This is a genomic window from Photobacterium lutimaris, from assembly GCF_003025555.1.
Lineage (GTDB): Bacteria > Pseudomonadota > Gammaproteobacteria > Enterobacterales > Vibrionaceae > Photobacterium > Photobacterium lutimaris.
The window spans coordinates 631,620-689,290 of the sequence record NZ_PYMH01000002.1; the positions used below are offsets into that span (position 1 = coordinate 631,620).

The 57,671-nt window shown below is 50.1% G+C and carries 48 protein-coding genes and 1 pseudogene (2 of these 49 cut by a window edge); 17 read left to right on the forward strand and 32 right to left on the reverse strand.

What is annotated here, in order from left to right; all coding sequences use genetic code 11:
- Positions 1-257: the beginning of an MFS transporter gene (locus tag C9I99_RS08400; RefSeq protein WP_107348393.1), read on the reverse strand. The gene continues 1,090 nt to the left of window position 1, outside the view; only the first 257 of its 1,347 coding nucleotides appear in the window; its start codon is at positions 255-257; the stop codon falls past the left edge of the window.
- Between the two features lie 588 nt (positions 258-845).
- Between C9I99_RS08400 and C9I99_RS08405 the strand changes: the two genes are divergently transcribed.
- Positions 846-2,036: an amino acid aminotransferase gene (locus C9I99_RS08405; RefSeq protein ID WP_107348394.1), complete on the forward strand. Its 1,191-nt coding sequence runs from the start codon at positions 846-848 to the stop codon at positions 2,034-2,036.
- Between the two features lie 90 nt (positions 2,037-2,126).
- On the opposite strand, the gene C9I99_RS08410 is transcribed toward C9I99_RS08405, so the two are convergent.
- Both C9I99_RS08410 and C9I99_RS08415 read right to left on the reverse strand, forming a co-directional pair.
- Positions 2,127-2,432, reverse strand: a complete 306-nt coding sequence (locus C9I99_RS08410) for a hypothetical protein (RefSeq protein ID WP_107348395.1) — start codon at positions 2,430-2,432, stop codon at positions 2,127-2,129.
- A 296-nt stretch (positions 2,433-2,728) separates the two neighbouring features.
- On the reverse strand, positions 2,729-3,139 hold the full coding sequence (locus C9I99_RS08415) for a MarR family transcriptional regulator (RefSeq protein WP_107348396.1): 411 nt from the start codon (positions 3,137-3,139) through the stop codon (positions 2,729-2,731).
- A 438-nt stretch (positions 3,140-3,577) separates the two neighbouring features.
- Between C9I99_RS08415 and C9I99_RS08420 the strand changes: the two genes are divergently transcribed.
- Complete coding sequence (locus tag C9I99_RS08420) at positions 3,578-4,252, forward strand: DUF2982 domain-containing protein (RefSeq protein WP_107348397.1); 675 nt, start codon at positions 3,578-3,580, stop codon at positions 4,250-4,252.
- Between the two features lie 19 nt (positions 4,253-4,271).
- Here C9I99_RS08420 and uhpC read toward each other — a convergent pair whose 3' ends face one another.
- From uhpC to C9I99_RS27670, 8 genes and pseudogenes are all read right to left on the reverse strand, one after another.
- Entirely contained in the window at positions 4,272-5,615 is a 1,344-nt protein-coding gene (gene uhpC / locus C9I99_RS08425; protein WP_275937914.1) for an MFS transporter, read from the reverse strand.
- Positions 5,616-5,676: 61 nt separating this feature from the next.
- On the reverse strand, positions 5,677-7,203 hold the full coding sequence (uhpB, locus tag C9I99_RS08430; protein ID WP_107348399.1) for a signal transduction histidine-protein kinase/phosphatase UhpB: 1,527 nt from the start codon (positions 7,201-7,203) through the stop codon (positions 5,677-5,679).
- A complete protein-coding gene (uhpA, locus tag C9I99_RS08435) occupies positions 7,203-7,811 on the reverse strand; it encodes a response regulator transcription factor UhpA (RefSeq protein WP_107348400.1) in 609 nt (202 codons plus the stop codon). Before uhpA ends, uhpB begins: the two co-directional genes overlap by 1 nt.
- A gap of 170 nt (positions 7,812-7,981) precedes the next feature.
- On the reverse strand, positions 7,982-9,382 hold the full coding sequence (gene uhpT / locus C9I99_RS08440; RefSeq protein WP_107348401.1) for a hexose-6-phosphate:phosphate antiporter: 1,401 nt from the start codon (positions 9,380-9,382) through the stop codon (positions 7,982-7,984).
- A gap of 330 nt (positions 9,383-9,712) precedes the next feature.
- A complete protein-coding gene (locus C9I99_RS08445) occupies positions 9,713-10,366 on the reverse strand; it encodes an MBL fold metallo-hydrolase (protein ID WP_107348402.1) in 654 nt (217 codons plus the stop codon).
- Positions 10,367-10,550: 184 nt separating this feature from the next.
- The gene (gene mepK / locus C9I99_RS08450; RefSeq protein ID WP_107348403.1) at positions 10,551-11,105 is read right to left on the reverse strand and encodes a peptidoglycan L,D-endopeptidase MepK; all 555 of its coding nucleotides are present in this window, start codon (positions 11,103-11,105) and stop codon (positions 10,551-10,553) included.
- 174 nt (positions 11,106-11,279) lie between these two features.
- Entirely contained in the window at positions 11,280-12,962 is a 1,683-nt protein-coding gene (locus C9I99_RS08455; RefSeq protein WP_107348404.1) for a L,D-transpeptidase family protein, read from the reverse strand.
- A gap of 444 nt (positions 12,963-13,406) precedes the next feature.
- Positions 13,407-13,475, reverse strand: a pseudogene (locus C9I99_RS27670) (hypothetical protein); the annotation flags it as partial.
- A 233-nt stretch (positions 13,476-13,708) separates the two neighbouring features.
- Between C9I99_RS27670 and C9I99_RS08465 the strand changes: the two are divergent.
- Together C9I99_RS08465 and C9I99_RS08470 are read left to right on the forward strand one after the other, a co-directional pair.
- Positions 13,709-14,194, forward strand: coding sequence for a MarR family winged helix-turn-helix transcriptional regulator (locus C9I99_RS08465; RefSeq protein WP_107348405.1), 486 nt, complete (start codon positions 13,709-13,711; stop codon positions 14,192-14,194).
- 28 nt (positions 14,195-14,222) lie between these two features.
- On the forward strand, positions 14,223-15,068 hold the full coding sequence (locus C9I99_RS08470) for a LysR family transcriptional regulator (RefSeq protein ID WP_107348406.1): 846 nt from the start codon (positions 14,223-14,225) through the stop codon (positions 15,066-15,068).
- Here the strand turns inward: C9I99_RS08470 and C9I99_RS08475 are convergent.
- A complete protein-coding gene (locus tag C9I99_RS08475; RefSeq protein ID WP_107348407.1) occupies positions 15,028-15,798 on the reverse strand; it encodes a TSUP family transporter in 771 nt (256 codons plus the stop codon). The two genes, C9I99_RS08470 and C9I99_RS08475, sit on opposite strands and share 41 nt — an antisense overlap.
- 367 nt (positions 15,799-16,165) lie before the next feature.
- On the opposite strand from C9I99_RS08475, the gene C9I99_RS08480 reads away from it, so the two are divergent.
- Positions 16,166-17,467: an anaerobic C4-dicarboxylate transporter gene (locus tag C9I99_RS08480; protein WP_107348408.1), complete on the forward strand. Its 1,302-nt coding sequence runs from the start codon at positions 16,166-16,168 to the stop codon at positions 17,465-17,467.
- Positions 17,468-17,591: 124 nt separating this feature from the next.
- Here the strand turns inward: C9I99_RS08480 and C9I99_RS08485 are convergent, their stop codons facing one another.
- Positions 17,592-18,476, reverse strand: a complete 885-nt coding sequence (locus C9I99_RS08485) for a LysR substrate-binding domain-containing protein (RefSeq protein ID WP_107348409.1) — start codon at positions 18,474-18,476, stop codon at positions 17,592-17,594.
- A 206-nt stretch (positions 18,477-18,682) separates the two neighbouring features.
- Here C9I99_RS08485 and cuyB point away from each other — a divergent pair, with 206 nt between their 5' ends.
- Positions 18,683-19,393 (forward strand): cysteate racemase, encoded by a 711-nt coding sequence (cuyB, locus tag C9I99_RS08490; protein WP_107348410.1) that lies wholly within the window; start codon positions 18,683-18,685, stop codon positions 19,391-19,393.
- Positions 19,394-19,411: 18 nt separating this feature from the next.
- On the opposite strand, the gene C9I99_RS08495 is transcribed toward cuyB, so the two are convergent.
- A complete protein-coding gene (locus C9I99_RS08495) occupies positions 19,412-20,200 on the reverse strand; it encodes a TSUP family transporter (protein WP_107348411.1) in 789 nt (262 codons plus the stop codon).
- Between the two features lie 536 nt (positions 20,201-20,736).
- Between C9I99_RS08495 and C9I99_RS08500 the strand changes: the two genes are divergently transcribed.
- From C9I99_RS08500 to C9I99_RS08510, 3 genes are read left to right on the forward strand one after another with little or no spacing between them, the layout of a single operon-like run.
- Positions 20,737-21,456: a (Fe-S)-binding protein gene (locus tag C9I99_RS08500; protein ID WP_107348412.1), complete on the forward strand. Its 720-nt coding sequence runs from the start codon at positions 20,737-20,739 to the stop codon at positions 21,454-21,456.
- 13 nt (positions 21,457-21,469) lie between these two features.
- Positions 21,470-22,894 carry a LutB/LldF family L-lactate oxidation iron-sulfur protein gene (locus C9I99_RS08505; protein ID WP_107348413.1) on the forward strand — a complete coding sequence of 475 codons (1,425 nt, stop codon included), beginning with the start codon at positions 21,470-21,472 and terminating at the stop codon, positions 22,892-22,894.
- A gap of 2 nt (positions 22,895-22,896) precedes the next feature.
- On the forward strand, positions 22,897-23,640 hold the full coding sequence (locus tag C9I99_RS08510; protein ID WP_107348414.1) for a LutC/YkgG family protein: 744 nt from the start codon (positions 22,897-22,899) through the stop codon (positions 23,638-23,640).
- A 10-nt stretch (positions 23,641-23,650) separates the two neighbouring features.
- On the opposite strand, the gene C9I99_RS08515 is transcribed toward C9I99_RS08510, so the two are convergent.
- The 10 genes from C9I99_RS08515 to cmoM form a co-directional block, all read right to left on the reverse strand.
- Entirely contained in the window at positions 23,651-24,091 is a 441-nt protein-coding gene (locus C9I99_RS08515) for a group II truncated hemoglobin (protein ID WP_107348415.1), read from the reverse strand.
- A gap of 129 nt (positions 24,092-24,220) precedes the next feature.
- Entirely contained in the window at positions 24,221-26,710 is a 2,490-nt protein-coding gene (gene torA / locus C9I99_RS08520) for a trimethylamine-N-oxide reductase TorA (RefSeq protein WP_107348416.1), read from the reverse strand.
- A gap of 23 nt (positions 26,711-26,733) precedes the next feature.
- Positions 26,734-27,918, reverse strand: coding sequence for a pentaheme c-type cytochrome TorC (gene torC / locus C9I99_RS08525; RefSeq protein ID WP_107348417.1), 1,185 nt, complete (start codon positions 27,916-27,918; stop codon positions 26,734-26,736).
- 60 nt (positions 27,919-27,978) lie between these two features.
- Entirely contained in the window at positions 27,979-28,152 is a 174-nt protein-coding gene (torE, locus tag C9I99_RS08530) for a trimethylamine N-oxide reductase system protein TorE (RefSeq protein ID WP_107348418.1), read from the reverse strand.
- A gap of 253 nt (positions 28,153-28,405) precedes the next feature.
- On the reverse strand, positions 28,406-29,191 hold the full coding sequence (locus tag C9I99_RS08535; protein WP_107348419.1) for a tetratricopeptide repeat protein: 786 nt from the start codon (positions 29,189-29,191) through the stop codon (positions 28,406-28,408).
- 357 nt (positions 29,192-29,548) lie between these two features.
- A complete protein-coding gene (locus tag C9I99_RS08540) occupies positions 29,549-30,547 on the reverse strand; it encodes a membrane lipoprotein lipid attachment site-containing protein (RefSeq protein WP_107348420.1) in 999 nt (332 codons plus the stop codon).
- Between the two features lie 297 nt (positions 30,548-30,844).
- The gene (gene mukB / locus C9I99_RS08545; RefSeq protein WP_107348421.1) at positions 30,845-35,308 is read right to left on the reverse strand and encodes a chromosome partition protein MukB; all 4,464 of its coding nucleotides are present in this window, start codon (positions 35,306-35,308) and stop codon (positions 30,845-30,847) included.
- On the reverse strand, positions 35,308-36,036 hold the full coding sequence (gene mukE / locus C9I99_RS08550) for a chromosome partition protein MukE (protein ID WP_107348422.1): 729 nt from the start codon (positions 36,034-36,036) through the stop codon (positions 35,308-35,310). The genes mukB and mukE overlap by 1 nt, the downstream gene beginning before the upstream one ends.
- The gene (mukF, locus tag C9I99_RS08555; RefSeq protein WP_107348423.1) at positions 36,017-37,339 is read right to left on the reverse strand and encodes a chromosome partition protein MukF; all 1,323 of its coding nucleotides are present in this window, start codon (positions 37,337-37,339) and stop codon (positions 36,017-36,019) included. The genes mukE and mukF overlap by 20 nt, the downstream gene beginning before the upstream one ends.
- Complete coding sequence (gene cmoM, locus C9I99_RS08560; RefSeq protein ID WP_107348424.1) at positions 37,336-38,157, reverse strand: tRNA uridine 5-oxyacetic acid(34) methyltransferase CmoM; 822 nt, start codon at positions 38,155-38,157, stop codon at positions 37,336-37,338. Before cmoM ends, mukF begins: the two co-directional genes overlap by 4 nt.
- Before the next feature lie 120 nt (positions 38,158-38,277).
- Here cmoM and elyC point away from each other — a divergent pair, with 120 nt between their 5' ends.
- From elyC to C9I99_RS08575, 3 genes are all read left to right on the forward strand, one after another.
- Positions 38,278-39,069, forward strand: a complete 792-nt coding sequence (elyC, locus tag C9I99_RS08565; protein ID WP_107348425.1) for an envelope biogenesis factor ElyC — start codon at positions 38,278-38,280, stop codon at positions 39,067-39,069.
- A gap of 293 nt (positions 39,070-39,362) precedes the next feature.
- A complete protein-coding gene (locus C9I99_RS08570; protein ID WP_107348426.1) occupies positions 39,363-40,751 on the forward strand; it encodes an L-cystine transporter in 1,389 nt (462 codons plus the stop codon).
- Positions 40,752-40,957: 206 nt separating this feature from the next.
- Positions 40,958-41,833 (forward strand): DMT family transporter, encoded by an 876-nt coding sequence (locus C9I99_RS08575; protein ID WP_107348427.1) that lies wholly within the window; start codon positions 40,958-40,960, stop codon positions 41,831-41,833.
- A 51-nt stretch (positions 41,834-41,884) separates the two neighbouring features.
- Here the strand turns inward: C9I99_RS08575 and kdsB are convergent, their stop codons facing one another.
- The 5 genes from kdsB to C9I99_RS08600 all read right to left on the reverse strand — a co-directional run bounded on the left by kdsB (position 41,885) and on the right by C9I99_RS08600 (position 48,099).
- The gene (gene kdsB / locus C9I99_RS08580) at positions 41,885-42,634 is read right to left on the reverse strand and encodes a 3-deoxy-manno-octulosonate cytidylyltransferase (protein WP_107348428.1); all 750 of its coding nucleotides are present in this window, start codon (positions 42,632-42,634) and stop codon (positions 41,885-41,887) included.
- On the reverse strand, positions 42,634-42,813 hold the full coding sequence (locus C9I99_RS08585) for a Trm112 family protein (protein WP_107348429.1): 180 nt from the start codon (positions 42,811-42,813) through the stop codon (positions 42,634-42,636). The genes kdsB and C9I99_RS08585 overlap by 1 nt, the downstream gene beginning before the upstream one ends.
- Positions 42,794-43,810 carry a tetraacyldisaccharide 4'-kinase gene (lpxK, locus tag C9I99_RS08590; RefSeq protein ID WP_107348430.1) on the reverse strand — a complete coding sequence of 339 codons (1,017 nt, stop codon included), beginning with the start codon at positions 43,808-43,810 and terminating at the stop codon, positions 42,794-42,796. The genes C9I99_RS08585 and lpxK overlap by 20 nt, the downstream gene beginning before the upstream one ends.
- A 30-nt stretch (positions 43,811-43,840) precedes the next feature.
- Positions 43,841-45,598 (reverse strand): lipid A ABC transporter ATP-binding protein/permease MsbA, encoded by a 1,758-nt coding sequence (gene msbA, locus C9I99_RS08595; RefSeq protein WP_107348431.1) that lies wholly within the window; start codon positions 45,596-45,598, stop codon positions 43,841-43,843.
- 134 nt (positions 45,599-45,732) lie between these two features.
- The gene (locus C9I99_RS08600) at positions 45,733-48,099 is read right to left on the reverse strand and encodes a DNA internalization-related competence protein ComEC/Rec2 (protein ID WP_107348432.1); all 2,367 of its coding nucleotides are present in this window, start codon (positions 48,097-48,099) and stop codon (positions 45,733-45,735) included.
- A 31-nt stretch (positions 48,100-48,130) separates the two neighbouring features.
- Between C9I99_RS08600 and C9I99_RS08605 the strand changes: the two genes are divergently transcribed.
- A complete protein-coding gene (locus tag C9I99_RS08605; RefSeq protein WP_107348433.1) occupies positions 48,131-48,649 on the forward strand; it encodes a DUF2062 domain-containing protein in 519 nt (172 codons plus the stop codon).
- 239 nt (positions 48,650-48,888) lie between these two features.
- On the opposite strand, the gene lolE is transcribed toward C9I99_RS08605, so the two are convergent.
- From lolE to lolC, 3 genes are read right to left on the reverse strand one after another with little or no spacing between them, the layout of a single operon-like run.
- Positions 48,889-50,133, reverse strand: a complete 1,245-nt coding sequence (gene lolE / locus C9I99_RS08610) for a lipoprotein-releasing ABC transporter permease subunit LolE (protein ID WP_107348434.1) — start codon at positions 50,131-50,133, stop codon at positions 48,889-48,891.
- Positions 50,133-50,822, reverse strand: coding sequence for a lipoprotein-releasing ABC transporter ATP-binding protein LolD (gene lolD / locus C9I99_RS08615; RefSeq protein WP_107348435.1), 690 nt, complete (start codon positions 50,820-50,822; stop codon positions 50,133-50,135). The genes lolE and lolD overlap by 1 nt, the downstream gene beginning before the upstream one ends.
- Positions 50,815-52,023 (reverse strand): lipoprotein-releasing ABC transporter permease subunit LolC, encoded by a 1,209-nt coding sequence (gene lolC, locus C9I99_RS08620; RefSeq protein WP_107348436.1) that lies wholly within the window; start codon positions 52,021-52,023, stop codon positions 50,815-50,817. Before lolC ends, lolD begins: the two co-directional genes overlap by 8 nt.
- A 189-nt stretch (positions 52,024-52,212) precedes the next feature.
- On the opposite strand from lolC, the gene C9I99_RS08625 reads away from it, so the two are divergent.
- The 4 genes from C9I99_RS08625 to C9I99_RS08640 all read left to right on the forward strand — a co-directional run.
- The gene (locus C9I99_RS08625; RefSeq protein WP_107348437.1) at positions 52,213-52,791 is read left to right on the forward strand and encodes a PilZ domain-containing protein; all 579 of its coding nucleotides are present in this window, start codon (positions 52,213-52,215) and stop codon (positions 52,789-52,791) included.
- Positions 52,792-52,793: 2 nt separating this feature from the next.
- Positions 52,794-56,249, forward strand: coding sequence for a transcription-repair coupling factor (mfd, locus tag C9I99_RS08630; protein ID WP_107348438.1), 3,456 nt, complete (start codon positions 52,794-52,796; stop codon positions 56,247-56,249).
- A gap of 29 nt (positions 56,250-56,278) precedes the next feature.
- Positions 56,279-57,091 (forward strand): peptidoglycan binding protein CsiV, encoded by an 813-nt coding sequence (locus C9I99_RS08635; RefSeq protein WP_107348545.1) that lies wholly within the window; start codon positions 56,279-56,281, stop codon positions 57,089-57,091.
- A gap of 125 nt (positions 57,092-57,216) precedes the next feature.
- A protein-coding gene (locus C9I99_RS08640; RefSeq protein WP_107348439.1) for a GNAT family N-acetyltransferase crosses the window boundary here: on the forward strand, positions 57,217-57,671 show its 5' portion. 127 nt of this gene lie beyond the right edge of the window; 455 of the gene's 582 nt are visible here — the first part of the coding sequence; the start codon lies at positions 57,217-57,219; its stop codon lies beyond the right edge, outside the window.

Here is a 57,671-nt window from a genome sequence, read left to right on the forward strand (position 1 = left end):
GCTCCGCAGAGAAAATACGGGCGGCGACGGCCGAGTACCGTCCAGGTGCGGTCACTGAAGTAACCGATGATCGGCTGGACGAGCAGACCGGTTAACGGCGCCGCAATCCAAAGGATCGGGATTTGATCAATGCTTGCTCCCAGAGTTTCAAAAATTCGGCTGACATTGGCATTTTGCAGACCGAAGCCAAATTGAATCCCCATAAAGCCGAAGCTCATATTCCATATCTGCCAAAACGTAAGGCGTGGCTTTTCCATTGAGTGTTCCCCGATAATTCCTGCGGCAAAACGTATTGATAATGCAGCAGATTTATAACATTCGGACAAACAGATGATCGTTATTATATTCAAACCCAGATAACGTCAAATTAAGACACTTTGAGATAACTTGGGTATATTAGTATGTTTATGAATTAACCGCGGTGAAAACAGGATTTTTCTATGTTTACATCGTTAATTCAGGCCATGATCATCACATTTGACCGATTTCCATCGGGAAACAATGCTATGACAACCCCACCCCTACCAACTGTGATCAGTTTCACATAGGGTCACTCTTGCATATTTGATTTATAATAAAATTACGTATTTAGATGAAATTTATACAAAATCAGTGCGATTTGGCGCACAAAACACCAGTATATTCTTATGTTTTGTTGTAATTTTCTTGCAAACAACATTGATGAGAGTTTGACCGTTTTGTTTGAATGTTAGTGAAAACTAGTAACAATTCACTGCTGTCATATTTTATTTGGCCAAGATGTTACAATTTCTTGTCAACCGCCCGTGATAAAAGGTATAAAGAACATATTAACCTTTTACCATTACCAGCATGGATGATTGACAATGTTTGAGAAAATTTCTGCTGCACCCGCCGATCCAATTCTTGGTTTAACTGAAGAATTTAAAAAAGACACCCGCCCTGAAAAAATCAATCTTGGTGTTGGTATCTACAAAAATGAATCAGGTAATACACCGGTTCTAGCCACTGTCAAAAAAGCGGAAGCGATTTTGCTGGAAAAAGAAACCACCAAGTCTTACCTAAGTATTCCTGGCACGGCAGAATACGGTCTGGCTGTACAACAGTTATTGTTCGGTGCCGACTCGCCAATCATTTCATCCAAGCGAGCACAAACAGCACAAGCCCCAGGTGGTACAGGTGCGCTTCGCCTGGCCGCTGAGTTTATCAAGCGCCAGCTTGGCGATGTAAAAGTCTGGATCAGCAACCCAACGTGGGCCAACCACAACGGTGTATTCACCGCAGCTGGTCTTAAGACAGTTCAATACAGCTACTACGATGCGCAAAGCAAAGACATGGACTTTGACGCAGCACTCGCTGATCTAGCCAATGCCGCACCTGGCGATATCGTGTTACTTCATGGTTGCTGTCACAACCCAACGGGTATCGATCCAAAAGCACCACAATGGCAACAATTGGCTGAGTTATGTAAAGAGAAACAGCTACTGCCTATGTTTGACTTTGCCTACCAGGGCTTTGCCAAAGGCGTGGAAGAAGATGCTCAAGGGCTTCGTATTTTTGCAGACCAATGTGAAGAGCTTCTCATCGCCAGCTCGTTCTCGAAGAACTTCGGTCTGTACAATGAACGTGTAGGAGCCTTCACTCTTGTCGCTAAAGACAATGCAGAAGCAGCAACCGCATTTAGCCAAGTGAAGAGTATTGCTCGCGTGATCTATTCCAATCCGCCAGCACACGGTGCCGCAATTGTGACCGAAATCTTGAACGACGCAGACCTGCGTGCAGAGTGGGAAGTTGAAGTGGCTGACATGCGCGACCGTATTCAGGAAATGCGCACGCTGTTTGTTCAGACCCTGAAAGACTTTGGTGTCGACGCTGACTTCAGCTTTATTGAACGCCAAAACGGTATGTTCTCTTTTTCTGGTTTGAACAAAGACCAAGTGAACCGTCTGAAGGATGAATTCGGTATCTATATCGTTGGTTCTGGCCGTATCAGTGTAGCCGGTATGACCAAGGCAAACATGCAGCCGTTGTGTAAAGGTATCGCCGCGGTTCTTTAACCAAAGCCTTCACCTCATCACAATATCGGCTAAGGCAATAACGGGCGCTTCTGCGCCCGTTTTTTTATGCTGATGCTTTAGCGATGTCGGTTAGCCAGATTTATCTAATGGTAGCACGTTGCAAAATAGCTCTCGTTCATACTGATGCTCTAACTGCTCGCGCCAAGGTTTGTTCGTCACAGGAACCAAAAAGAACGTTTCTCGTGATGTATCAGTGACAAATGCCATACCATGTTGCATGAGTTCATAATGGATGTCGTTGACAAATCCTAGCGAAAAACTTTGGCGTCCCGTCAGTTGATTGATGTCGTCCCTTGTTAAACTAACGCCTTGCTCATCGTTAGCAAATCGAACGCGTAACCAGTCGGCGAACTCTCTAGCACTTATCATTGTCATAAACTCGCCTCCGCATAACACATCTTGAAAACCAAGATGTTAGTGATAGGTGTCTATTTATAATAAGTTATAGCAGAGATGAGACATAACGACAGGAGAATGCAACATGTTTATCATTACGATACACATTAACGCAGTTTTGAGACAGTATTACAAATGTTGCAGAGTGCAGTTGTTGCGAGGAATATAAAGAAAGTAATACCCGCCCCTGATAGCATCAGGAACGGGCCTGGCTGCAATTTCAAAGCTACTCTGAATCGCCCTATATCAAACAGTGCGCTTCGGTTGCCCAGAAATTAAAGTGCTTTGTAAAGCACCTTGTTGCCTGCCAGTTGGATGCGCTCAACCAAACCTTCTTCAGTCAGTTTTTTCAGCGCACCAGTGGCCCAAGAAGCCGCTTTAGTGTCTTCTTGGCCTGCTTCAAGACCAATACCTTTCGGATTGATGCCTTCAGCGTTCTTAACAACAATATCTAGCACTTGCTGCTGTTTTGGAGTCAAAGACACTTTTACAGCAACTGGTGCTGCCGCTTCAACTGACTTCTGCTCTTCAACAACAGGTTTCGCCGCTGGAGCAGCTTTTACTGTTTCTGCAGTTGGTGCTTTTTTCACAACAGCCTTAACTGCTGCTGGTTTTGCTTCAACAACAAGACCTTTAAGGCGTTTTTGTAGTTTCAGCTGAACGTTACGTTTGTGAGAGATTCTCATTAAATTTCCTACTCCGTTGCACTACTTTCAGTCACCACCATTCATCAACCTGAAAACATAACAGGCCGATACTTCCAGCGGGAAAAAGTAAGCGCGTGTTATACCAAGGATGTCAGAGAAATACCAGCAAACGGTTATTTCATCCGCAACAAAAGCTGATTTAACTCAAAAATAGGCGACCACCTCTCATTTTTTGATGTTTTATGGTTAGCGGAAAAATCTCGAAATAAAAAGACGTTATGAGAATATGCAGGGATATTTCTACATCTTCGCCAAACATCTGGATAAATTCCCATATGCAATTAAGAATCCCTCGACCTAAGTCCCCCCAACATTGTGCCGCTGTCCGGCTGTAGCGCATCAAAAAATCATAACTTCAGTGATCGTTTTCGCCATTTGGACAATACTTAAGTTGGTTAAAACAGTTAGGTATTGGCAATGCGTGACAGTTTGAAAACACGGTACATCACCACCGGCATCGCTCCTTATCAAACAAACCTGTTTATTGCAGGCATTGCCGGGGTTGTCGTTGCCACGCTCATTGGTCTTGTTTTCCCTGCTGTGGCTCCACCGGTCGTCGCCATCTTGTTGATCGCTGCCTGCATTACAATGCTTGTTGGTTACAAGTACTCGCAAGGTCCTGAGCTATCCTTCACCCTTACTTTTATGCATATCCAATTTCACAGCCATTGTGGAGGCTGGCTCGCTCGCTGGAAAAACATCGACACTATCGCCCAAGCCAGCATTGACAAAGACGGGTGGCAACAGCCTGTTCCATGGGTGGGGGTTAGGCTCAAAGACTACGAAGAGTTCATCGCGGCTATTTGTCCACGGGTCGCCACCAAGCTACTCATCGATCAGCGAATCCTGTTAATCATGGCCTACAAAGGTATCGACAACCCATCCTACGAGATTGAAGACATTATGTTCGATGATAACCACTACACCACCCAGTCGGGTTGTGTACTGAAGGGCTTACAAGCGATGCTCGCCAACCGGATGCACTACAACCGCGAGCTCATTGGCTATGATTTCTTTATATCCGAGGACTTTTTGGACCGCCCCGCTGCCGACTTTGCCGGCCTGGCAAGGCGATACCTAGCAGCAAGCTGACAATCAGCCGACTCATTTTTTACGATGTCGTGCTTTCCGGTGTCGCCTGTGCCTTGAGAAAAGGTAACAACAGCAACCCAATAACACCAGCAGCAACGGAAATAACGACAAAGAATCCGGTCCAGTGGAAATGTTCCATCACGAGAGCTAGTGGATACCCCGCCAACGCTGCCCCCATATAGGCAAACAAGCCAACAAACCCAGTCGCGGCTCCTGCCGAATCCTTGTGCGAACATTCCGCCGCCGCCATGCCGATCAGCATCTGTGGACCGAAGACAAAAAAACCGACCGAAAAGAAGCACCCGGACAATAAGGCAAAGTTTGTCACGGGCATCAGCCACAGTGCCGCGACCGACAAGAAAATGCCGATAGCAAAAATGACATTCATCGGACCTCGGTTACCGCCGAATAATCGATCCGAGCCCCACCCTGCTACCAGCGAACCGACAAAGCCGCCAACCTCAAACAAGGACAGCGCCATATTAGCCTGGATCAGTCCATAGCCCTGCTGCTCGCTCAAGTACAAATTGCCCCAGTCATTGATTGCTGTTCTCACCACATATACCAGCACATAACTGAAAGCCAGCAACCAAATATATTTATTGGTCAGCACATACTTGCGCAGGATCTCCCTGGTACTCAAGCCAAATCCTTCCCGCTCATGAGTCAGTTCGAGCCGGTCCTGACGCCACTCACCGACAGTGGGCAAGCCAAGGGTCGTGGGTTTATCCCTCAGCCGCCAGCACAGTACCAGCCCAATCACCACCGCAACAGCACCGGGGACAATAAAACCCAGCCGCCAGCTATAGTGCAAGGTGAGGTAACCTACGAGCAAGGGGATCAAAGCACCACCAATATTATGAGCCGTGTTCCAAATAGACCACCAGAAGCCACGTTCCGATCGGGAGTACCATGTCGTCATCAGCTTCGAGCAGGGTGGCCACCCCCATCCTTGAAACCACGCGTTACAGACCCACAACGTCATCAGCCACCACAGTGAATCGGCAAAACCGAACATGATATTCACCACACCCGTCGCCATCAGGCCAATCCCCATGAAGTAACGGGGGTTGGAACGATCGGAAATCACGCCGGAGAGAAACTTCGAGGCACCGTAGGTGATGTAGAACAGCGTGCCCATCATGCCGATATCGGACTTGTCCAGGCCGAGATCCACCAACATGGATGGCATGGCATAATTGAAGTTCTTGCGGGTAAAGTAAAACACCGCGTACCCGACATACATCGTCAGCATGATGTGCAGACGCCAGTAACGGTACTGTTCATCGATATGCTGAGCGCTGCCGGATAGCTCTGGATTAACAACTGCCTCTGAGCTTAGTGAGGACTCTGGGCTCCCCAACACTTGCGTTTTCACAATAATGTCCTCACAACAATTCTTCATAGCCGATTACGGCCCGTCTTTACAGAATGGGCAGTTGGATAGCGATGCAGGTACCTTGGCTTGGCCCTGACATGTGGCTGGCCACGTTAATCGAACCACCAAGTGCCTCAACCCGCTCTCGCATACCTTGCAAACCAAAGCCATGGGAAGACATCTGCATCACCTGTTCGACACAAAATCCCCGGCCATTATCACGAACCGTCAGCGCGACGGTTTCAACGTCCACCACAAAAGTCAGCTCAAGCTGGCTGGCTTGCGCGTACTTGACCGCATTGTTCATTGATTCTTGGCAAAGGCGGTATAGGGTCACACTCAGGGTATCGCTTAAGGCATCGGGTTCGCATCCGTTGCAGTGCCAATCGATAGACGCTGAAATCCCCTGAGCTTCACATTCCAAATCCCTTACCAGCTGCTCCAGAGAATCGACCAGCCCCATGTCATCAAGTGATTTAGGGCGCAAGCGGCTCAGCAAGCCCTTGGTGGTGTCATAGATATTCAGGGATAGGTTTTCAATCATGCCGGCACACCCCGCCCCCACAGGCGTGGTTTCTACCCGTTGGATGATAGAGGCCTGAGTACGAATTGCCGTGATATTCTGGCCGATCTCATCATGGAGCTCTCGGGCTACATCACGCCGTACGGATTCTTCTGCTTTGACCAACTGACGGGATAAACTATGGTTGCGGTCGAGCTGAAGCCGCAATTGCTGGTTCAACTCACGCTGACGTTGGATTCCCATTCCCAGCAAAATGCCTGTCAGGCTTTGTGCTGACAGCGAAAGCAATAGATCGGTCACCTCCAAGTTGCTCCCCGTGCTTCGGGCCGCAATCAACACCACGCTGTTAAGAAGCGTGCCTAACAAGGCCCCCTGCCAGCCATAGCGGAAAGCCAGTACAATAATAGGGATAGCCAAACAGAAAGGCGCAAAACGACGCATCTCATCCGGTAGGCCAAGCTGTAGCGCGATGCTAGCAATAAACAGCCCCGCATAGAAAAAAACATGCCGCACCCGCAAAGCCACAGGGCGGGAAACGAGGTCGACCGTCAACGGGATCCACGCCTGCTGGAACAAATAACTCCAGATCAGGTAGCAACTCGGCACAAGCATCAGCCCGCCGGTAATGCTGACCAATAACACCATCCAGCTGTGCTCGCTAAACCAACCAGAGATCGCAACATTGAGCAGCGCGGCCAAACCAATCACCGTCCCCATCACACATAACCGACGTAGCTGGGAGCCATAGTATTGGCCGTGTGCCACCCACAACAAGGGGACACTGGCAATACTTGCGCACAAGGCTGCTGCCCATAGCGGGTTGCCCACCTGCGGGGCCAATGCCAGCATCAAGGCCCACTCAGCACCATATACCGCGCCCCAATACTGTTTAGGACAATGCAGGGCGATCCCCATGCGAAGAGCGAAAGGGAAAAGGAAAACGGCCAATTCAGGATCGAGGGTAAAATAGGATGCAATGGCCCAGAGGCAAAACCACGCACAGGCGATCAACAACCACCCACCTAGCGTGGTAAGGGCAAAGTTGCGCACTACAACACCTCGGTATTGAAATGCTTGGCTAGCTCAACGTTGTTTTTGGCTCCGAGTTTGTCCATGGCATTCGCCCTGTGGACATGAATGGTCTTGTGGCTCAGGCCGAGTTCGACGGCTACGGCTTTGACATCCAAGCCAGTCGCCAGCATTTCACCAATTTGACGCTCACGTTTGGTTAACTGGGACAGAGACGCAGACGATTTAGCGGTTGTTGCCAGCTTGATCGCAATATCCGGGGTGAGGTAACAGCCACCTGCCGCCGCCGTCCTGACGGCTTGAACCAGCTCATCAGGGCTACAGCGTTTGCTCAAGTATCCTCTGGCACCTGTCTGTAATGCTTTTTCCACCACTGCAGCGCTGTCGTGAACGCTAAGCATGATGCAGGCTATCCCCTCAGGAAGATCCGACAGTAACGACAAGCCGCTTTCATCCGGCATCGAGATATCGAGGATACAGACACTCGCCTGGCTACCCGGCAGACCTTGGCGGGCATCCTTGGCCGAGCCAAATTCACCCACCACATTGATGTCCTCTTCCAACATCAGTAACTGTGCGAATCCAGAACGTACAATGATGTGATCATCAACCAAAGCAACGTTGATCATTTTTTATCCCCCAAGGCGAAAAAGAGGCATAAACTACCTGTTCGGCTCTTTTGAAACAAGGCTGAAATGTAATTAACCAAAAATAGTGACAGTGCAACTCATCACTTATATCTTGCCGATATAAAAAAACTGCCCGCAGGCAGTTTTTTAAAAGCATCTCGTTATAGCGATTAAGCCATTTTTAGCTCAAGCTCTTTTTGCAGGCGCTTTTCACGGCGGATCTTCTTCTCTTCCGCAACGGCCACAAAGAGAAGTAAAACAATACAAATCGCGGCTGAGGTATCTAGGGCAGCAAATGTACCTTTCCAACCTGTCAGACCAAAGATTGGCGTACCATCTGCAATCATACCCAGACCCAGTTTCGCGAAGCTGTCACCAATCAGGTAAGCAAAGGTCCCTTTAATACCGTCAGCAACACTGATCGCTTTTTTCGGTACAAAACCAACCGCAGCAACACCAATCAGAAGCTGAGGACCGAACACCAAGAAGCCAAGTACAAACAGTGAACCTAGGTACATGTACTCGTTCGTTGCATGCTGGTAGAACTCAAGGCAGAAGATAATCAGTACCAAAGAGACACACGCTACGATTGCACGGCGGCCATTTGCCAAATCAGACAGGTAACCCCACATCAGCGTTCCCACTAGGGCACCCACTTCAAACAGGGTGAAACCTGAGATAGCGGTTTCTTTCGACAAACCAAGCTCTTGGTAAGCGTATACGGTTGACCACTGGTCAATACCAATACGGACAACGTATAAGAAGATATTGGCGAAACATAATAGCCAAATAACTTTGTTCTTCAGTACGTATTCCATGAAGATTTCGCGTTTGGTCATCTGGTTTTCTTCAGCGACGATATCTTCTTCACTGATCTCTTCACCAAATAGCTCTTCTGCTTTACCCAGACCGTATGCTTCTGGTGAATCACTACCAAAGCGCAAACACATGAAACCCACTACCAAGGCAATGATCGACGGGAAGATAAACATACCAATCACATGTCCGTCGAACAGGTAGTTTGCACCGAACAATGCAACACCAGCAGCACCGGCACCACCTACGTTATGGGACATATTCCACAAACCTAGGTAGGTACCACGCTTGTTACGCGGCGTCCACTTCGTGATGGTTGAATAGCTAGATGGACCACCGGTACTTTGGAAGAAACCGCTCAGTGCATAGAAGCCTACCATCATGAACAGGCTGGCGCTTGAGCCGCCCAGACTGACACTGAAGCCCAACATTGCAATACCGGAAAGAATCAACATGAAAGGAAGAAACTGTTTGGTATTCTTTCCATCGGCATAATAAGAAACAACAGTTTTACCAATACCGTAGGTAATGGAGAAACCCAGGCCGATCAGACCCAGATCTGTCATCGACAGGCCGTAGGTTGAGATCATGTCGTTCTGAGCAACGTTGAAGTTTTTACGAATCAGATACATGGTCATGTAACCGATAAATACAACCAAGTACGATTGCATAAACGGCTTGAACCACATTTTACGGCGTTCTTCTACAGGCAGATCCAACGTTGGCTTTCTGACCTGATCCAGAAGTTTAAGCATGTGTCACCCTCAATACTTTTTCGACGTTATTTACAGCGCAAACTGTACGTTCTGATCTTCTTCTGCCGAATAGGGCCTGTTGAAACTTCAAAGCCTCTTACGGGCATAAAGCTTCAACAGCCCCTACTCGCCAGATCAGCAAACAGAGCAAGAAGACCATTGGCAGGCATTGTAGGGAGACAAATAGAGTGTGGCTTGAGAAGTGGACTTAGGACAATTAGGAAAATTTCCTAATTCCAGTCCAGCTGAGGAAGAAACGTGAAAGTAGTCACAAAATTCAAATGGGAATAAAACAAAAACAGCCCAGATAAATCTGGGCTGTGAAAGACATTAGTACAGCGGCATTTCGTCGGCAACAAACGGGTTTGATGCACGCTCACGGCCAAAGGTCGAGATCGGACCGTGACCAGGAATAAACGTCATCTCATTGCCCAATGGCCATAGCTTACCCTTGATAGAATCAATCAGAGTCTGGTAATCGCCCTTAGGGAAATCGGTACGGCCAATACCGCCATTGAACAGCACATCACCGACAAAAGCCACGTTTGCTTCATCGCTGTAAAGCACCACGTGACCAGGTGTGTGGCCAGGCGTATGCAGAACAGAGAGCGTCTGGTTACCCACTGTGACGGTATCGCCTTCTTCTAGCCACTGATCAGGATCAAACGCTTCAGTGAGCGGAAATCCAAACATCTCACTTTGACGAGGTAAGCCCTGTAGCCAGAATGCGTCTTCCTTATGCGGACCAATCACCGGAATATCCAGCTCTTTCGCCAGTGGGGCTGTGCCACCAACGTGGTCAAGGTGACCATGAGTCAAGATCAGTTTGGTAACGGTCAGTCCTAATTGCTGTGCTTTTTCTTTAAGAAGGTGGATATCACCTCCCGGATCGACCATTGCTGCTTCTTTGGTTTCATCACACCAGATGATGGAGCAGTTTTGCTGAAATGGGGTGACCGGCACAATTTCAAATTGAAGACTCATTGATTTTCCCTAGCGGTTTCAGTTCTTGCCGCAGGATAGCATATACCCAAGTGACTTCAAATTGCAGGATGTAGCAAGGCAAGAAAGGTCAGACAGAGACAGCAAAGCCGACAGCTGCCAAGAGAGGGAGGCAGTGTCGGCTTTGTAATTATTCGGTTTATTTCAGCGCACGCTAACCGGTTGATTAACCATTCCAGCGACGCACAGGACCCGTATCAATATGAACAAATCCGCTACGAGGGTAATATCCTACACCACCTAGGCGCATTTCAAGCGCAGCATTACGGATCCGTGACAAAGAGACACCTTCTAGATTGAAGTCAATGGCCTGACCTTTCATATGATAGCTCTTTGTCGCAACACCGCCATTTTTCTGCAGCGCTTTATTGGTCATAGGAGAACGGTAGCCTGAAATGATCCGTACCTGCCCTTTATGGCCTAGGCCAGCTTGGATCTCGGTGATCGTATCAAACAAGCGGCGGTCCATATGCGCGACTTCGTTACGCCTGAAGTCACGGCAAATATGGTTAATTTTCTGTAGTTCTTCTTTGACATACAACTTTCCATTGAAGTACTCGGTTTCGAGATCTTCACTGGTATGGATGTTGTGCAACGATATCTGGCGAGCACTCCCTGCTTTATACGGGCTTGCTATCGCCCAACTTGGCAATAAACATGCCCCAAGCGCTACTCCACCAGCAGCCAGTAACTGACGACGCTTGTAATTAATTTCAGACATAACTCAACAACAACTAACTTCTTGCCTTACTCAGGCGTTGTCACGCAACCCCAACCGGGCTCCCTTAATGGACAAGCACGATAGCGTTCAGTTATTGTTCAGTCAAACCTTGAAACGACAAAAAAACGGCAGCTTTCCACCCAAAGACCGCCTAATTATTGACACAAAAGCATTTTATTCAGTGTAAAGAGATGTAAATAATTCTTGGTTTTGCGACATGGCGATAAACTTGTCATAGTCGTAAACATCGTTGCGATAGTTTACCAAGCCGTCATTATCGACCCATGCAGTCTGGTAGATCACCTGTATTTTCACCTTATTGGATAGGCCAACTGTCTTGGTTTGTGTACGTGCCTTGAGCTGGTTTACCCGCTGCTCCGTCACGCCAGAATGATTAAGTAAAATCATGGCCAAACTTCCAGCTTGCTCGACCCTGACACAGCCCGAACTGAATGCCCTCGTCTCTTTGGCGAACAAACTCTTGGATGGGGTATCATGTAAATAGACGGCGTGATCATTGGGCATGTTGAACTTGAACCGACCCAGTGCATTTTTATTGCCCGGTTTTTGCCGTAACCGATATGGGAACTGCTTGGCATTGACGATCCGCCAATCAATGGTGTGAATAGGGATTTGCTCTGAACTCTGCCAGCTTCGAATCACCGCAAAACCGTTGCGGTGCAAATATCCCCTATCCCTTCGCGCCTTAGGTAAAATATCTTTGCGCATTATCGACATGGGGACGTTCCAATACGGATTGAACACCACGGAAGACACATTGGTTGTCATTAGCGGTGTTCGACGGCTAGGCCGACCAACAATCACCTTGCTGTCAAGCACATGCCGGTCATTGAGCCACAGGTTTAACTGGTAATTTGGAATATTGACCACCAACAGCGATGAGGCATCCGAAGGCCATAACCGAGTACGCTGGGCATTCAGGGCTAGGACTCGAATGCGTGACTTGGGTGATATCGCGAGCCATTGCCGCGTCTGCGGGCCAATCGCCCCATCGACTTTCAACCCGTGACGGCGCTGAAAACTCTTCACCGCGTCGGCCAAGTCAACGTTATAGGTACGAACGCCTGCAGCCCGGATCTGATCGGCTTCGAAGTCACGCAAATCCCCCAACTTCTCCAATGTAGTAATAAGCGATTCAGGGTTTTTCAGCCGAGTTCCAAGCCGGATGATCCCCGGTTGATAGAACCCTGGCCAATTATCGTTAGCTGATGGCTCGAGTGCATCGATAGCCAGGAGTAAACGGGTATAGTTTTCGTCGTCAGGTTTGAGAGTGTTGACATAAAAGCGCAATTGCTCGGTATCAATCGCATTGTACAGCCGGGATAACGTCGCTTCAGACGGCATCGGTAATTGGGGATCGACCCCTGCACCAAATAACCACCCACGACCATAAGATGGGATCCCCTCGACATAACTCATGTAGGCAAAAAGCGTATCGGTAGCCAACAGATCATACTGGCGCCAGTCGTTTGCCTGTTTGTAATGCTGGAGAAGTGAATAGCGGCGGTTGAAATCACTACTGATATTCGACAACACCACCATGCGTAGCTGCTGCTCGAAATCACTGGCAGTAAAGGTATCCTGCCACAGCGGAACAAAGCCAATACTCTGGTACAAGTCTGCCAACTCATCAATGTAGCGGATGGCCGCTATATCATTGGCGATTTCATGTACCCATTGACGGGCTTTCTTCTGCTGCAGGATATCATCTGAGAACTGCTGCTCCAGTTGATCTCTAGCAGATAATGGCTGTACCGACCAGGCCTCATCCTCGGCATAGTTCACCTGAGAGAAGACACACATTAGGACAAGCCCCATACGACTGAGCTTTAACATTACCAACTGACTCCTCATTGCCGTTATCATAATTATGGCAAGTTTGATCTATAACGGACTAAATTTAGCCGTCATTACCAGTTGGTAATGTTTCAAATCCTGACACCTGTCAGGATATTTGACATATTTTGCTGTTATTAGGACAACAATCTACCAATCGTATTTCGGGGGAACAAACTGTCCCCCTGCCATTTCAGAGAGTATTCCAATAGTTATCCCACACCTCAGGTCTTTGCACCGCAGTAACCTTCTTGGGGGGATTAATCGATAAAACTTTTCCTGCCCCCAAGCATCAACCAAGGGACGGGACGCAACTCAATCAACTCACGGTTGGCCTGATGCCAAATCCCACAACAATTGCCGTGGGGAGAGGTTGCCAATAGATAGCCGTCCAGACATGCTGGCTACAATGTTAGCGTTGGCACCTTCGTTACCGAGTGACCACTATCTAAAGACTTCAGATTGCGGGTAAGGTACACGCGCGGCCTTCCAAGCTGTGCGAGCTTTATCTAGGCTTTGTTGTGGCGCTAACCATCGCTGGTGTTACCCAAAATGTAGCCATAATTACGTTACGAGGGAATTGACCCTTCATTATATTTATTCACCCATGTGAAAACTGCTTTATTAAGCGATACATTGCATCTATATCCAATAACAAATCAGATCGAGACAACATTATGAAAAGTAAGGCTTCCAACTTTCGTCCGTTTGATGTAATTTCGCCGAGCACTAATTAGGAGAGAAAAATGGATAAGCACGATGAGGTATTGATTGCCCTGCGACAAATCATCCGAGCGATCGATCTGCATTCCCGCAAATTGAACAAACTAGCTGGTTTGACAGGCCCGCAGCTGGTGTTGATGCGCGCGATACGCGATTCCGGCGAAGTGACTATCCGTCAACTTTCCAATAACACCAATATGAGCCAAGCAACGGCAACCACGATTCTGGACCGATTGGAAAAGCGAAACTTGGTGGTCCGTGAGCGCAGCAAACTGGACAAGCGTAAAGTCCATGCCTACCTCACCGAGGAAGGAAAGGAATTATTGGCAAAAGCACCGCCACCGCTGCAAGAAGATTTCGTTGCCCGGTTCCATCGCCTGGAAGAATGGGAGCAATCATTACTGCTATCTTCTGTACAACGTATTTCATCAATGATGAATGCCGAACACCTTGACGTTGCCGCCATGCTGGAAGTTGGTAGCATTACCAAGCAAGAAACAGAACGATAAGCGTGACTCAACGGCATAGGATTTTCGATTGTTACTTGAAGGTATAGAAACGCTGTTGGTACTGGCCCAAGAAGGTACCATGAGTAAGGCAGGAAGCCGTTTGTACCTGAGCCAAAGCGCTGTCAGCAAACGTATCGCCAAACTGGAAAAGCGGATCGGTAAAAAGCTTATTGAGCCTGATGGGCGACGTATCAAGCTAACGGCCGATGCCCTTCAGTTGATCACCGCTGTCGAGCCCGGTTTCAAGGCATTGAAAGGGCAGATTTTTGATCAACTCGATGTCGATGATCACACCCTGATTCACATCGCTTGCTCGGAAACCCTCGTTGCCGGCTATTTGGCCCCCTTTATGGGTAAGTACATCCAACAAGATCCTTACCTTGTCATAAGCACTCACCATACCCCTGTCATTGTCGAGAAAGTACAATCTGGGGATGCGGCTGTCGGCTTCTGTGCCGGTCACCTACCACCGCAACACGGGTTGGCTGTCACCCATTTGTTTGACGAACCATTTTCTGTTGTCAGTCACCAACCGCTTGAGCAACAGCCCAATCAGTTATTGGTCAATGACCTAAAAAATCCGGCCAATGCCAACCAAGTCAGTACGTTGCAAAAAGCGGGAATTGCGCCGCTAATGGAAATGGACTCCTATACCGCCGCCGCCCAACTTGCATTAGGCGGAGTCGCAGCCGCACTGGTGCCTATTTCAATTGTGAAAACCCTTAAAATAGCGCCTCACCACTGCCACCACTTCCCTTTTCTTGATGAATTAACCCGTCCGGCCCAGCTTTGCTATCGCCAAACGAGCTTCCAATCCACTCGGATCCGCCGGCTTATTGAAACCATTGCGGGTTCTGTTCAACTAGCAATTTAGCCGCCATGCACATCGAGGTGATCACCACCATCGGCCTGATCAATTTACGTCCCTTGGATATGACAACTTTGGCCCCCATTCTCGCTCCGATAAACCCACCAATCGCCATGATAATCCCGATTTCCCAGACAGGCAGACCGGCAAAAATAAAAAACAACAAGGCCGCAAAGTTCGAGGTAAAGTTCAGAATTTTAGTTCGCGCGGTCGCTTCCACTAAACCAAACTGTGCGATGGCAACAAAACAAATGGTATAAAGTGCACCGGCTCCAGGACCAAAAAACCCATCGTAGAAACCAATACTGGTACCCACGGTGAGAGCAAAAACATTCTCCGACAATTTCGGTGTACCGCCCCCCTGCCCGACCTGCGGCGCAAACAAGAAATACAAAGAGATACATACCAGCAAGATAGGGATCAACTGAGTCAATAACCCGGCATCAATGCGTTGGACCAATTCCGCCCCGACAGCTGCCCCAATGAAGGTAAACACAATCGCATTGCGCATATCACGCAGATTGACCAACCCATTACGAATAAAGTACAGCGACGCTGAGAAACTGCCAAATGACCCCTGCAGTTTATTGGTTGCCAATGCTTGTGTTGGCGGTACTCCCGCAGCAAGCAAAGCAGGCACCGTTAACAGTCCCCCTCCTCCTGCGATAGCATCGATAAAACCCGCCAGCCCTGCCACAAGAAACAGCAGCCCCAATACTTCCAATGACAATTCCATTTACTCACATCTCTTCGTTAAGCTTTGAGTGCAGAAAAATACCACTCACACCCAACTCGGAATAGCGAAACGTCGGACGACAACCCATTCCAGTTTGGAATTGGTCAATTCAACCTCACAAATTACCGATGCTCATTGTTGCCTTCAGCTCGGTGGATCGCCGTTTTAATCATCAATACCCGATGATATTTTGTGCAACTCTTAGCGTATCCTCCCCCGTCTGTTAACTCAGTCTCAGTTTCAGGCTTGTCGCTATGCCGATTCGTTATGGAAAAGCAATATTTGGCATTTAACAGCCTCAGTCCGTTTTAGCACTATACCCGCAAGATTTTTATGGTTTAACAATTCCAAACGGACAGGAAACAATATGTTAGTAGCATTAGAGCTGATAGTGGTATTAGGCTGTATATACTGGGGATTAAAAATGGGCGGGCTTGGCGTCGGGCTTGCAGGAGGCTTAGGGCTGGCGATTCTCACCCTCGGCTTTGGCCTTGAACCCAGTGCCCCCGCCGTCAATGTTATTCTGATCATCATGGCGGTCGTAACCGCCGCTTCAACCATGCAGGCAGCAGGCGGTATGGACTGGCTGGTCCACCATGCCGGCAACCTAATGCGCCGTAACCCGAAATACATCTGCTTCCTGGCTCCGATGATCACTTGGCTAATGACCATCATGGCAGGAACCGGATATACCGTATTTTCGACCTTACCGGTTATTTCAGAAGTGGCCAAAGAGATCGGCGTCCGCCCTTCCCGTCCACTGGCCGGCGCAGTAGTCGCCTCGCAGGTTGCTATCTCTGGCTCTCCTATCTCCGCAGCAATGGCTGCCATGATCTCCATCATGGAGCCGATGGGCGTGAGCTTCCTTGAGATCATGGCCGTTTGCCTTCCCGCCTCATTTATTGCCGCTATGGTCGGTGCTTTCGTAGCATCACGCCAAGGCTGCGAGCTCAAGGATGATCCGGTTTACCTTACCCGTATCCAACAAGCCCATGAGCAAAAACAACAACAGAGCATTACCTTAGCACCGAAAGCGAAATATTCTGTCATGCTGTTTTTGCTTGCGACCATAGCCATTGTTGTCTACGCCGCTTTCCCTTCACTACGCCCGCATTTCGCCGACGGCAGCATGATGTCGACCCGAGATATCATCATCGTCTCGATGTTTGCCGTAGCCTGTTTGATGGTTCCGCTCTGCGGCGTTGACCCAGAGAAAATCATCCGTACCACGACATTCCGATCCGGCATGAGTTCTGTGGCGGTGATTCTCGGTATCGTCACCATGGGCTCAACGATGGTGAATGCCTACTTACCTGAAATCAAGGACTTTGCCGGCTCCTTGCTGCAATCCTACCCAATGCTCTTATCGTTGGTGCTATTTGGTACCTGTACCCTGTTACTATCACAAGGTGCAACAACCCCACTGATCATTCCTTTGGCATTGAGCTTACAGGTCCCGCACTGGGCTATCCTGGCGTCATTTGTCGCGGTAACTGGGGTATTTGTCCTACCGACCTACCCAACCTCTTTGGCGGCAATAGAGTTCGACTCGACAGGCTCAACCCGAATGGGCAAGAATATTTTTGACCACCCATTCCTGATGCCAGGTTTAGTGGGCGTCGCTATTTCGACGGTTTGTGGCTTCCTGCTGGCACCGATGATTGTGTAATACCCCGATAAATTACATAGAAAATGACAGATAAAAAATAGCGAAGCTCCGGACAGGACTTCGCTATTTGTTTTGGTTTACACCAGCCTTTTTGCTTTATCGTTATTCTATGCCCACTTCATATCTACTTTTCAGCATGTAGACGCAATGCTTGCCATACTTGCTCCCCAGCGGGGTGCAAACGGGCTTGGTAACGGTAAGCATAATAGGCAATAGGTAGTCGGAGTGCGTCATCGCCAACAATGGCGACTTTCCCGCTTTCAAGCTCGTGCTTTATGGCGTAATCCGGCAACCAAGCCACACCTAATCCTTGCAGTACCAATGACTTCAACAAATCTGTCATTGATGACAAGAACACGGGTTGCAGGTTGACTTGATCCCGAATTGCCTCGACTTGACGTCCCATGTAAGAACTCGGGCTGTACGCCAGCCAAGGCACTTCCTTATTACTGGTAATTCTGTAGAGCGGTTTGCCCGCACTGTCGCAGGCACATACCGGCAACAATTCGGCTTGGCCGATTTGCAAAGACTGGTATGGCGGCAAACGCAGCAGTTCATCATCGAACGCAAGCAGCAGATCACACCCCCCCTCTTGCAGCTCCTCTATCGCCTCATCGACATCGATCGCTTCGACACTCAACACTGGCTTATGCTTACCTGCCAGCAGTTCCGATTGGATAGACGGAACCAGGCTGGTTGCCAATGAATGAGCAGCCGCAACACGGACATTGTTTCCCCCCAGTTTTGACAAATCAGACAGTTGACCAACCCCATCCATCATCTGGTTGATCAATGTTCTGGCTGTCATTCGGAACAATCGACCACTGGGTGTCAGTGCTACCGGCGTCTTGCTACGGTCGACCAACTCTGCCCCGACCGTCTGCTCTAGCGCTTTGATCCGGCGACTAAATGCAGGCTGGGTGACATTACGCTTTTCCGCTGCCAGCGAGAAGTTTCTCACCTCCGCCAACGCCAAAAAATCTTCTAACCACTTACTTTCAATATTCATAGCAATACAACACGCTTATCCCTAACCAGAAGCCACGGCAGTATAACGAAACACATTGCACATACAGAATTATTTCAAGCTATTTAGATCACAGTTTTGACGCATGGCTATACTGATTTTGCATGACGGGCTCAGCAACGGCATTTCTCACAGCGACGGCGCTCACCTATAGTGAGGTCAGTGGAAAATACTGTAGGAACAATAAGATGAGCAGGAAATTAGGTATCTTGGGCGGAATGGGGCCACTCGCCACTGTCGAGTTCATGCAAAAAATTATCGCGCAGACACCCGCCTGCAGTGATCAACAACATATTCCTATGCTGGTTAGTAATAACCCTCAGATCCCCGACCGTACCGCCTTCCTGATCAGCAACGGCGACGATCCCTACCCGGTACTGAAGCAAGGCATGGAACAACTCGAGCAAGCCGGGGCCGAATGTATCGTCATGCCTTGTAATACCGCACACTATTGGTATCCCCGCCTGAGTAATACCTGCCGGGTGCACATGATCAGCATTCTCGATAGTGTTGTCACAGAAGCCCAGCAGCGTGGCTACCGAAAAGTCGGCATTCTCGCCACCACGGCAACCATGGCAACCCGGATGTACCAAACCAAACTAGCGCAAAAGCAAATTGCAGCCATTGCCCCAGAACAAGACCAGCAACAAGCGGTCATGGCAGGAATTTATGCGGTAAAGGCCGGCGATGTCGAACAGGGGCACCGGTTAATGAAGCCGGTTTTCGATGCCCTGCTTGAGCAAGGTGCCGATGCCGTGATCTTGGGATGTACGGAAATTCCGGTCGCTCTTGCTGAAACGGTTTTTCTCCAGCCCGAGCAATGTCTGGACTCACTCAATATCTTAGCAAAAGCCTGTATTGATTGGGCAACAGCCGACTCTGCCGAACTCGTAGCCTGATAACAGCCATATACGCCGCTAGACAAAAGAAACGAGAGTATCGACCCATTGGGGGTTCTGCTCGGCCAGTAGTTTGACGGCCATAACCATCGAGACCATCACCACTAAGGGACGGATCAACTTCCGTCCTTTGGTAACCACCACTTTCGCCCCCAGCCTTGCGCCAATAAAACCGCCCAGCGCCATCACCAAGCCGATTTCCCAAATGGGCAAACCCGCAAGAATGAAAAACAGTAACGCTGCAATATTCGACGTAAAATTAAGCACCTTAGTTTTTGCGGTCGCTTCAACAATCCCCAGCTGGGCGATCACGACAAAGCAGACAGCAAACAGTGAACCGGTTCCCGGGCCAAAAAAGCCATCGTAGAAGCCGATGCCAGTCCCCACCGTCAAGGCAAAACCCGCTTGGCTTAGCTTGGGATATCCGCCGCCATCAACAGCGTCTGGGGCAAACAAGAAATAAAGTGCAATCGCCACGAGAAGGCCCGGGATCACCTTGGTTAACGTTCCGGCATCCATATACTGGACAAGTAGCGCCCCTGCCGCAGAGCCAACAAACGTACACGCGATTGCTAGACGCATATCATTGAGCTTGACCAAACCGTTGCGGACAAAATACAAGGTGGCAGAGAAACTGCCGAATGAACTTTGCAGTTTATTGGTCGCCAATGCCTGAGCCGGAGGGATCCCCGCAGCTAATAATGCCGGCACGGTAATCATGCCTCCACCACCAGCGATGGCATCAATAAAGCCCGCAAGGCTGGCAACCACAAACAGGGCCCCAATTATTTCCCAAGAAAATTCCATACTATTCCCACCACCCAAGTTAAAACACAGCAACCGGCAAGCACATCTTGGCGTTCTGTCACGCCAAAGGCACGATAGAATACGGACTTTCATTCAGTAATTAAATTTCTTTTTTAGCTCGTAGCATCGGTTTTGTCGTTAACTTACAAACATTGCCGTCAGTGTTAGAGGAAGAGTCTTTATGAAATGCATAGAAGGGTAGAAATATTGCGCCAAAATTTACCGTAGGATTAGTGCAGGGATCTACAATCATTATTTCCAAAACTTGATAAATAAAACCTCTCTTTATTTAGCGATAATATAATAAGCTATTATTTTAATTGACTATAATAATCCCCCCTCAAAACTAGCATTCCCCATCACAGGTGTTAATTGTATTGTTTTTAGCATTAATGCCGACAAAAAAATGTAGCGCAAAAGCGGCTATTCCCTACAATATTCTTCCTATAACAACATTCCGTTACACCCTGTAAACATAATTACAAAGAGTGACGCGTTGGTTAGCTAACGACTTCACCTCAAGCACTGGAGCCAGTATGAAGGTCAATCTTTTCGCCACCTGCCTGTGTGACACCGTCAAGGCCGAGGTCGCCAAAAAAAGTGTTTTACTGCTTGAACAACTCGGCTGTGAAATTGTATTTCCCGAACAACAAGGCTGTTGTGGCCAACCTTCACTCAATAGTGGCTACATCAATGACAGCAAAAAGGGCATCAAGAATCTGATCATGGCTTTCGAGGCCAATGATTTCCCGATTGTTTCCCCTGCAGGTTCCTGTGTTGCCTCCATCAAACGCTACCCGGAATACTTAGCTGACGAACCGGAATGGGCCCTGCGTGCTCAGGATATTGCCGATCGCTTTTTTGAACTCACCCAATTTGTTGTCAATCAGCTGGGTGTCACCCAAGTCGGTGCCAAGCTTAACGGCCGCGCCGTTTACCACCCGTCATGCAGCTTGATCAGAAAGCTAAATGTGCGTGAAGAGCCCATCAAACTGCTAGAACACGTTGAAGGCTTGACCCTACTCCCTATCAACCACCAAGAAACCTGCTGCGGATTCGGTGGAACCTTCTCGGTAAAAATGTCAGAGATCTCCGGTGAGATGGTCAAAGAAAAAGTCAGCCATATTTCAGCTGTCGAGCCCGACTACCTTATCGGCGCGGATATCAGTTGCCTGATAAATATCGGTGGCCGCATTAGCCGTGAAGGCAAACCGATCAAGGTATTGCACATTGTTGATGTATTGATGAGTCGCTGAGGAAGGAAACACCATGTCGATGAAAACCAGTACTAGCCGTTTCAAGCAACGTATCGAAGTGCAAATGCAAGATACCTTCATGCGCGAATCGGTCGCCAACGCCCAAACCCGGATGTTCACTAACCGCCAAATCGCTGCAGAAAAGCTCGGCCAATGGGAACAATGGCGTGAAATGGGCATGGACATTCGCAACCATGTGCTTGAACACCTTGATTACTACCTCCAGCAACTAAGCGAAAGCGTCAGTCGTAACGGCGGCAAGGTGTTCTTCGCCCAAACTGCCGATGAAGCCACGGACTATATCGAGACGATAATCAAGGACAAAAAAGCCAAGAAAGTGGTCAAATCCAAATCCATGGTCACCGAGGAAATCAGCCTCAATGCAATGATACAGCGCAACGGCTGTGATGTGATCGAAACGGACCTCGGGGAATATATTTTACAAGTCGATGATTACGATGCTCCCTCGCATATCGTGGTTCCGGCACTACATAAAAATCGCTATCAGATCCGCGATATCTTCCGCGATAAAATTGGCTATCAAGGCAGCGAAGAGCCTGAAGCACTCACCCGCTACGTCAGGGACTATATCCGCCACGATTTCTTGGAAGCAGACATCGGTATTACCGGCTGTAATTTCGCTGTTGCCGAGTCGGGTACCGTGACACTGGTGACCAACGAAGGCAATGCCCGCCTTGCCACTAGCCTACCCAAAACCCATATTGCGGTCATGGGGATGGAACGTATCGTACCCACCTTTGAAGAGCTGGATATCGTTATTAGCTTGCTGTGTCGGAGCGCGGTTGGCTTACCCCTCACCGGTTACGTGACAGCATTAACCGGTCCGCGAGAGAACGCACACCTCGACGGCCCAGGAGAGTTCCATTTAGTCATCATCGATAATGGTCGCTCTGATATTTTAGGTTCGGAGTTCAAAGATATCCTGCGCTGCGTTCGCTGTGCTGCCTGTGTGAATACCTGCCCGGCCTACCGCCATATTGGTGGGCAATCCTATGGCTCGATCTATTCCGGGCCGATTGGTGCCGTGCTGTCACCTTTGCTCGGCGGGTATGAGGACTTCAAAGAGTTGCCGTATGCTTGCAGCCTATGCCGCGCGTGCCATGATGTGTGTCCGGTCAAGATCCCATTATCCGATCTACTGCTCAAGCACCGTCAGAAAATGGCCGAACAAGGTATGACCCCGCTGTCAGAGCGCATGAGTGTCGCAGCGTTTAACATCATCAATGCCCGGCCACTGCTGTGGGACAAAACAGTAAAAGTCGGGGCAACAATGGCAAGTGGCCTGATCCGTAACGGTAAGCTACCACTGCAGATAGGTGCCATTAGTGAATGGACAGAAGCAAGGGATCTTCCTCAGCCTGACGGCCAATCATTTCGCAGCTGGTTTAAAAAACGACAATCTACCCCGGAGTCTTGAACATGAGCGATATCATCAACCGCGAGCGCTTTCTCGATAACATCTCCGCCAAATTGGGGCGTCCACGGCAAACAACACCAGTGGAGCGCCCCCCCCTGCGCTATACATGCCACCACGAAGTGATGGCGGGGAAAAACAGCGATGACCTCAAACACATTCTGGTTGACTACACCCGCAAGGCACTTGGTGCCCAAGCGCTGATCACCACCAAAGCCAACCTGACCGAGTCATTACGCCGGATATGTGTCGATTACTGCCATGACGAAGCCGCAGCGAACCAGTCAATGACACCGAATGAAACCCTGGTATCTGCCGATCCGCGATTGCTTGCGCTATTTGATCCCGAGCAGCTCGAGACTGACGCGCATCGTGTTCATGTATGGAATACCCAACTGGGCTATGGGCCAAATATCGAAATTGCCGAACGGGCAAAAGTGGGAATCGTCTATGCCGAACAGGCGCTGGCAGAGTCTGGTACCATGGTGCTGTATAGCCAACCTGCACAAGGCAGGGCTATCAGCCTGCTTCCAGAGGCCTCGGTGTTTGTGGTGCCCAAAAGTGCACTGGTAGCCCGCTTGACCCAAGCCACGGCAAAACTGCACCAGAAAGCCCAGCAAGGGGAAAGGCTCCCCTCGTGCGTGAATTTTATCTCCGGTCCAAGTTCTACTGCCGATATTGAGCTTATCAAGGTTGTCGGGGTCCACGGCCCGATCCATGCCACCTATGTCATCATTGATGATCTATAGCAGTGAAACCTTACGTACGGTTGCGACACATTTCGGCAGGGAATGACAATTGAACCATAACATGGCGTATGAACAGTTCGTCGTAACCCTGCTCATCAAGTGCTTTTTGCATACAGTGCAGCCACATTTCTTTTTCGGCAACACCAATCGCCAAATGTCGATGCGCGCCGGGTAAGTTCATCATCCCAAACTTTTCTTCATAGCGTGCAGGGCCGCCGAACCAACCCACAAGGAAAGTTGTTAACTTATCGATAGATTCCGCCAGATCGTCATTGTGCATCTGACGCACTTTCTGTGCCTGCGGCAAGGTATCCATATGACGATAGAATGATTCAACCAGTGTCCTGATCCCCTCTTCACCACCTGCTGCGTTGAAGGCATTTTCCCCTACCGTGTAATCGGGTGCTGTTTTCTCTTGAACGGTGTAATCATTGGGTCTGTATGGCTTCATGTCTATCTATAATGGTCTGATATATCAATACTGCAATTATACGGAATATTTGCCGATGCGTGCTGTGTTACATCTCAGAAAAGAAGACCACCTTGCGGTGGCCTTCTTTGCTACAAGGTCAAAGCCCTATCAAGACTCATAAATAGGCCCGCCAAATGCCGTAACCGGCGGTACTTCACCTTTGAATTTTTCGACATCTGCCAACACGGTATTGGCACTGGTTGCCTGGGCCAGCTCCGACGTACCCACATCCATAGTCAAGGTATTTGGATCGCCATAGGTATCAATGGCCCCGACTTTCTCACTCAGCGGTCCGTACCAAGCCCCTTCATAAATACGGATCACACCCGGTGGATAATCAGGGGAAACCACCGCACCGGCCAATAACTGGCCACGGTCGTTAAATACTCTCACCAGATCACCATCACTGATCCCCCTTGCTTTGGCGTCCTCCGGATTGAGATAAACCGGCTCTCGCCCTTGCACCGTGTAGGTAGCACGGTATTCATCCGATTCACACATCTGAGAGTGCAACCGCTTGTCCGGGTGACAGGATTGTAACCAAAGAGGATGCTTGTCAGAACCCGGTCCGCCATGGGATCGCTCGGCTTTTTCAAACCACATCGGGTGCCCCTGGCAATGCTCGTAATTGTAACTGGCAATCTTACGGCTATAGATTTCAATAAACCCGGATGGTGTTCCCAGCGGGTTAATTTCCGGATCTTCACGGAAGTCAGCATGACGGACAAAGTTCTTACCCTCACCAAAGTCGACCCAACCCGCTTGCCCTATTTCCCAGAACTCATCGAACTCCGGCATTTCAAAGTTGGCCTTATTGGCTTCACGGCATTCATCGTAAAGTGAACGTACCCACTCCATCTCATCCATACCGCGGGTGTATTCCTTATTGCGTCCGAATCGACGACAGAAATCAGTAAAGATATCGAAATCCGTTCGTGATTGATAAAGCGGATCCACCAGTTTGTGCATCGCCAATATACCGGTCCCCGAATACGCCCCATACAAGTCGATATCATTTCGCTCAAACTGGGTACACGCCGGCAACACGATGTCCGAGAACCGACACGTCGCCGTCCAGGCAAAGTCAATCGTCACCACCGTTTGCAACTTCTGAAACGCGGTCTTCATCCGGTTGCGATCCTGATGATGATGCCAAGGGTTGCAACCACTGACCACCAGCATCTTGGTATCAGGAAGGACAACCTTCGCGCCGTTGTAATTGATCTCTTTACCCGGCTCGAGAATCGCATCAATCCAACGGGCAACAGGAATAGTTCGGCTGTACCCCTTGAAATCAGTGTTATCCCATTTCGGCTTCTTGCCTTCATCAACATTACGCGGGAAACCGCCAGGCCCCGCCGCACCTGTCGGTGGGATCCCCACACCGCTGTAGTGGTGAGAATAAGAAATACCGCCACCCGGCAAGCCGATCTGCCCCAACATGGTCGCGATCACCGCTCCCATCCAGTAGGGCTGCTCACCGTGTTGCTGACGCTGCACCGCCCAGCCAAAGATTAACTGGGTACGGTCTTTCGCCAGCAAACGAGCAAACTCACGGATATCATCAGCTTTGACACCACAAATAGGCTCGGCCCATTCCGGCGTTTTTTCAACGTTGTCTTTGGCTTCACCGAGCACGTAGGGCATGAACTCATCAAACCCTAGTGCATAGGTGTCGATAAATTCTTTGTCGTACAACTCTTCTTTATACAGGGTATGGGCGATAGCCAGCATGAAGGGCACATCGGTTTGCGGGTTGACATAAAGCTGATCGCACTCAAAGTAGTTTTGACTTTTCGATTTCACCGGATCGACCGAGATCACTTTGATCTCACCTTTGGCGACCTTGTCTTTGAGCTGCTCATAGTACATATAAGAATCATGCGTCTCGCACTGCCAGCCTACCTGGGTATTCTTGATTGGATCGTTGGCCCACAGTATGACTGTTTTACTGTTGGCCAGAATATCAGGCCAAGAAGTCCCTTGGGCATAGACCTCGGTTGAGCCCAGCACGTAAGGCATGATCGTCTGGCCGGCACCGGTCGAGTAATCCCCAACCTTGGTCATGAAGTTACCGTGCATGCCCACAGCACGCTGCATATGGTTACCACAACTGTGGAACTGCCCGGTTTGACGCCACCCGGTCATACCGGCATGCAGCGCCCAAGGCCCGTAGTCCTTTTGGATCCGTTCAAGTTCGTTATAGAAAATGTCAAGTGCTTCATCCCAGGTCACCCGAACAAAGCGGTTATTACCCCGGGTATCCCCGCTGTACTTGTGCTTCTTCAGCCAATCCAGGCGGATCATGGGGTAACGCACTCGGGAAGGATTATAGATAATACCTTTGACCCCATTGATCATATCGGTCGGGTACTTGTCCCGCTCCAACGGTTTGATCTCGGTGACCTTACCGTTATAGATTTTGGCGCGGAATGCCCCCCAGTGAGAGCCCGTGGTTTTCCAAACCCCGTCCGCCGAATACGGTGACGACACCTCTTCGGCAGCACGGGCAACAGAGGTGAGTAAACTCGGACCAATAACCCCAACGGCGCTCGTTGTTACCAGCCCTGATAGAAATTGACGTCGACTCAGAGACATGTTTTTACCTCGCTTCGCTTCTTTTAATGGCCAGCATCAGAAAAATCTGATGAGTGTTTCTGTAGGTATTTCAGTACCAAAGCTTCACTATCACGGTCAAGATTGACGAACGCCAACATACCGTTAAACATGCCCGGCCATGTATTCGCATCGAAGTGATTTTCCGCCGGCTGAGTATGGCAAGTACTACAGTTGTTGTTATAGGCAGGTCTCGCCTCAGCCCAAATCGGTTCCACATCATCCATCAATGACTCTTTTGGCATCCACAGCTTCACCGTTACCCGCTGCCAGCCCAAGCCCGTTAAGTCATCTTCTTTCTCTTCAAACTTCTCAACCAAGGTGTCACTCAGCGCCGCATCTTTACTCAATGCCGCAGTCGGGATATTCAGACCGAAGTCCTCGTTAATTACCCGACCAAAGCCCTTGGTTTTACGCCAACCGGCAATTTCCACCTGAACCGCATTATCTCTAACTTGCACGACTTTCACTTCGGAAGCAGGATTGAGCTCACCGCCATCTATGGTCAGCGCTTCGTCCTCATACATAGGGAGATAGCGGACACTGAAGTAATTCTCGCCTTCTTTGAAAGAGGTATTTCCAGCTCTTTGAACCAACTGCTGAACCATACCGCCAGAGAGGTTCATATTGCCCGGTAGTTCATGGGCGATCCCTTTGTGACAATCAATACAACTCTGATCCCGCTCTGCGGCCTGCTTCATTTGTGTTCGAGCAAGATCCGACATTTCATCCCATTTCATGCTGTCGTAGTTGTGACAGTTTTTACATTCCAGCGACCCATTAGATGCAAAACGCTCCCACTCATGATTGGCAAGCTCTAGACGCTTTTCCAAAAATTTTTCACGGGTATTGATCGTCCCAAAAATGGCACCGTATACTTCTTTGCTGGCTTGCATTTTACGGGCAATTTTATCAGTCCAATTATGGGGTACATGGCAGTCAGGACAGGTTGCCCTCACGCCGGAGTGATTTGACCAGTGCACCGTTTGCTGCAGCTCCTCGTAAACATTGTCACGCATCTCATGACAGCCGATACAGAACTTCTCGGTATTGGTCAATTCGAGGGCAGTGTTAAATCCCCCCCAGAAAATGATCCCGGCGATAAACCCACCGAGGGTCAATACACCCAAACTTATGTGTACTGCCGGACGCCAAAATGTCGCCCACAGTTTTTTCAAAGCACTTATCATAGTGTTTACCTATCTCTTCCTTTGCTCATTGCCATGGCGTTCATATCTCGGCAATCGACATTACCCATGGCCGGGAGGCCCAAGGAAAAACACTTGCATCGCCCAAACGATAAATCCGTAACCACCAACAATGGCAACGGCTAATATGGGGAACAAGAAGATGGTAATAAACAAAAAAGATCGCCATTCATATTTGGCTTTCTCTTTATCACTGACGGGTTCAGAGTTGCTCATTGCTTCTTTCCTTTTACACTTCTTATCTGTCTCTTAAGTAAGGTACTGACCTAGTACTGATATCGGTTGGTATCACTCTTAAGAGCTAATTTGTGTAAGTATAGTTAAGGATTGAAACTGGACCTGAAATTGCTAAGGAATCACGAAGAGGTTGTTGAACTAAAAATCTACTTGGTGGCAAGGGCGATGAAATGACACAAAAAAAGGTGCCAACTGGCACCTTTTTTTATTTTGTTCTAGCTTTATCCGCTTATTACAGTGAAGCGCTGTAGATAGTCTGGTTTTGCTGGTATAGCTTCAAGCGCTGTTCAAAGTTTGCATAACGCTGGCCGTTTGACTCTTCCAACTTACCCATCGCCGTTTGCTGGGCTTCTATCGCGCGGCGGAACTCACCACAGGCGGCATAGGCCGCGGCAAGGTTATCGTAATCACCCGCATCACCGGTACCGTTACGGCTCAATACCTGCTTAGCTAATTTCAACGCACGTTCGCCGTCACGCATACGCTCGTCCGAACAAGTCGCATACAGCCAAACTAGGTTACGCTTTGATTCCAACGAACCGCCATTTGCCGCTTCGTTAAACCACTTGATAGCGTTTGCACAATCGGTTGAGCCCGTCGCACCAGAGGCATAATACATCCCTAGCTCAACCATTGCTGGTACATCACCTTCATTGGCAGCGGCGCTGTACCAGTGCAATGCCTGCTGGTTATCACGAGGCAGTAGCTCACCATTCTTGAACAAATCGCCAATCAGGGTTTTCACTTCTGGCATATCTACCGCTGCTTTTTCCAACCAGTACATACCTTTTAGCGGGTCGGCTTTCAGGCCGTTACTCCCTTCAAGGTACGCTCGTCCTAGGAACAACTGCATATTTTTATCGCCCTGCTCAGCTTCAAGCTCGACATAGTTCAGGGTTGATAGCAAGTGGTGCTCAGGAGATGTGGTAATAGAAGCATGGGTTGTTGTTGCACCCATAGCAACAAGGCCGAAAATGGCACCGAATACAACTTTTTTCAGGGTCTTCGTAACTGGCATATCTCGGTCTCTTTCAAAGCATTTGCGGTTTATGGGTAGGGAATTTAAAGAAGTAGCGGTCAAAAAACAACCACTAAAAAAGAGGCAGCGGAGGCCAGAAAGAGTGACACACGAGGTTAATATTATTTCTGTCAGCAACTTAACGCTCACAAAAAAATAATGTCAGAAATCAAAAATGAGATATGGATCCGATTTCTATAGTCTATAAGGTACGGAGATTAGCTGAATATCAGCTTGATGACAGAACAATATGTGGGCGTTATGTTTTACCCCCCTAGATATGACAACAGCCAGACAATGTCTGGCTGTTGTTCATATTATGTCTGCTATTTAAGAGCTTACATCATTGATAGGTTGCTATAGGTTACGGTAATGTTTTTCACCAGCGCTGATGTACTGTCCTTGGTGATAGGCTCTATCGCCGTCAAGGTCGATATCCAAATCGATTTCATTGGGTAGATCCAACAGTGCATCACACACTAAAACCACATCATATTCACCTTCCGGCACGTACTGCATTTCATAGGTATTGTCGTCGCCTACCTTCGCTGTTTTAACTGGAGGATAGTCTGATCCTAAATCACCATATTCGGGAGAGTTCGCTTCGTAGAGATACACATACGCATCTTTTGCCGACGTGGTGCACGATGACACATCGATATCACCAAACAGGGTACCTGCCGTGATATTGTCTACCACCTTGAAGCCTTCACTTTTCAGGTAATAGGCTTGCTCAATGAGCTGAAGCATACTCTTCAGATCAAACGTCATCGTAAAAGTAGTTGGCACATCAATGTTGATATCCAAGCCATCAAAGGTCAGATCATCAACGATATCCATCTTCATCTTGTCGACCGGATTACCGACATAAGAGTAAGGGGTATCGAGGAAATCACCGTAGCTACCTTGCAGGATTGAAAGTGCCATACCGGTATATTCACCTACCGGCAGCAGTTGTTCTGAAATCAGATTGACCAGATCAACACCCGTTACATCGTACAAATCGATAACGATAAACTTCGGATAACCGTCATTATCCACCGGAATATCAGAATCCTCAGGTATACATTGCGTCGAGTTAACCCCATAAGGGTCAGTCATACTTTTTGTGGTCCACTCAATAATAGTGCCGGCTAAATTTGTGACCTCTACAGCGTCAATCGCCACACATGCCTGAAGATCATCTGCCCCCTTTGGTACCTCGTTGGGTGGCATAGACACATCCACCGATACTGGTACTGAACCGTCATCCTGATTAGCTGCTGCATCATTGTTTGCTAAGGAGGCAGCCCCATCTGAATCACTACACCCGGCCACAATGAGCGTGGCGAGCACTGGTAAAATTATTTTTTTCATGTCATCACCCCTACGACAAAATAAAATCTGGCCTGTACCAAACCAATATGCTGGCCGCTTAGTGTTTGGTTATGTATTTGTGCGTCATACCTGAACAAAGCAAGACAGCTAGCAAAAGCCCTACTGTGATCAAGCTGACAAGTGGCCGAATCTGACAGTTAAAATTTTAGGCGGATATGGAAGGGCAAAAAATTTATCGTTAGGGTAATTAAGTAATGAGAAAAACTTCTTATGTTCAAGACGAAAAAAGCCGGTCGTTAGACCGGCTTTACTAAATAGAAAACAGCTTGTAGCCGGTTACACCGGGTCCAACTCCAGCATGGTTTGGATATTGGCAGGGGCTTTCGACTCCTGACCAAAGCCACGCAGGCCAACAACATGAACGTGTTCGCGATCTTTGAAGATCTTACGTACCAGCTTGTAGGTAGTCCCTTTTTCTGGGCTGATGTTCTCTGGTGCTGCAATCAATAACTGCATATCAAGACGATCACACAGCTCGAACAGAGTTGCAATCGACTTGCCATCCAATCGTGCGGCCTCATCAAGGAACAACAAGCGACATGGAATGATATCTTTACCGCGCAAGCGGCGAGACTCTTCTTCCCAGCTCTGTACGACCATCAACAGGATTGCCTGACCGGTACCGATCGCTTCACCAGTAGACAGCGCACCCGACTCGGCCTGTAGCCAACCATCTGTGCCACGGTTAACCTCGATGCTCAGCTCAAGGTAATTACGGTAATCCAGTAGCTCTTCACCCATGATCTGCGGTGAGCGCTGACCAACATCAATATGCGGATTTAGGCGCTGGAACAGTTTAGCAATCGCTTCTGAGAATGACAGGCGGTGATTACCGAACAAGTCCTGATGCTGGTCCTGCTGATCAGCCAAACCTTCCAATAGCTGCTCGTGCGTCTCACGTACCTTCACGTTCAGGCGCACACCTTTAACCTGGCCAAAGCCTATGTTCTGCAGACCTTGGTTGAGCATACGGATACGGTTTTGCTCGCGCTGGATGGTCTTGCGAATAATGTTCGCGACCGAATCAGAGCTGATCGCCAGACGTTGTTCACGTGCTGTCAGTTCTTCGCTCAGACGCGCCAGTTCCACTTCCATCTCTTCAATCGCTTCAACCGGATCGTCGGTGCGAATGATGTCGTGACGAATACGCTCGCGCAGATGCTGGTATACGGCAATGTAGAACAGTACCTTACGCTCTGGACGAGACACATCTTCCGATGCACGCAGCGCGTCACGTAGGTTCTCGTTATCCGCGACAGCCAAACGAAGCGCACCCAGAGATTTATCCGACAATGAACGTAGTTCGTCAGCCGACATGTACGCCATTTCACGGCGGTGCAGGCGACGTTCGACATCGCTTTCACGGGCCAAGCGCAATACGGCACACCAGCCCGCTTTCGCGGTCACAACCAGTTTACGGATATCTTGGTATTCTTTGCCTACCTTACGTAAACGCTTCACCAGCCCTTTCATTTCCAGCTCTACAGACGTGATGCCTTTTTCCAGCTGGCTACGACGGGTACGAGATGTATGTAGACGCTCGTTCAGTTCATCACGGCGAAGGCGCGCACGCTCTTCGGCTTCAACATCAGCCCGGACACCCAACTCCTGAAGCTCACGCTCGAATTCCTGCACGGTTTCCAACTTAGCCTGATGCGAGCTCTTCAGCGAAGCCATCAGCTGATTATACTGGTTAGCCTGTGAGCGAGTCTGCTTCAGGGCATCACGGCAACGGTTACGCTCACGTTCAGCCGATGCCAGTTTGGCTTTGAGCTGCTCGTTAAGCTCGGAGCTCTTGTTGAGCATGTCGATTGAATCGGCATAACCAAAGTGGTGACGGCGCTCAGCCAAATCAGCCACAGCGAAGATCTTGGCTTTTAACGCTTGCAACTGCTTGTCAGCGTCATCATAGCTGATCTGCAGTGCGTCAAACTGCTGCGGGTCCGCATCCAGCGCGGTCACCAAAGATTCCAGCTCAACAATCGCTTTACCGTTGCGGTCTAGGTAGTGGCGAGCCTCATCAAGCTGTGACAGCTGCTGCTGCACTTCATCAAAGCGAGCCTGCAAAGTGTCATCTTCCAGCAAGTTAACCAGCGGGTTAATTTTACCCAACAGTGCCAACGCTTCACGGGCTGCAGATAGCTGGCTGCGTTGCTGCTGCTCTTGTGCTTGCGAATCGGTCAGCTGGCGGCTCACCTGATTACGTTTGTCGCGCGCTACTTTCAGCCCCGCTTCCGGATCATCATTAAATGCCACGCCCATATGGGTTGCGACAAAACTGTTGAAGCTCTGGTACAAGCGTTGCAGTTTCTGTGAATCGAATGCAGCCTTGGCATGATCTTCAACCAGCTGCTCACGTTCTTCACGCAAGTGCTCAAGGCGTTGCTCACGCGCGGCACGGCCAAATAACGGCACTTTCGGGAAGCGAGAATAACGTAACTGGCGATCATTAAGATGGACACATACCGCCCCTTCCATCTCGTCGACATCAAAACCGCTGTCGTCGAAAGAGTCAGTATCACCTTCAATGATGTACAGATCGTCCGGACAGTCATCCAGCGCCACTAATTTTTCTTTGATACCTTTGAGATCCGGCACCACGATGGCGTGACGCGCAGGACCGTACATGGCACTGAAGTACGGGGCATCGGCCAAGGTGATGTCGTCATAGATTTCTGACAACAAACTGCCGCCCAGGGTATCTGCCAGTGCGCGCAAACGGGAATCATCACTGCCACCCGGCTGGGCTAGACGCTCGATATCGAGCTCAATTTGCTGCTTGCGAACAGCCAGCTTGTCACGGGTCGCAGAAGCTTCGCGCTCTTTGTCCAGTGTCAGCTGCATGGCGTCCATCACCGCCTGGCTATCGTATAGCTCGCGCTCAGATTGCTCAGACAATTTTTCCAATGCATCGGAGGCGGCGATCCACGCCGGAGCTGCGGCTTCTAGCGTCGAAATCTGACTGGTCAGCTGCTGCTCTTGACGACGCAGGTCATTACGCTGCTCGACCAGGGTCTCCTGCTGTTGCTCAAGCTCTTCCAGCGTTGCTTCATGGCGGGCCTGCTCTTCAGCCAGCGCGAGTTCACCGTCAAGTTGGACAGCAAAACGCTTGGTATAGGTTTCCGCAAGTTCAAGGGCCTGGCGTTGATTACGCACCGAGCGCTCAAGGTCACGGTACTGGGCTTTCAGCTGATCACTACGCTCGGTGATTGCGCCCAGCTGTCGGGCTTTGGCAATCAGTTCACGGGCTTTGCTGCCGGCTTGTGAACGTTCGATGCTACCGGCAATGGTGGTAACAATCTGTAAGCCTTTATCGAACTGCTGTGCGGCAGCCGATGACATGTCCAACTTGTGCTTAAGGGCAAGCAATGCTGTGGTCTGGGTTTCTTGATCCTGCTTAAGCTGAGCAAGATAAGGCACAGCCTGATCGGCCAGCATCTGGTGCTCGCCGGTAATATCACGGGCTTTTTCCAGCGCCTGTACCGCCTGCTGGTATTGCAGGGCACGGGTTTGCTGCATATCCAGCGCCTGCTGGTAGTCAGCGAGCTGGGTTTTCAGGCTATCAACTTCTTCTTCAGTCAGTAGCGACTGCTCTTCCGCCATGGCAAGCTGTTCAGCGGCTTCTTCAACCACCATCACCTGCTCTTCCAAGCGTTCGGTCAGCTCTTCGAGATCTTCACGGTAGCGTTCAATCTTTTCCTGCTGACGCACGGCAGTTTGTACCAGCTGTAAGTGATCAGATGCCGCTTGGTGATCCTGCTCCAGCGCACCTTCACGCTCGGTCAGTTCATCCAGCTCTGCGGTCATATTGGTCAGCGACGTTTGCTGATCATCCAAGTTTTTGCGAGAGCCCATCAGTTCGCCGCGCAAACCCAGCGTTTTCTCCAGCTTCTGGCGACGTTCGTTAGCATGGCGCATGTAATCCGCCGCCACGTAGTTTGTCGCTTCGGTGATCAGGTGTTTGAACAGATCACGGTCACTCTGGGTAAGCTTGATCGCTTCCAGTGTCATGCGGTTTTCGCGCAACGCCGCTTCCATATCCTGGAACGCTTTTTTGACACCGCTGTTGTGTGGCAACAAGTAGTCACGCAGCGAGCGAGTAATGGCACTGGAGATACCGCCGTAAAGCGAGGCTTCAATCAGGCGGTAGAATTTCGAGCGGTCGGTGCTATTACGCAGTTTCTTCGGCAACACACCGAATTCGAACATCTGGACGTGATAATCAGTCACTGAGTTGAAGGCTTTGAACACCACGCCTTCATACTCGCTAGTCACCAACTCTTTCACTTCGTTGATTTGACGAACACGTGCCTGATTTTCAGACAGCGTCTCAACCAGGATTTCCGTCGGTTTAACATGCGATGGCAAGCCCTGGATGATAAATGGCTTGATATCCACCTTCTTATCACGACCAGCAACTTGCTGCAGTTTTACCGCAAAAATAATACGTTGGTTCTTCGAGTTCACCACATCCAGAGCCGAGTAGCAGGTACCCGGTTTCAACTTACCGTGCAGCCCCTTGTCACGTGAAGCATTCGAGCTCCCCGCTTCGGTGGTATTACGGAAATGAAGTAGGCTCTGATCCGGAATAAGGGACGTAATAAATGCCGCCATGGTCGTCGACTTACCGGCACCGTTACCGCCAGATAGCGTGGTGACCAAGTTATCGATATCAAATGTACGGGCAAAGAAGCCATTCCAGTTGACCATGGTCAACGATTGATACTTACCGCGTTCCATCAGACTTCATCCTCCAAACCGGCTTTGTCTAACTCTTTATCTGATGCGTCGTCAGCGTCAAGCAAGCTCGACTGGCTAGGCTCCTGCTGATGGACAACCACCGCTTCACCGTCACGGATCAGGCGGATTTGCGCTTCACGCATATCATCACCGACACGGACATCGGCACCGAAACGGAACACCGCTTCGCTAATACGGAACTTACCGTTTTCACCGATTGGGATGAGCATACCAAGGCGTCGTAGGCGACGCAGAGAAGTCTTGGTCTTGTCGAACAGCTTTTCCCGATCAAGATCAGAACCTGTCGCACGGTGAGTCACCAGCTTCATTAGCTTCTTCTCATCGGCTAACTGCATCAGCTCGTCAAATAACTCTTGATTGCTGAAAATACCTTCGTGTGCCAAGCGCTCAGGGCTGAGGTAAAGGAAACACAGTACCTTGCCCACCAGCATATCTAGCTCAGTCAGCACCGAACGGCTGATCAATGATGTCGAGCGCGGACGCAGGTAAAAGAACCCCTCCGGCGCACGCACCAATTCGGCGTTATAGCGCTTGTAAAACATCACCAGGTCCTGCTCGAACTCAATCAGCAGGGCGTGGTTATCCAAATCTTCGCTGGAGATATGACGACCCGAGCGAAGGGCATTATCCAGTGCCGGGAAAAGCGGGTTGGCAATTGCCTTGGCCAGCTTTTCAGGCATAAATTCTTCAATATTTGTCAATGACATTTGCTTGTACCTTGGCTCCATAGTCATTAATAGCTTCCCAATCAGGCTGGATGGCATTGAAATCCGACTCGGAATAACCCAGCCTTACCGCCTGATCTATCACCAAACGCGCCATATCGAAATGCTGGGCGTATGGGTGCTGAGCCAAATAATCTTTAAGAAGCAAACTCAAGTTAATCGCAGCGCCGGTTTCTTTATGGGCCTGCAACATCGCGGCAATTTGTTCAGCCAGTTGGTCGTTAACCAGATCCAGCTCTTCAAATTCCATTTCTTCCGGTACGATCCCGGTCACTTCGTCATCACGCAAAACCAGTGCCTCATCACGCATGTCGAGCAAGCGCTCGGCATCGGCGTAAGTCAGTACCCATGGTGCATCGAAGTAATCTTTCACCGACTGGCGCAAGCGCTGGCTAAAGGCACGGTTCTTGTCCATGTCGATAGCCGTACGGATAAACTTATGAACGTGACGGTCATAACCAATCCACAAATCAATCGCCTGCTGGCCCCAGTTAATGATGCGATCCAGCTTGGCTTGCAAGTTGAATACCATTGCATCGACAAACTCCAAGTCCGAGTTACCCTGAATTTCTTCTTGGATAATCAACAACTGGGTTTGTAACTGGTCACCCGCAGCCTGCAAGGTGTCTTGCAGCTCACGCAGGGTGCTTGAGGTTTCATTCAGCAACACTTCACAGCTGCTGATCGCTGCTCGCCAGTCTTGGTTCAGAAGCTCGGCAATATCTTGCTTAACTTGTTGCTGCTGCTCGTCCATGGTGCGTTGGTTGAGATCAATCCGGTCAAAGATCTCAGCGACTGAGTACTTCAGTACCGCATGGACATTCTGCCGCCAGTGTCGTTCATCGCCTCCTTCCTGTGCTGCTGTGGCTGCCTTGTTAATTTCATCGGCAACCATGGCGAGCTGAATGGAAAGTTTCAGCGTTGAATACTCGCGGTGGCGGGCATAGTAATCGGTGATCCCAAGGGCCAGTGGGCTCAGACGGTAAATACTTGCACCGTCGTTGATCTCACTGGTAAATCGGGAAATCAGGCGTTGGCGAACCAACTCATTAATGGCGTTGTTGGCACGGAAGGCCACGGTTTCTGGTGTCTGCTCGAACAAGTCGCTCACAATGCGAAATGCATCAATCAGTTCACCTTCTCCTAATTCTTCGTCAAAACGATCGCCGCTCAACACAGCAATCGCCAACAGGAACGCCAGCCGCTCGGTTGGCAGGTTAAGCTCGAATTCATGCTGCTTAACCCAACTGACCAACTCGGGAACGGTCTGGGTTACTTCACTCATCCGTTGTCCTTATTGCTTTTGTATTTATCAGCCTCTGGGCCTGCTAACGGCTTTTGGGCGTAAACATGAATATATCGGCCCAGAGACAAATAAGGTTCCTGACGGCAAAGCTTTTGCTCCATCGCCAGTACCTGTTCAAAACTGTAATCCCCGACCATGGTTGTCTGCATATAGTCGTGGAAGGTGCGTACTCCGGTCTTACCCAGAATGTTGAAACCTGCATTTTCAAGCCAGCTATACACCTCGTCAGGTTTGATCCCTTGCAGTGGCTGTAGCTTGAAGCGCTTTCTATGCGGCATACCTTCTTCGATATGGGTCAGGTTGCCACAAATCAGATTCTTAAACAGCAAGCCGTTATAGTTGTAGAACATAACGGAAATAATACCGCCCGGCCTCACCTGCTCCAAAAGGTACTCCAGCGCAGCCTGCGGATCGGCCAACCATTCCATCACTGCATGAAACAGAACCAGATCCAACTTACTATCTAAGTGTTCACCAATCTCCTGTACCGGGCTGTGAACTAAACGATACTGATTAAGCAAGCCGTTTTTAGCAATATCTTGCTCTGCTAGCTTCAGCATTTCGCTAGAAAGATCACACAAAGTAACGTGATGCCCTAGTTCTGCCACTTTTTGCGACAGCTGGCCAACACCCCCACCTGCATCTAGGAGATGCAATGGTTTATCGCTCTTCAATAGGGCTAAAATTTGCTCAAGATCTTCCCAAACCACAGTTTGGCGGATCTGGCCTTTGCCAGTGCCGTAAATATTTTTTGCAAATTTTTGCGCTAAGTCGTCAAAATTTCGATCTTCGATCACGTCAGCTTTACGTTATGATAGCGGTTCTAAAAATGTGGCTTATTTTCTCACAAGCGATAAAGGAATAAAGGCTTGTGGTGCTTTTTCGAGCTCAACTGCTGATTTTTCGGACTACATTGCATGTTTGAACTAAAAAAAATTGTCTCTGCGTTACTCATGCCCCTGCCAGCCTTGCTTATACTCGGCTTATTTGGGTTGTTATTACTTTGGTTTACCCGCCGCAAGGGGCTGGCAACCTTTTTCATTAGCTTTGCTTTCTTGGGGATCTTTCTCGTCTCTTTCCAACCGATAGCAACCAGCTTACTGCGTCCACTGGAAAAGGCGTATCCGCCTTATGTACCATCAGGCCAATCGGTAGATTATGTCATGGTACTGGGGAGTGGCCATGTGATTGATCATGCAATGCCGATCACTTCACAGCTTTCACGTACGGCTTTGATGCGCTTGAATGAAGGCATGCGGATCCACCGTCTGTTCCCGGGCTCAAAACTGATTCTCTCTGGCTATGGCGGTGGCACCGACATCAGCCAAGCTCGCATGATGGCGAAGGTCGCTCTGGCGCTCGGGGTCAACAAGAACGATATTTTGCTGTTAGAGACAGCGAAAGATACCTGGGAAGAGGCCTTCCAGGCCGCTTCTGTTGTTGGTGATGATAAATTGGTTGTCGTCACATCAGCCAGCCATATGAATAGAGCCATGGACGAGTTCTATCAAGTCGGTCTGACCCCGACGGCCGCCCCAACCAACTTCCTCGCCAGCAACAAGGTAGAGCAACCCTGGGAGCGCTACCGTCCGCAAGCCAAATACCTCGAACAAACCGAACGCTACTGGCATGAAACACTCGGTCGTTGGTGGCAACAGTTACGCACCCTGAACGCTGGCCATAATCCCGATGAGGACACTGCGCAATAATCTCTTCCCATGCTGCCGGCCCCCAGGGCCGGCAGTGCAAAATGCCGTCTCCCATCACAGCGACCAGGCTCCCTAAACTCTTAAGTTTGAAAGCATTTTTCCGCATAAAACCGAACATTTCGCTCACATTCTAAGCTTTATTCTTTTTGGTTTTATTAAATGCCAAATTCTCATAACAAAACCCACCAAAACCGGTTCAGGTTTTGCGACTCACAACATACTATTGCAGCCAATTAGTGATTGATGACTCAGCAAAACGGAATTGCGAGTTAATAACGGTAGGATTAGGTTCGATGTTCCAAATACTCAACTTGGCGGCCTTCGCCATTATTATTGCTCTGTTGGTAAAACAACAGAAAACAGAACAAACCCTTTCAAAGCGTGTATTTACCGCGTTGGGGCTCGGCGTTCTATTCGGTGGTGCGCTGCAGCTTATTTATGGTGGCGGCAGCAAGGTCATCGCAGACACACTGGAATACGTCAATATTGTTGGCGCAGGCTACGTCAGCTTGTTGAAGATGATCATCATGCCGCTGATCACTGTCTCTATCATTGGTGCCATCATCAAAGTTAAAGACTCCGGCTCGCTGGGTAAAATCTCCGGGCTGAGCATCGGTATCCTTCTCGCGACCACAGCGGCTTCCGCACTGATTGGTATTCTGATCAGCAGTATGTTCGGCCTGAGCGCGGAAGGTATTGTTCAGGGCGCGCGCGAAATTGCCCGTGGTGAAATGCTGGAAACCCGCCTGACCTCGGTAGAAGCGATGTCTTTTGCTGACATGATTATCTCTTTCTTCCCAGCCAACCCATTTGCTGATCTCGCTGGCAGTCGCCCAACCTCGACCATTGCGGTGGTGATTTTCTCAGCCTTTATCGGCGTCGCAGGCCTGACGGTGATCCGCACCCAGCCTGAGCTTGGTGCCAGCTTCGAAAAGTTCATCAATGTCGCTCAGGAAGTGGTACGTACCTTGGTTCGCATGGTACTTAGCCTAACACCGTATGGTGTATTGGCACTGATGACCAAAGTTGTTGCGGGATCGAACTACGACGATATCCTGAGCCTGATTAACTTTGTGGTGGCCTCTTACGTGGGCCTTGGTCTGATTCTGGTTATGCATCTGGTACTCGTGGCCTTCGTTGGTGTGAACCCAATCCGTTACCTGAAGAAGATCCTGCCGGTACTGACCTTTGCATTCACGTCACGCTCAAGTGCCGGTACGATTCCGCTCAACGTTGAAACGCAGGTGAAAAAACTGGGTAACGGCGATGCAGTGTCAAACTTCTCGGCGTCTTTCGGCGCCACTATGGGCCAAAACGGCTGTGCTGGCCTATACCCTGCGATGCTGGCAGTGATGATTGCGCCAACGGTGGGTATCAACCCGCTCGACCCTGGCTTCATGCTGACCCTGATTGCCATTGTCACCATCAGCTCATTCGGTATTGCCGGTGTGGGCGGCGGTGCAACCTTTGCCGCGCTGATTGTGCTGTCTGCCCTTGATATGCCAGTTGCACTTGCCGGTCTGCTTATCTCAATCGAACCATTGATTGATATGGGCCGTACTGCAGTCAACGTTAGCGGTGCGATGACTGCCGGTACCATTACTTCTCGAGTGTTAGGCCAAGCTGACAATACCGTGTTCGACTCTGACGATGATATCGAAGAGAAAACGGCGACAGCGTAAAACAGATACAGCATTCTGGAAAGTGAAAAGCCACCCACGAAAACGGGTGGCTTTTTTGTCATATGAACCAGAGTAAAAAAATGCCTAATTGAAAATATCGGCAAATACTCAGTGAATTTTCAGCCTTAATCGGTAGAATACGGCCACTTGCCATACAATATGGCAGAAGTGTTTTCTAACTTAGCCACTTTTACCACTGAGTCTCAATGCGTAATCCAGTTAACCAAGCGATTGTCCTTCTCGTTGCCGCCAACTTGCTGGCGTCTTTCTCGGATGTTTCCCTGAAAATCCTCAACGGTGAAGTCCCCACCTTTCAGTATGTTTTCATCCGGCAGCTACTCAGCGTTATCATGCTTTTGCCATTCTGGCTGGCACTGCCGCAGGCAAAACGTAAACAAGGCTGCTGCAAAATTGCCTTTTGGCGAGCCCAGCTCATTCTGATGGGCAGCGCCTGTGCCATGGTCGCCATTACCTTCCTGCCTCTAGCAACCGCCAATGCGATGTTCTATGTCGGGCCATTACTGATGCTGCCGTTATCTGTCTTTTTGCTAAAGGAGACGCCACCCAAAGCAAAAGTCATTGCCACCTGTATTGGTTTTGCCGGTGTGTTGGTTGTTCTGCGTCCCGAGCATTTTCACTGGGCTGCTATCGTCGGGCTAGGAAGTGCACTGGCCATGGGGCTAGGAAATATTTTGATCCGCAAACTGCCGCAAGAGCAGCATTTGGTGTCGACCTTGTTCTGGACTGGGGTAATGACCCTGCCGCTATCGTTAGCACTCGCTGTACCGCAATGGGCTGCCATCGAGTGGCACCATGTCGGTTGGATAATGGCGATAAACCTGTTTGTCTTGGGTTACCACGCCTTGGTCGTCATCGGCTATAAGAAAGCCGCGGCTGGTCAGATAGCACTGGCGGAATATTCAGGGTTGGTGTTTGTAACGGCCTTTGGCGTGATGTGGTTTGATGAAATCCCAGATCTACTCACGGTAATGGGGATCTTGCTGATTGTGGTACCCATGATGCCGGTGAGATGGCAACGCTTGTTTAGCCGCAAAACCAACGAGGTTATCACCCACTCATAGGTGGCGATCAAAACGGGAGAGCCAAGGCTCTCCCGTTTTTCATTCTATTTTTTATCCACCAACCAGTTGGCGCACTTTTTCCAAATCTTCCGGTGTATCAACACCGGCAGGTGGTGCATCAATAGCAACCTCAACATGGATTTTCTCGCCGTACCAAAGCACACGAAGCTGCTCCAGCGCTTCGATTCTCTCCAGCGCACTCGGCTCCCAGTTGATATAGGTATTGATAAAGCCTGCACGGTAGGCATAGATACCAATATGGCGCATCAGGTTTTGATGGACTTCCTGCGGGCGCTTGGCGAAGTTATCGCGGTCCCAAGGAATGGAGGCACGACTGAAATACAGCGCATAGCCATCTTTATCAGTGACCACTTTCACCGCGTTAGGGTTAAACACTTCATCGGCATGGTCAATCTCAACCGCCAATGTCGCCATCGGCGCCTGGCTGCCAGCAAGATTGGTGGCCACCTGACGGATAATGCTTTCCGGGATCAGTGGTTCGTCGCCCTGCACGTTGACCACAATATGGTCATCAGCCAATTGATATTTCGCCACCACTTCAGCCAAACGCTCGGTGCCAGATTCATGATCATCGCGGGTCATGCAGACTTCGCCACCAAACGCCTTCACCGCATCGGCAATGCGCTGATCGTCAGTCGCGACAATGACTTGCTCGGCTCCCGCTTTGCTAGCCTGCTCATAAACCCACTGAATCATTGGCTTGCCCGCAATATCAGCCAACGGCTTACCCGGCAAGCGTGATGACTGATAACGAGCAGGTATAATCACCGTAAAAGACATTATTTCACCTCTTCCGAGCTTAGAGTACGCGCCTCTGGCTCAAGCAATACAGGAATACCATCTTTAATAGCATATGCCAGACGATCAAACTTGCAGATCAGCTCATTTTTGTCTTTATCGAAGTTCAATTTTCCCTTACATACTGGGCACGCAACGATTTCAAGCAGACGATGATCCATACTCTTCCTTTACCTTAATAATCCGGTTAATCAAGCTATCAGCCTGCTCGGCGGGCATCTCGGCGTCGACCGGTAAATACCACCAATTAGGCTGAGCGAAAGTGTGGCATTTCACCGCATCTTTCTCTGTCATGACGAGGTGCTGGCCTGGCGCGGACAGCTGTTGTAATTGTTGCTCGGAAAATGCCTGGTGATCAGCAAAAGGCTGGCACTTCACCGGTGTCACACCGAGCTGTTCTAGTGTATTAAAAAATCGTGGCGGATGGCCAATCCCTGCCATGGCGACGATATCACCTTGCAGCTTAGCCGCACCTAGACGTTCACCCGTTTTGAGGTTCACCAAATCAGATGGTACCAGCTGCATCGGAATTTCAGTGCCATCGGCGTTGCCGCCATTACAAATCAGAAAATCCACATCCTGCAAGCGATCGCAGCCTTCACGCAGTGGCCCCATCGGGATCAATTGTTGATTGCCAAACCGGCGCTGGCCGTCAATCACCACAATTTCGATATCCCTTGCCAGCGCGTAGTGCTGCAGGCCATCGTCGGTAATGATCACATCAACATCCGGTTCGATCAATTGCACAGCCTCGGCGCGCTTGGGCGATACGGCGACAGGCACACCGGTACGGCGGGATATTAACACTGGCTCATCCCCGGCTTCGGCCGTGGTGCTCTGGGCATTAACCAAGTACGGGTAATGCGGCGCCTTGGCCCCATAGCCCCGAGAGACCACGCCGGGCCTGAGCCCTGCCGCCTTGAGCTGCTCAACCAGCCAAATGACAACAGGCGTCTTACCATTGCCACCCGCTGTAATATTGCCCACCACCACAACCGGCACTGATGGGCGATATACCGCTTTCTGGCCTGTTTGATATTGCCTGCGGCGACGTTGACTGATGACGCCAAACAGTTTACTCAGAGGCCACAGGAGAGGCTTTAGAATCGCTCCTGCCGGGTGGTCCTCAAACCAGATCTTTTCAATTACTGATGACATGATGCACCCAATCCATGGCTTACCCAGCCACTACTCACCAAACTGGATACGGTGCAGCTGGGCATAAGCGCCATCTTGCGCCAACAGTTCAGCATGCACACCGCGCTCAACGATTTCACCATCATCAACCACTAGAATTTGATCAGCGTTTTCAATGGTCGACAGACGGTGGGCAATAACCAGCACCGTTCGATCTTTCTGCAATTCGTCCAGCGCAGACTGAATTGCACGCTCTGATTCGGTATCCAAGGCAGAGGTTGCCTCATCGAGGATAAGCACTGGGGCATTTCGCAGCAAGGCGCGGGCAATTGCGATACGCTGGCGCTGGCCGCCTGACAGGCTCACACCGTTCTCGCCAATCATGGTATCCAGGCCATTGTCCATGCCTTTGATAAAGTCCATGGCGTAAGCAAGCTCAGCCGCTTTTTCAATGTCTGCTCGGCTGTATGCTTCACCGCTTGCATAAGCAATATTGTTGGCGACGGTATCGTTAAACAGGTGAACGTTCTGCGACACAACAGCAACCTGCTCACGCAGATTGGAAAGCTTGTAATCACAGATGTCATGGTTATCGATTGTAATACTACCCGAGTCAATGTCATAGAAGCGGGTGAGCAAGTTGGCAATGGTACTTTTGCCCGAACCGGAACGCCCCACCAAAGCCAAGGTCTGCCCGGCTGGCAAATCAAAGTTCACGCATCTCAACGCTGGGGAATCTTTGGTCGGATAAGTGAAAGTCACATCCTTGACATGGATATCACCATTCACTCGCTTGGCTTCATACTGACCGTTATCTTTTTCTGTTTCCAGTTCCATCAGGCCAAACAAGGTCTGGCAGGCCGCCATACCGCGTTGGAATTGCGACGTCACATTGGTAAGCGCCTTAAGCGGGCGCATCAAACCAAACATAGAACCAAAGATCAGAGCAAAAGTACCCGGCGTCAAAGACTCGCGTAGCGACTCAGTATTGGCCAGAACCAGCACAACGATCAATGCCATAGAGGCAATAACCTGAATGACGGGGTTAGCAATCGCTTGAGCCGATACCAGCTTCATCGTCTGCTGACGCATCCGGTTGCTCACTTGCTCAAAGCGCTCCTGCTCAACCTGCTGACCGCCATAGCTCAGGACCACCTTGTGGCCTTTCAGCATTTGTTCGGCAGACGATGTCACTGACCCCATCGCATCTTGCATATTCTTGGAGATGCGGCGGAAACGCTTGGAGACCACACGGATACTGAGGGCAACCACAGGTGCAATCACCAGCAGGATTGCAGACAACTGCCAGCTGTTATAAAACATGATTGCCATCAGGGCAATAATGCTCGCCCCCTCACGCACCAAACTGACCATCGCGTTACTGGTTGCAGCCGCAACTTGCTCTGAATCATAGGTGATACGCGAAAGTAATTTGCCCGAAGATTCTTTATCGAAAAAACCGACTGGCATTTTCATGAAGTGGTTGAACATCTGGCGGCGCATGCTCATCACCACATTGCCAGAGACCCATGCAAGGCAATAGGTAGAAACAAAGCCACTGAAGCCACGGAGGATCATTAGCCCCATCAAGTAAATTGGCATCATAGCCAGGAAATTCGACTCGATACCGTCGATTCCACCAAAGCTTTCATCCATCAGTGGCTTAATCATCGAGAGCATCAATGCATCACTTGCAGCATTAATAATCAATGCAACAATAGCGACAGCCAAACCGGCTTTGTAAAGGCTAATTGAAGGCCACAGTCGCTTAAACGTCTCCCAAGTGGTTTGATCGTTCGAAGTAGTCATGGAAACCATTTTTTCTTAAAGTCAATTTTCCCATTCTACTCGCATAAATGCCGGAGACCAAATAAGTTCATCGACCAACGCCAAAGACTGTTTGATTTTCAAACAGCCATTATCATCAATTAACCATATAGCATTTACCGTACTGGCAATACGGGCCTGAACCACGCCGCTTTTCGATCTTGGCGATACCGCACAACGTCTACGTCTTGATCATTAATAAGCAGTGAGATCTGGCCTGATTCAGCAGTAGATAGCCAGCTAACGTTTTTGTTGTCTAGGTAGCGCTGGTGCACATCCCTGGAGGGTAAATTCCAAGGATTAAACCGTGCAACCGAGACCAGTGCATATTTGGGAGCCATCTTGTTAAGCCAGCCCATTTGCTCTAGCCAGGTGGTTGTAGACGAACTGCGACTGCCATGATGCGGTACCAGTAGGATATCCGGTGACAGATTAGGTTCCAGCCTGGCCAATAACAGCTCGGAGATGGCATCAATATCCCCGGTCAGAAGCAAGGATGCCCCCGCCTCTTGCTTGACTTCGATGACACAAGAGTGAGGGTTAGCCGCTCGCGTCACTCGCTTGGGTGGCCACAGCACGCGAAAACTCAAGCTGTGCCACTGCCATTGTTCTCCGCGTACACAAGCGAGATAATCCTCGCGATAATCACTACTTCGCTTCCATACCGGTTCAAAAGTGTCCACCAAATAGTCGGCCCCTGCGGCGTGATCACTATCAGCATGGCTCAGTATTAAGCCATCCAGTGTCGCTTGCCCTCTCTGTTTCAATACCGGTTCAATGACTGAACGAGCGATAGACCCGCCCGGCCAGCGGTTACCGGTATCGTAAAGGACGCTGCGATTGTGGATTGATATCAATACCGCTAAACCATGCCCGACATCGAGCAAGTCAACCTGCCATGGCTCAGACGTTTTAAAGTGCTCCTGCTTACCATCCACTCCCGTGACTTGCCTGCCATTTGGTGCGAATGGCTGATTCCACAATAGAGCCACGCTCGAAAGCACAACGAGCAAAGCGGCAAAGCGCCTCAGTGGCAGCAACCAAAGCAAAACTGACATTGCCGCTATCGCCAATACCCAACTCCCGGTTCTGTCGGCTAACATCCACCAGCCACCACGAGCCCATTCAGCGATCCAAAGCACCGGCGACAGTGTCATGTTCGCCCATTGCCAACACACCATAGCCACTTGTTCCACGGGAGATAACACAATAGCAGCTAACACCAAAGGCACCGTGGTCATACTGACCCAGGGCACAGCCAGTAAATTCACCAAAGGGGCCCAAGGTGAAAAACCACCAAACCACAACCACTGCACCGGCAGCATCAACACGAGCAATGATAACTGGAGCAACAGCAGTGCCCGCCATTTGCCCAGCCACCTTTGGTGAAGCTTCAACGCTGAGCTTTCCTCGAACCTTACGCCACCAGCATGTGCCAAAGCGATCACCGCGACCGCCGCAAATGAAAGCCAAAATCCCGCGCTGTAAGAGGCTAGCGGGTCCAACGCCAGACTAACGGTAAAAACCAATAGCAAAATCTGCCACCCCGGCCAGACAACCCTGAACCGCAGTAACACCAGTACGACCAAGCTCATCAACAAGGCTCGCTGCGTCGGCAGGGTAAACCCAGCAAGCCATGCGTATAGCGCTCCAGTGGTCAACCCCAGCCACAAGGGTAGCCATATCGCGTTTGGCCAATCCCCAAAAAGGTTTCGCAAAACACCCCCGCTCCACCACCCCAGCATAATAGCCAGGCCAATATGCAATCCGGAAATTGCCATCAGATGGGCAAGGCCACTGTCACGCAATAGCCCCCAATCGCGTGCCTCCAGTGCCCCACGGTAGCCAAAGCCCAGGGCCAATAGGTACCCTTGGTGGCTGAGGCTCTCGGTATGTTCCAACGCACGATCGAACACCATTTGGCGAAGACTCGCCAAAGTGTGTTGGCCACTGGCTAAGCGAACGCCACTGATCACGACACCTACCCCGTGGATCCCTTTGCTAACAAACTGCCGCTCCCTGTCATAGCCGGCGCTGTTAACGCGGCCATGCGGTGGCCGCAATCGAACTTGCAGTTGCCAATGTTCGCCTTGCTTCATCACCGGGATATTATTCTGATCTTGCCAACTGAGCCTTAAACGCAGTGTTTTGCTTGAACGAAAACCTGACTGAGGTAATTCCGACGTTACAAAATCAAACAAAGTATCTAATTTCTTATGATTTAATAGGCTGCTAACTTCCCCAACTATGGTAATATTCCTCGGCTCAATCAAAGCCAGTTGGACGTTTTTTAGATAGGATGTTGCGGCGAGATTCGCCAAACAAGCACCGATGCCGACGTAGATCAAAAGTCGCCATCGGAAATAGAAACACACTACACTGCCTATCATTAAGGCTGTAATAAAACCATGATAGGTTGGCAATGCCAGCCAAAAGTGAAGCGATAGCAGTCCAAGTGCAACCCCGGCAGCGCTTTTGTTCATCTCAAGCCTGCCTGTGAACAAAAGAATTACAATGCCAAGACAAGTAATTAAACGAATGATGCCAAGCCATGATGTCATCAAACGCCAAAAGGCGTTGAAGATATTTGGCAACGTGCTTTATAACCCAAATTTGTGGTGCCTTAATCGCCGTTCGGCGTCTGGCGCATTTGCGGTCGGTTTGTTTATGGCGTTCGTCCCCCTCCCCAGTCAAATGATCATGGCTGCCGGCATCGCCATATTTTTCAGCGTCAACTTGCCTCTTTCGGTCTGTTTGGTATGGATCAGCAACCCAATTACTATGCCTGTCATGTTTTATGGCGCATACAAGGTTGGGGCCTGGATCATGAATACACCACACCAAGCTTTCCACTTCGAATTGTCTTGGGAGTTTTTGCTGCACCAAATGAATCAGATTGGCCCTCCTTTCCTATTGGGCTGTGCCGTTTGTGCCGTATTCTTTTCAGCTATCGGCTACTTCGGTATCCGTGGCCTGTGGCGCTACTCTGTGGTAAGAAGCTGGCAAAAACGCCGCTTCCGTATGCTGAAATAGTTCTGGGCAAATATAGTTTTTGACAGCTAAAATAAAAAAACCTCGCCGCTGCGAGGTTTTTTTTAGCCCGATGATCAGTCGGACTCAACTATATCTGTCGACTTAGTGAAGTAGGTGGCAGGTTGGTGCAACCCCCTTTCGCTGGCTCAGCCAAAAGGCGATCTCCCCCCAAAGCGTGATTTCATTGACGACTTGCCAAAGCAAGGACTCAAATCATCACCCTTCAGGGAAAACACCACTTATTTGGCACTCAATACCATTGCAGGCTGAAGTGCCCCTGCTCGCTTGGCCGGGTACCAGGTTGCCAAGAAACTCAAAATCACCGCAGTCGCGGTCACCAGCAACACATCTTGCATCGACAGTAGCGTCGGCAAAAAATCGACAAAATAAATATCGCCAGACAAGAACTGGTGGCCAATCAAGGTTTCCAGGCCTTTAATCAAGGTAGTAAGGTTAACGGCCACCAAGGAGCCCAGCAACGAACCGACCAAGCTACCCACGATACCCGATAAAACACCGTGCCAAATGAAAATGGCGCGGATCAACCGATCTGTCGCCCCCATGGTGCGCAATATCGCAATATCCGCCGCCCTGTCTTTCACCGCCATCATCAAGGTCGATACAATATTAAAGCTCGCGACCCCAATCACCAGTACCATCACCAAATACATAATGGTGCGTACCATTTGAATATCTCGGTAAAGGTAACCGTACTTTTGGTTCCAGCTCTTCAGGTACACATAAACCGGTAAGGTAAAACCGACTTCACGGACGATACTTTGGGCATCCAAGACCTTGTCGACGTTCAGCTCAATACCGGTGATCCCCTCGCCCATCGACAAATACCCTTGGGCGTCTTGCAGAGGTACCAGGGCAAAGTTATGGTCAATCTGTCCCGCCAACGCAAGCAGGCCCGCAACTTGAAGCCGGATACGATGCGGCGCCTTGAGCTTCAGGCTTGGGTCTGGGTTGGGGATCATGGCGGTGATCCAGTCTCCAACGCCGATACCCAGCTTGTCTGCTACACCTTGGCCCAGAATGACCTGCTGCTTACCCGCTTCAAAACGATCCCAAGCATTGTCTTTGACAAACTGTGGCAACACACTGACGTCACGTTGCTTCTCAGGGTTAACGCCACGCACTTCCACGGCCTTGAGGCTGTTACCTTTCTCTAGCAGCGCCGTAAACTGGATGTACGGGGCTGCAGCGGTCACCCTCGGATGCTGTTCGACGATATCGAGCACCGGCTGCCAGTCTTCAAACGGCGGCGTCACCGCCTCCAATTCGCCATGGGGGATCACCGACAGGACCCGGTTTTGCAACTCACGTTCAAATCCGTTCATCGCCGATAAACCTATGATGATAACGGCAACACCTACCGCTATCCCCAGGGTTGATGAAATCGAAATAAACGAAACCATCCGGTTTCGCTGCTTGGCGCGGCTAAAGCGGCTGCCGATAAAAAGAGAAAGTGGTCGAAACATCAAGCCACCTCTACCAGCTGCAACTCACCATCCAGCATATGCATGCAACGATCAAGTTTGCCAGCCAGCTCATTATCATGGGTCACGACCAAGAAGGCCGTACCCGACTCCTTGTTGAGCTTGCGCATCAAATCATAGATTTCCAATGCGGTTTTATGATCCAGGTTACCCGTCGGCTCGTCGGCCAATACCAGAGACGGTTTGTTGACCAACGCCCTTGCAATCGCAACTCGTTGACGCTCACCGCCACTGAGCTCGGAAGGACGGTGCTCCAGCCTGTGGCCAAGCCCTACCAGCTCCAAGATACTGTGGGCCTGTGCCCGAGCTTTATTCGCGGCAACCCCACCGATCAGCAATGGCATAGCCACATTTTCCAGCGCGCTGAAATCGGCCAGCAGGTGATGGAACTGATAGACAAAACCAATCTCCTGATTGCGCAGTTTGGCCTGCTTGTTGGCACTCATGGCATTGAGCTTTTGTCCCTTGAAGAACACTTCGCCCTCGGTCGGATCATCCAACGCCCCGAGTAAATGCAACAGCGTACTCTTGCCCGAGCCTGATGCGCCGACAATACCAACCAGCTCGCCAGCATCAAGATGGAAACCGACCCCTTTTAGCACCTCTGTTTCAAGCTGGGCTTCTTGATAGACTTTTCTCAGGCCCTGACAAACCAATAGTGCATTACTCATAACGAAGTGCCTCTGCTGGGCGAACCGATGCCGCCCGGTAGGAAGGAAAAACAGTCGCCAGCAAACTTAAAATAATCGCGCCGACAATAACGGAAGTAATCTGCAATGGTGAAATTACTATGGGTAGCTGACCGCCTGCGGTGATCAAATCAACCCCAACAACAGTGAGCAAAGAATTCAAGTTTAGTGCCAATAAGGTACCCAATACTCCCCCAATAATCGCGCCGATCACGCCGCTACTGGCGCCTTGCACCATAAACACTAACAAGACCTGACGGCTGCTCATGCCCTGCGTTTTTAAAATAGCCACTTCGGCCTGCTTCTCCATCACCACCATGATCAAGGCCGAAATAATATTGAAGGCGGCGACACCGATAATCAGCCCCAGCATCAAGCCCATCATGTTCTTTTCCATTTTCACGGCTTGGAAAAGCTCACCGCGTTGTTCACGCCAGTCAGACCAGGTCATCCCCTCAGGTAAAGGCTGGTTGGCAAGATCGGCGACCACGAACGGATCATCGACGAACAAGCGCCATCCTGTGATTTCGCCCGGCTTGAGTCGTAACAACCGCCCAGCATCCTCGATATGGGTCAACATGATCTGGCCGTCAACATCCGAGCCGGTGTTATATAAGCCCGCGACTTCAAAGTTTCGCTGGCTAGGAATTCGTCCGAGCGGGGTATACTGGCTGGCGCTAGTGACCATCAAACGTACCTTGTCACCCACTTTGACGCCCAGTTGATTGGCCAGGCTTTGGCCAAGGATCACCTTATAGCTGCCCGCTTCCAAATCCATGATATCGCCATGGTTTATGTAATAGCCAACAGGTTCAAAGGCTTCAGGATCGACACCCAGCATCATACCGGCAGCCAGTGACTTGGCGCTTTGCAAAATCGCCTCGCTACGGGTGAGTGGTGACACCATGTCAACATAGGGAATCGCGGTGAGCGCTTCGGGAGGGTGTTCTGTGCGGGTAAGATGGCCATCGTGGGTCGAGATCACAGCTTGGGGCATCACCCCAAGGATCCGTTCCTTGAGTTGCTGCTCAAAGCCATTCATCACAGACAGTACCGTTACCAGAGATAGCACTCCAACGGTAATACCCGCGGTCGACATATATGAAACAAAACGGCTGAACCTATCACCAGAACGTCCTCTGAGATAACGCAGACCGATAAAAAACGAGACGGGATGAAACATAGATTAGAAAGATACCATCCTTATAAAAACTGTTCGAAAGCATACCTGTTGCCGCGCCTGATTACCATTAAGCTCAGTAAAACTAATGTAAAAACAGCGGGTAAAACCACCACTCTGCAACCACTTTACTTGTCCCTGAGCAATAGGTGGGTGATAATCGTAGGATAGTTAATTTATATCGAGTGCGACATGAATCAGGACGAGTATTTTTCAGTCCATGCTGGATTGACCATCAATGTAGAACCACTCCAACCGGGTGAAAATGTTCCCGACATGCTGGCTTTCCAGCAAGAAATCCCGCCCCTGTTTCGTATCGCCAGTGAATGCAGCAGCTTGGATGACGGTCTGGAGCATTCATTATCCCAATTAAAAAAAGATGAGTTCAAAGCACTCTCGAATTACCTGACGGCGCAGAATAACAAGATAAACTTGTTATTATCTTTCGTGCTAGCTCAACAGGATAATGCTGAACTCCGCTTTACGACACACACTTTCGGCGCTAGCCAACTGTCTTATTTTTCACCTGCCGCGCTAGCCGAAGGTAACGAGGTAAAGCTCAAGCTGTTTCTCGATAGCCCCGCCGCCGCTGTTTACGCCTATGCTGAAGTAACTCAATGCCAGCCCCAGCAAGACGGCAGCTACGAAATTGCCTTGAAGTACGTACGCTTAATGGAAGTTGACAGGGATTTGCTGATCCGAGCCGCCCTGTACTTCCAACAAAAAATTCTGCGCCAACGCGCCCAACTGCGATCAGACAATAAAAGTTAACCATGAAAGCACAGTCTATTCTCTCTCTTCCATTACCGTCCAAACCGGGTGACAGCCGATTCATCGGTAATGTGTCCGGTGCAGCGCTGGCACTCTCTGTTGCAGAAGTGGCCCATGATCATCAAGGCCCGCTCTTAGCTGTAGTGCCTGATACCCAGACCGCATTGCGCCTGCAACCAGAAGTCAGCCAGTTCACATCATTAGAAGTCAGCGTCTTCCCCGACTGGGAAACCTTGCCGTATGATAATTTTTCGCCGCACCAAGATATCATTTCAGACAGGTTGACTCGCCTATATTCCCTACCCCAGCAAGAGAATGGGGTAGTATTGGTGCCAATCAGCACCCTGCTGCAGCGAATGACACCAAGGGCTTTCATCCACCAGCATGCGTTGATGGTACGCAACGGCGATACCTTGTCGTTGGAAAAACTGCGCTTACAATTGGAAGCCTCAGGCTACCGCCACGTTGATCAGGTTATCGAGCATGGTGAATATGCCAGCCGTGGCTCGCTGATTGACCTGTTCCCGATGGGCAGCAACCAGCCTTACCGCATTGACTTCTTTGATGATGAAGTCGATTCGATCCGCCAGTTTGACCCTGAAAACCAGCGCTCTACCGGTGAGATAGAGCAAATCCGCCTGTTGCCAGCCCACGAATTCCCAACCGATGAAATCGCCATCGAGAATTTCCGGATGCGCTGGCGCGAGCGCTTCGAGGCCCGCCGAGAGCCCGAATCTATCTACCAGCAAGTCAGCAAGCGTACTTGGCCTGCCGGTATCGAATACTGGCAACCGCTGTTCTTCGAGCAGACCGAAACACTTTTCGATTACTTGCCGCAAAATAGCTTGCTGATCACCATCGGAGCCCTTGAGCCCGCTGTCGACCAGTTCTTAACCGACGCCGAGTACCGCTTCGACCAGCGACGGATTGATCCTCTGCGCCCACTGCTCGAACCAAAAGAGCTATGGCTGACCAAGGAGGAAATGTTCACCCATTTCAAAACGCTGCCTCAAGTGCGTATCCGCAAGGAAAGCGAGCCCGACAAAGCTGGCCGCTACAACCTGCCCGTTAAAGCGGTTCCTGAGCTAACCATCAACCACCAACTCAAAGAACCGTTGGCTGAGCTTCGACGTTATTCGGAAAGCTACCAGGGTAAAATGGTCTTTTCGGTTGCCTCTGAAGGCCGCCGCGAAGCACTGCTTGATCTACTGGCTCGCATTAAGCTTCGCCCTGTCGTTGCACCAACCCTTACCGAAGCCTTGGCAGCGCCAGGAAAATTCAGCTTAGTGATCGGCTCGGCGGAACAGGGCTTTTTACTTGAGCAGCCAGAAGTCGCCCTGATCTGCGAAAGTGACTTACTGGGTGAGCGGGTGGTCCAGCGTCGCCGTCGCGATGAAAAGAAATCAGTCAACGCCGATACCATCATCCGCAACCTTGCCGAACTCAAGGTAGGCCAACCGGTGGTTCATCTAGACCATGGTATCGGTCGCTTTCAGGGCTTGCAGACGTTGGAAGCCGGCGGCATGAAAACCGAATACGTCACCTTGGAATACCAAGGCGGTGCCAAGCTGTATGTCCCGGTTGCCTCGCTGCATCTGATCAGCCGCTACTCAGGCGGGGCAGAAGATTCTGCCCCTATCCATAAGCTAGGCGGTGAAGCTTGGGTTAAAGCGCGTAAAAAGGCTGCTGAAAAAGTGCGTGATGTCGCCGCCGAGCTGCTCGACGTGTATGCCAAGCGAGAATTGAAGCCGGGCCATAAATTCACGCTTGATCGCGAAGCCTATGCCGACTTCAGTACCGGCTTCCCGTTCGAAGAAACCCATGATCAGGCACTGGCTATCAATGCTGTCCTGTCAGATATGTGCCAAGCCAAAGCCATGGATCGCCTGGTTTGTGGTGATGTTGGCTTTGGTAAGACCGAAGTCGCCATGCGTGCCGCATTTGTCTCAGTCGATAACAACAAGCAGGTCACCGTGCTGGTCCCGACCACCCTGCTTGCCCAACAACACTTTGAGAATTTCCGTGACCGCTTTGCCAATACCCCCGTCAGGGTTGAGGTCCTTTCGCGCTTTAAAACCGCCAAGGAGCAAAAGCAGATCCTGGCTGATATGGCCGAAGGCAAAATCGATATTCTGATCGGCACCCACAAGCTGCTCAATGCCTCGGTGAAATACCATGACCTAGGCTTATTGATTGTCGATGAGGAGCACCGCTTCGGGGTTCGTCAAAAAGAAAAGCTCAAGGCGATCCGTGCCGATGTTGATATCCTGACCCTGACCGCAACGCCAATTCCGCGCACGCTGAATATGGCGATGAGCGGAATGCGCGATCTCTCTATTATCGCTACCCCGCCAGCCCGCCGCTTGGCCATCAAGACCTTCGTCCGCGAATCAGACGATGCCCTGATCCGGGAAGCGGTACTGCGTGAGGTCATGCGCGGTGGTCAGATCTACTTCCTGCACAACGATGTCGACTCGATCGAGAAAATGGCTGAAGATCTGGCCAAGCTGATCCCTGAAGCGCGGGTTACCTTTGCCCACGGCCAGATGCGCGAGCGTGAACTCGAGAAAATCATGAGTGACTTCTACCACCAGCGCTTCAACCTGTTGGTATGTACCACCATAATCGAAACCGGTATCGACGTCCCAACCGCCAATACCATCATTATCAACCGCGCCGATCATCTTGGTCTGGCCCAGCTTCACCAGCTACGAGGCCGTGTCGGACGCTCGCACCACCAAGCCTATGCCTACATGCTGACGCCGCATCCTAAGCGGATGACCAAAGATGCGGTCAAGCGCCTTGAGGCCATTTCCTCACTGGAAGATCTGGGAGCAGGCTTTACCCTTGCAACGCACGACCTTGAAATTCGAGGGGCTGGTGAGCTGCTTGGTGACGAGCAAAGCGGCCAAATTCAATCGGTCGGTTTCACCTTGTACATGGAGATGCTCGAACAAGCGGTCGAGGCACTCAAAGAAGGCAAAGAGCCATCGCTTGATGACCTGTTGCGCCAGCAGACCGAGGTCGAACTTCGCCTTCCGGCACTGCTGCCTGAAGAGTTTATCCCGGATATCAATACCCGCCTGTCGTTATACAAACGTATCGCCAGCGCAAACAGCGAGAAAGCACTGGATGAACTCAAGGTTGAACTCATCGACCGCTTTGGTCTGCTGCCGGATCCCACTACCAACTTGCTGGTACTCAATAAAATCAAGCTCAAAGCCGCCGGTATCGGCGTGCGTAAAATTGAAGCCGGTGAAAAAGGCGGTTATATCGAGTTTAACCCCAATGCCAATATCGACCCGGGCTTGCTGGTCGGGCTTTTGCAGTCACAGCCGCAGCATTACCGGATGGAAGGGCCAACCAAACTAAAAGTCATGGCCCCGATGAGTGACAGAAAAGACAGAATAAAGTATGTTGACGGTCTGCTAACAAAGTTGGCCGAAAACGCTCTATAATAGATAGCACTTAAGTGCGGAGTATTATCTTGAAAAATCTGATTTATTTGCTGCTGTTCGCCATTAGCTGGCCAAGCCTTGCAGCGCGACAGTTCGATATTGAAGTGATCTTGTTCAAGCGTAACATCGCACCAGAGCAAGTGAGCGAGTCTTGGCCTGACAACCCGAAGCCTGTCAGCCTCAAAGGGGCAATAGACTTCGGTGACACCGCTCGCCTTCAAGCAAGAGGGCTCACCCCGATGCCGTCGTCCCAGTTCGAGCTCAATGCCCAGTACAGCAAGCTCAAGCAACATGCCGGCTTTACCCCATTGGCCCACTTCGGTTGGCGCCAAGGTGATTTGAGCCGAGCTGCTGCGCCGCGCATTCACTTCAGCGCGGGCAAAGATTTTTCCGCTCAGTTTTTAGCGGATGGGACAGTGAAATCAGCCCACACCGAAGAGCACACTATCGCAGCGTCAGACCAAGGATTCACCGAAGAATCACTGAATGCTGCCGCTGATGAAATCACAGAGCAAGCAAGTGCACTACGAGAACTGGACGGCACATTGCGCGTCTATGTACAGCATTTCTTGTTTACCGAAGCCAACTTTGCTCTGCGCGAACCAAGCCGTCGCGAAGTTATCATCGGTGCTGAGCCACTAGACCCAATGGAAAGTGCCCTCGAGCCGGAAGGTAATGTCCAAATCGGCCATCTGCAGGAAGTCAAAAAACAGGTGAAAGTGGAAGAGTTCCTCAAAGCCTACCCATTCCAGCAACAGCGTAAGATGCGCAGTGGCGAAACCCACTACCTTGACCATCCACTGATGGGGATGGTGATTCAAATTCGTCGCATCGACGGTTAACCCGTTCACTATCAAGATAAAGGGCTGCAAACGCAGCCCTTTTCACATTTTAAGCACCTATTCCAACGCCATCCACAACATTCGTTTATGCTCTTAAATACAAGATCAGGACGGCTGTAGCTAGGATGAAAGCAGACTACCAATTAACAAGTGAACGCTTATTGCTTCGCCCCTACAAGAATGCAGATCTGTTGGATTTGCTCGATGCTATCCACCGCTCGCAGCAAAGCCTGTCTCCCTGGTTGCCTTGGTGCCACGCTCAATACAATCAACATGATGCTCATGAGTGGATTCATGCCAGCCAGCAAAACTGGGTCTATGACATCAGCTATGAATTTGCCATCTTTGAGCGCGCCACCGATATATTTCTTGGCAGTACATCCTTGAGCAATGTCTCCGAACTCACCAATTCGGCTGAATTGGGGTACTGGATCCGCTCCAGCGCACAAAGAAAAGGCTACGCCACAGAAGCTTGCCAGGCGATTGCCCAATTTGCTTTTGACACCCTCGGCCTGACACGCATTGAAATTGTTAGCCACCCCGGCAACCTTGCGAGCCAGCGCACCGCCCTTGCCACTAA

What these genes read in the sequence shown, in the direction of transcription:
- mukB (WP_107348421.1), bottom strand. Translation starts at nt 35,308, where the DNA reads ATGGAACGCGGTAAGTATCAATCGTTGACCATGGTCAACTGGAATGGC.
- elyC (WP_107348425.1), top strand. Translation starts at nt 38,278, where the DNA reads ATGTTTGAACTAAAAAAAATTGTCTCTGCGTTACTCATGCCCCTGCCA.
- C9I99_RS08495 (WP_107348411.1), bottom strand. Translation starts at nt 20,200, where the DNA reads ATGGAATTTTCTTGGGAAATAATTGGGGCCCTGTTTGTGGTTGCCAGC.
- C9I99_RS08515 (WP_107348415.1), bottom strand. Translation starts at nt 24,091, where the DNA reads ATGAAGCCATACAGACCCAATGATTACACCGTTCAAGAGAAAACAGCA.
- torE (WP_107348418.1), bottom strand. Translation starts at nt 28,152, where the DNA reads ATGAGCAACTCTGAACCCGTCAGTGATAAAGAGAAAGCCAAATATGAA.
- C9I99_RS08405 (WP_107348394.1), top strand. Translation starts at nt 846, where the DNA reads ATGTTTGAGAAAATTTCTGCTGCACCCGCCGATCCAATTCTTGGTTTA.
- C9I99_RS08480 (WP_107348408.1), top strand. Translation starts at nt 16,166, where the DNA reads ATGTTAGTAGCATTAGAGCTGATAGTGGTATTAGGCTGTATATACTGG.
- C9I99_RS08535 (WP_107348419.1), bottom strand. Translation starts at nt 29,191, where the DNA reads ATGCCAGTTACGAAGACCCTGAAAAAAGTTGTATTCGGTGCCATTTTC.
- C9I99_RS08575 (WP_107348427.1), top strand. Translation starts at nt 40,958, where the DNA reads ATGCGTAATCCAGTTAACCAAGCGATTGTCCTTCTCGTTGCCGCCAAC.
- mfd (WP_107348438.1), top strand. Translation starts at nt 52,794, where the DNA reads ATGAAAGCACAGTCTATTCTCTCTCTTCCATTACCGTCCAAACCGGGT.
- C9I99_RS08455 (WP_107348404.1), bottom strand. Translation starts at nt 12,962, where the DNA reads ATGTTAAAGCTCAGTCGTATGGGGCTTGTCCTAATGTGTGTCTTCTCT.
- lpxK (WP_107348430.1), bottom strand. Translation starts at nt 43,810, where the DNA reads ATGTCATCAGTAATTGAAAAGATCTGGTTTGAGGACCACCCGGCAGGA.
- C9I99_RS08500 (WP_107348412.1), top strand. Translation starts at nt 20,737, where the DNA reads ATGAAGGTCAATCTTTTCGCCACCTGCCTGTGTGACACCGTCAAGGCC.
- C9I99_RS08605 (WP_107348433.1), top strand. Translation starts at nt 48,131, where the DNA reads ATGCCAAGACAAGTAATTAAACGAATGATGCCAAGCCATGATGTCATC.
- C9I99_RS08510 (WP_107348414.1), top strand. Translation starts at nt 22,897, where the DNA reads ATGAGCGATATCATCAACCGCGAGCGCTTTCTCGATAACATCTCCGCC.
- uhpA (WP_107348400.1), bottom strand. Translation starts at nt 7,811, where the DNA reads ATGATCAACGTTGCTTTGGTTGATGATCACATCATTGTACGTTCTGGA.
- mukE (WP_107348422.1), bottom strand. Translation starts at nt 36,036, where the DNA reads ATGTCATTGACAAATATTGAAGAATTTATGCCTGAAAAGCTGGCCAAG.
- mepK (WP_107348403.1), bottom strand. Translation starts at nt 11,105, where the DNA reads ATGTCTGAAATTAATTACAAGCGTCGTCAGTTACTGGCTGCTGGTGGA.
- C9I99_RS08600 (WP_107348432.1), bottom strand. Translation starts at nt 48,099, where the DNA reads ATGAACAAAAGCGCTGCCGGGGTTGCACTTGGACTGCTATCGCTTCAC.
- lolD (WP_107348435.1), bottom strand. Translation starts at nt 50,822, where the DNA reads ATGAGTAATGCACTATTGGTTTGTCAGGGCCTGAGAAAAGTCTATCAA.
- C9I99_RS08465 (WP_107348405.1), top strand. Translation starts at nt 13,709, where the DNA reads ATGGATAAGCACGATGAGGTATTGATTGCCCTGCGACAAATCATCCGA.
- C9I99_RS08410 (WP_107348395.1), bottom strand. Translation starts at nt 2,432, where the DNA reads ATGACAATGATAAGTGCTAGAGAGTTCGCCGACTGGTTACGCGTTCGA.
- C9I99_RS08475 (WP_107348407.1), bottom strand. Translation starts at nt 15,798, where the DNA reads ATGGAATTGTCATTGGAAGTATTGGGGCTGCTGTTTCTTGTGGCAGGG.
- C9I99_RS08415 (WP_107348396.1), bottom strand. Translation starts at nt 3,139, where the DNA reads ATGAGAATCTCTCACAAACGTAACGTTCAGCTGAAACTACAAAAACGC.
- C9I99_RS08570 (WP_107348426.1), top strand. Translation starts at nt 39,363, where the DNA reads ATGTTCCAAATACTCAACTTGGCGGCCTTCGCCATTATTATTGCTCTG.
- C9I99_RS08420 (WP_107348397.1), top strand. Translation starts at nt 3,578, where the DNA reads ATGCGTGACAGTTTGAAAACACGGTACATCACCACCGGCATCGCTCCT.
- C9I99_RS08445 (WP_107348402.1), bottom strand. Translation starts at nt 10,366, where the DNA reads ATGAGTCTTCAATTTGAAATTGTGCCGGTCACCCCATTTCAGCAAAAC.
- C9I99_RS08505 (WP_107348413.1), top strand. Translation starts at nt 21,470, where the DNA reads ATGTCGATGAAAACCAGTACTAGCCGTTTCAAGCAACGTATCGAAGTG.
- mukF (WP_107348423.1), bottom strand. Translation starts at nt 37,339, where the DNA reads ATGAGTGAAGTAACCCAGACCGTTCCCGAGTTGGTCAGTTGGGTTAAG.
- msbA (WP_107348431.1), bottom strand. Translation starts at nt 45,598, where the DNA reads ATGACTACTTCGAACGATCAAACCACTTGGGAGACGTTTAAGCGACTG.
- C9I99_RS08585 (WP_107348429.1), bottom strand. Translation starts at nt 42,813, where the DNA reads ATGGATCATCGTCTGCTTGAAATCGTTGCGTGCCCAGTATGTAAGGGA.
- uhpT (WP_107348401.1), bottom strand. Translation starts at nt 9,382, where the DNA reads ATGCTTAAACTTCTGGATCAGGTCAGAAAGCCAACGTTGGATCTGCCT.
- torA (WP_107348416.1), bottom strand. Translation starts at nt 26,710, where the DNA reads ATGTCTCTGAGTCGACGTCAATTTCTATCAGGGCTGGTAACAACGAGC.
- cuyB (WP_107348410.1), top strand. Translation starts at nt 18,683, where the DNA reads ATGAGCAGGAAATTAGGTATCTTGGGCGGAATGGGGCCACTCGCCACT.
- C9I99_RS08625 (WP_107348437.1), top strand. Translation starts at nt 52,213, where the DNA reads ATGAATCAGGACGAGTATTTTTCAGTCCATGCTGGATTGACCATCAAT.
- C9I99_RS08485 (WP_107348409.1), bottom strand. Translation starts at nt 18,476, where the DNA reads ATGAATATTGAAAGTAAGTGGTTAGAAGATTTTTTGGCGTTGGCGGAG.
- lolC (WP_107348436.1), bottom strand. Translation starts at nt 52,023, where the DNA reads ATGTTTCATCCCGTCTCGTTTTTTATCGGTCTGCGTTATCTCAGAGGA.
- lolE (WP_107348434.1), bottom strand. Translation starts at nt 50,133, where the DNA reads ATGTTTCGACCACTTTCTCTTTTTATCGGCAGCCGCTTTAGCCGCGCC.
- kdsB (WP_107348428.1), bottom strand. Translation starts at nt 42,634, where the DNA reads ATGTCTTTTACGGTGATTATACCTGCTCGTTATCAGTCATCACGCTTG.
- torC (WP_107348417.1), bottom strand. Translation starts at nt 27,918, where the DNA reads ATGATAAGTGCTTTGAAAAAACTGTGGGCGACATTTTGGCGTCCGGCA.
- C9I99_RS08540 (WP_107348420.1), bottom strand. Translation starts at nt 30,547, where the DNA reads ATGAAAAAAATAATTTTACCAGTGCTCGCCACGCTCATTGTGGCCGGG.